Origin of the sequence: Saonia flava (assembly GCF_011927795.1) — a bacterium.
GTDB lineage: Bacteria > Bacteroidota > Bacteroidia > Flavobacteriales > Flavobacteriaceae > Saonia > Saonia flava.
Genome location: NZ_JAATJJ010000001.1, coordinates 2,358,460 through 2,416,130 on the forward strand (window position 1 = coordinate 2,358,460; position 57,671 = coordinate 2,416,130).

Below are 57,671 nucleotides of genomic sequence, written 5' to 3' on the forward strand. Positions count from 1 at the left end.
GAGATACTACTAGGGATATTTTATATGTAAATGGAAAATTGAATAAGGAAGAAGTCCACATTTTTGTAAATCATTGGCCTTCGAGAAGAGATGGTGAGATAGAAACTGGGTATAAAAGAGTACAAGCAGCAGAGACCCTATTGGAAAAAATGGCCATAATTGAAAAGACCCATGAAAATCCTAATTATATTGTTATGGGGGATTTTAATGATGGCCCCAATTCTGAAAGTATTAATACCTTACTAGAGGATGGCACTCTTTATAATCCTATGAAACAGCTTTTGTCCCCCGTTAGGGGAAGCGCAAATTATAAAAGGAAGTGGAGCCTTTTTGATCAAATTCTTTTTTCACACACTTTTTTTAATTATGAAAAAGAAACACACAGTTTTGCCCATGCCAATATTTTTGACGAGCATTTTTTAAAAGAGTGGAAAGGAAAATATAAAGGCAACCCATACCGAACCTATGTGGGAAGAAAATATGTAGGGGGCTATAGCGATCATTTTCCTGTATATATTCAACTGAAATTCAACGTTTAGAGGCTTATTTTCTTAAAAAGAATCAAGAAAGATTTTTCCTACACATCAAAAAATTGGCATTTCACAACAGAATGCTAAAATTTTCGCGCACTTCATCGAAAAAAGGTTGCCATTTAACGAAAGAAAAGAGTATTTCACCTATGTTTGTAGTCCAAATCCTACTTAGCCTACATCATGACCTACAAATCAAACCCGTACAACACTCTGCATATTTATATGCTCTTGTTGTTATTTACTTTCAATTTGGTATCTGTTTTTAGTCAGTCTGATATTCAAAAGGAAAATATAAGAGCTAAATATAATTCTTCTAAATTGTCAGTTTTCAACTCAGAATTAAAAAAAGATTACGACCAGTCAAGGGATAAAATGGTGAGATTGGCAAAGGCCAATGGTTGGACTATATCAGAGACTCTTTCAAACGGGAGCTTTGTTGAGCTGCAAGATGTAGGGGAAGATGGGGCTCCTTTATATTATACAACTTTGAATGACAATGTAAACCATACTTCCAGGGCAGATGCATTGCATAATGGCGGAGCATTAAAATTGGGACTTAATGGAGAAGGAATGCAAGTAGGCGTATGGGATGGAGGCACGGCATTAAAATCCCACCAAGAATTTGGCAATAGGGTATTGAGTGCAGATGGCAGTGAAAAGACAGATAAACATGCAACTATGGTTATGGGTACTTTGATAGCTTCCGGAATAAAAGAAAAGGCGAAGGGGATTATTTATAAGGCAACGGCTTTATCAAATGACTGGACAAAGGATAAAATTGAAGTTGCTGAAGCAGCGGCAAATGGATTGTTGTTGTCTAACCATTCTTATGGAATAAAAACAGACCGTGTGCCAGATTGGTATTTTGGTTCTTATATTAAAATATCACAGGATTGGGACAAAATTATGTATAATGCACCGTATTATTTAATGGTTACTGCTTCTGGTAACGCTCAACACTCTAGGGATAACGATACACCCATTTACGGAAAAAACACAGATGGCTTTGACCTTATTTTGGGGTTTTCTGCTTCAAAAAATGGTGTGACGGTAGCTGCTGCCGAATCTGATATTGATAGAAAGGGCAATATAGTTAATGCTACAGTTGCTGGTTATAGCAGTTTTGGACCTATGGATGATAGCCGAATTAAGCCAGATATTTCTGGTGCGGGCACTAATATATTTACAACATCTTCAACAGGAACAAAAAATTATGATGTGTCATCGGGAACATCTATGGCAACACCAGGAGTAACAGGCTCTATGCTTTTGTTGCAACAGTATTATGAAAGATTGAACAACACATATATGAAAGCAGCCACCCTAAAAGGATTGGTATTACACACTGCTGACGATGTGCAAAATCCAGGACCCGATTATAGGATGGGTTGGGGAGTAATTAATACAGTAGCTGCTGCAGATGCAATTACCAATGAAGAGTACAGCACAGTTATTTCAGAAGACGAATTGGAAAATGGAGAAATATATACTTTAACGGTTAACTCAAATGGAACAGATCCATTAATGGCTTCTATTTCTTGGACAGATCCTGCTACCGGATTTGTGAACAGGGGAACCTTGAACGATGTTACCGCAGCGTTGGTAAACGATTTGGATATTAGAATTGAAAAGGATGGGAAGACCTTTTTCCCATGGAAGTTAAGTGCCGCTAACGCAACAGCTGCTGCAACTAAAGGAGATAACAAAGTAGACCCTTTTGAAAAAATACAAATTGATAATGCTAAAGGAGAATATACTATTACAATAAGCCACAAGGGAAATTTGAGCACTAGCGTTCAAAACTTTTCTTTGATTGTAACTGGAGTTGAAGTTACCCAATGCAATGTTGATATGCCTTCGGAAACAAATTTGGGAGAAGCAGGTGATGAATCTGTAGTAATGGAGTGGAAAGAAGCTCCAGACACTCTTTTTGAGGCACAATTCAAGAATGAAAATTCTGATGACTGGACTACCGAATACACATACAACAATTTTATTGAGTTAAAGGAATTGACAATTGGTGAGACTTACGAATTTAGATTAAAAGCCATTTGTACAGAAAATATAGGATCAGATTACACCCCGAAACTTACCTTTGTTTTTGAAGCAGAGGGAACCGAACTGCAGGATGCATTGGATTACGAAACGTTGTCAACAGATTCACAAATGAGTATTTCTGTTTATCCAAATCCTGCAGTTGAAGAAATTAGTCTGGAGGGCAATATATCCAGTAATGCAGCTTACAGCATTGTCTCAACAACAGGGATTACTGTAAAGACAGGCAATGCTTCAGCTGCAAAAATTCATGTAAGCGATTTGTCGGAAGGACTTTATATTTTAAGTGTCCAAGATTTAAGAGGCGTTAAAAGCACAAAGTTTTATAAGAATTAAATTCTTACTATTTCATTGTCACTTAACAACTCCTCATTGCGTAACCGTAGAAAGACCTGAGCAGTGGTTATGACATCCAACTCGCAGTATTTAATGATGCGGTCCAAATCTCCATTGTTGTAGTATACATCACGAACCATACTGCCATCTATATCTTCTTTAGGAGAAGGAATGCCCAATACATTTGCCATTAATTTTAAGGAAGTATAGTGCTTATAATCTCCAAACTTCCATAATTCCATAGTATCCAAATGGGGAACTTCCCAAGGCTTTTTCCCAAAAAGGTCCAATTTATAGGGAAGATTAATACCATGGATAACCATCCTACGGGCTATATATGGAAAATCAAACTCCTTGCCATTGTGCGCACAAAGTAAATGGTTGGGCTTGCTAAAATGTGAATTCAATAAATTTTTAAACTCTTTAAGAAGTTTAGCTTCAGCACCATGAAAAGTGGTGACCCTAAAATTTCGTACATCTCCCTTACTTGTGAAATACCCAACGGAAATACAAATAATTTTTCCAAACTCTGCCCAGATACCAGCTCTTTCATAAAATTCTTCGGCTGTGAATTCGTCTTTTCTTTGGTACTGGGTTTTGTGTTCCCAAAGTTCTTGTTTTACATCATCCAACTGTTCAAAAGTTTCACTCTCTGGAACGGTTTCAATGTCAAGAAAAAGGATATGTTCTAAATTGAGTTTGTACAGCATATCAATAGTTAATGTGCTGTAATATAAGATTTAAATTAATTCGTTTAAAACAAGGATTGTTGTTTTGCAGGGCTTTCGTGCTCCAAAAGCCACTTTTTTCTGTGTAATCCACCTGCGTAACCAGTGAGTGAACCATCACTCCCAATCACCCTATGACATGGAACAACAATCCACAACGGATTTTTTCCATTGGCGGATGCAGCAGCCCTAATAGCTTTTACATCACCCAACCGTTTTGATAAATCTAGATAGGATATGGTTTTTCCATATGGAATTTGCTGCAGTTCTTTCCATACTTTTTTTTGGAAATCGGTTCCCTGGGGATTTAGGGTCAAGCTAAATTCACGTCTTTTTCCTTCAAAATATTCATGCAATTGATAAACGGCGTCCTCTAAAACTTCGGGGAATACACTATCAACCTCTTTTTCATTGTTTAGAACTATGATTGATGACAACCCATTTTCATCGCCTTCTAATTTGGCAACACCCAAAGGGGTATGTATGTGTGCGGTTTGCATTACTCAATTATTCCAGATCGTTTTGCTCTTGTCTCCCAATTTTTTCTGGCCAATTGTTGAAGATCTTCCACATGGTCACTTTCATCCATGATTTCGAGGCCCAATAAAGTCTCTATCAAGTCTTCCATGGTTACTAATCCACTTATGGAACCATATTCATCTACAACCAAGGCAATGTGCTCTCTTTTGGCTATAAAGGTTTCAAAGAGTTGTGGAATGGGAGTGCTTCTTTTGGTAATCAGAATATCCCGTCTTATTTCAGAAAGTGGGACATCTCCATTTTTATGGATAATCTCTTCGAGAATATTGTCTTTTAGGACAAAACCGGTGATATTATCCATTTTTTCTCCAAAAACAGGAATTCTAGAAAATCGCATTTTGGGATTTTCTTCAAAAAAGTCCTGTATGCTCCTGTTTTCGTTTGCTATTTTCATAACTGCCCTTGGAGTCATGATGTCTTTCACAAAAACCTCATCAAACCTGAGCAAGTTTTTGATGACTTTGGATTCCGATTCTTGAAAAACACCTTCTTCATGGGCAATATCTGCCATGGCGGTAAAATCTTCACGACTCAATACACTTCCATGATGCCCTTTGCCCCCTACCAATTTTGTAAAAAGCTGAAGTACCCATAGAAGTCCTGTCCATTTAAGGACCAATACCATTCCTTTTAAAGTTTTGGCTGTAAAATTGGCCAATTGTCGCCAATAGGTGGCCCCTATTGTTTTAGGGATTATTTCAGAAGCAATAAGAATCAAAATGGTCATAATGGTGGAAACAACACCTACCATAAGATCTTCTGTAAACTCAATTCCTAAGAAAGTTCTTGTTGTGGAGCCGTATAAATCTGTATATGCAACCTTTGCTTGGACCCCTACTAATATAGCGCCCACGGTATGAGCAATGGTATTTAGAGTAAGGATGGCAATTAAAGGTTTGTCCACATCTTTTTTTAATTCCTCCAGTGTTTCTGCATAGGCCTTTCTTTCTTTCTTTTTAAGATTTATATAAGTTGGGGTAACGCTTAACAAGACGGCTTCCAAGATCGAACATAGGAAAGAAAAAAAGATTGAAATGACAGCATAAAAGATGAGTAGGCCCATAGACAATAAAAAAATGAATTACGAAAGTACTAATTTAATAATATACTCAAGACCAAAAAGGTAATGCTCATTTAAAATAAATTAGAACAAAAAATGGCTTAGCTTATCCTTAAAATTAATTCATAAATTAATTTTAATTCCTGACTTTTCCTGTAAAGACACTGGGTTTATCAATACCAGAGGCAAAAGGATTTCCAGAAGATCGTCTAAAGGAAACCACTTGACCTATATGCCAAAGGGCATCAGCAATGGGACCATTTAATTGATTCCAGAACGGAAATTCTGATTGCCCATTATCATTTTTAAAAACAATTTTATAGCTCTCAAAGTCAGAAGAAGTACTTGTTCTTAGAATTTCTGCAGCTTCTTTTATTAATTCTAAAGTTTCCTTTCTTTTCCCTTGAAAATCTAGGCTAGGGTATTCCGTTCCGTTTATGTTTGGTCTTTGGTTTACAGAATTGTTTACTACGCGAACCAAGCCTAAAATATGGTCTATGGTTTGTTCAGTGGTTCTAGCCTCATCATTGGGTTTAAAACTTAAGTCTTCCGGTCTTAACCCATTTGTGGCCCAGTAAAATCGAAAACCTACTCCATCTAACATTCTAGCAGAAACTGTACCTGCTGTGTAGGTTTCTGAATAGCCATCAGGTATTTCTCGGTAAGGTAAATCCATATTCTCTGGAGTTTGGGAATAAGTTACTTGAATGAGGCTTAAAAGTGCAATTAGCAGTGTGATTTTTTTCATTTTATAAACTTATAATAATTGATTCAGCAAATAAATTTTGTTTTGTTCAAAAGTGCTCAAAGGTAATTCACTGGCTGCTTTATTTTAATTTTTTCAACATAAGGTCCCATCGTACCCAATAGATGTGGCAATCTTCTTCACTAGTGCCTTGCGTATAAAAAAGATATTTACCATCTGGTGAAACGTATTGACCAAAACGATGAGCTGGACCTTCGTTGATTATAGAACTAATGCTTTTAGAGGGTGTCCAGCTACCATCTGCTTTCCGGAAAGTAATGTGCAGTTTACTTTCGTATGTAGGGGTTTCTTCGGCACTAATAATCATGTAAGATTCATCGGGAGCTACATATAAATCCCCATCAAAACCTAGAGTGTTTATAGGTTTGCCTATGCTCTTGACTATAGTATCGGTTTTGTTCATAGAAAACGTACTAAAGTCATAACCACTATAATCACTTTTATCCAGACCAGAGCCAACATAATAGGTTCCACTTTGGGTTGGCATAAAATTGTATAAACCATAGCTTTTATTTAAATATTCATAGGGTTCGTTCCATTCTCCATTTTTCTTTTCGGATATCCAAACATTGCTGCCACTTGCTCCAAAATAGAGTCTATTGCCATCCATGGACAATGTTGGGTTTGATACATTTTCTGCAAATAGTTTTGGTTTACTCCAATTTGTACCATCAAAAGAAATAATATTTGTTCCTGAATTATTGGAATCAAACCAATGAGCTGCATAGGAATAATAAAATTCTTTTCCGCTCTCAGAAAAAGCGACCCGACCCAAAACAATACCAGAATCTACCAACATTCCTTTGGCAAATATTTCTGGTATTTCACTTGGGACTTTCTGACCTAAATAGGCCTTGGGAGATTCCCAAAAGGAATTTTGTTTGCTGTTTTTACATTGAAAAATCAGAAATAGACAGATAAATATAAATAGAGGATATTTTAAATTCATCATTTTTCATTTTTAAAAGTAATTCCATCCATTTTATCCAATCGGGCAATGAGCCCCCAGCCATAGAAATAATTGGCAAGACCAATCATTATTTCATTTTCTCCTTCCTTAAGAGGTAGTTTTATACTTGTGTTTATAATTGTACAGCGGCCCTTTGGTTCTTTTTGACTTGGAGTGCCAAAATAATTCTTGTCAACCAAAAGAATTGCTCCATTTATAAAAACCCAAACCTCGTCACTAAACCCTAAATTTAGAGTCCTTTCTTGGTCACTGGTTGATGTAATGGAGGTCCTTAACCATGCTAGTCTTCGTCCATCTTGTTCAGTATATAGCCCATATTCTCTGCTCAAATTAACAATGGCCCTGCTTTCTGCTTTAATGGGTTTCCAAATTGTGGTACTATCCGGCAAATTAGATGAGTTTATTTTGCCATACATACTAGGCAGTGGAAATTCTATGTCCTTCCCAAAAGGAAAATTAATGGGTTCGGTCACCTCCCAATTCCTTAGGTATCTAGTGTCATTGTGGGCCGAAATATACCCAGCCTCTGGACTCAGGTTTTCCGTGATATTGGGTTTTAGTTCAAGATTGGCATAAATAACATTTCCTGAGAGGGAAATGCCACCAGAATTTTGCCAACCTTCTAATTCCGGAACTATCAGGGCGGGTTTTTCCATGTCATTGACATAGGCTTTCATTTGCTTTCCATTAACGATAAGTTTAATATGGTTCCAACCTTCCTTATAAATAGTGGCACCAGCTTGGTATTCGTCTGATAAGTCCCAGATGCTCATCCCATCCATGATGGCTGCATATTGAAGAGTTGTTCTTATATACGGGGTAGTTTCCCCAAAAGAGCGGATGTAAAAGTTATCTCCGTTCTTTCTATCCTCGGACATCCTAAAATTAATCCCAGGGAAACCCTGTCCTATCAATTCCACATCAAACTCAATGGTCCCATTTGTGAAAATATGGTCCTTCAAAAAGATTTGATAATACTTGTTCGGTTTGTTTTTGGCCGCTAATACACCACGGTGCATTACGAATTCCACTGTTGTGCTATCATGTTCCCAATGTGTGGCATCCATAGGGATTTTTTGGGAAAATGATAACTGTGAAAAACAGATGAGTACAATAAAAATCCTCATGATCATTTAAGTTTTGTAATTTTTAGATTGGCAAAAAAAGCATCAGTTCCAGGACCCACCCAAAGAGCTAATTTGCCAGATTTTTCTTTGCCCAATAATGAATTTACAATCATAGTGGGTTGGGTGGCATTATGAACGTAGATTTCAGCCCTGTTTTCCTCGACTATGATTTTAACATGTGTCCATTCCTTGGGAACCATATCCACATAGGTTTCATAAACGCCAGGCGATTCTTCCCGCAGTTTGGACCATTCAAAATCTGGCGGTGCGATATACTGCACGGTATGGTTTCTTTGTAATTGATTATCCGAACGACCATTTAACGCCCTTAAATAAAAACAATCGTAGGAGGAATTGTCTTCACTAATTCTAAAGGCCAAGCCCAAAAACCCCCTCATTTGTGCAGGGGCATCAGCAGCCCTGCTTCCGGCCAAGTCAAATTCGATAACCCCAGTTGAAAATTCAATGTCATTGATGATAATTAATCCACTACCTTCTTCTGAACCTTTTTGCTTCCCATAAACAGCGGCGTTGCCTTTATAGATTCCAGTTTGGGTCTCAACATTTATAAAGGTTAGGCCTTTATAGTTCTCTTGGGTTGTAACTTGCAATTGGGCAATTCCAAAATTTGAAATTAGAAGCGTTAGAAAGATACTGTTGAGCAAAATAAGTTTTTTCATAATAGTTGCTTTTTTAATTGATGAAGAAGCAAGTTGCAAAAGCTTTTAGAATGGCAACATTCATTTTCCATTCATTTTAAAACTATTTTCTATTTTTATACAAGCATTTTAAAATGAGTACGATAAACCCACAAGACCAAGAGCTTTTAACACTGTTGAAAAAAAAGATTCAGCAGGTGTCCGGACTGCCGTCTCCGGACAACTGGTCTCAAAAGGATTTTGATTTTCTTGTATTTTTTATTGAAGAAAAATCAGGTATAAGAATTAGTCTTTCTACATTAAAAAGAATATGGAAAAACGAAAACAATAGATTGCCTCATATTTCTACATTAGATGCGCTTTCACAGGTGGCATTTCAAAAAAAGTGGCTTTCCTTAAAGTCCGATTCGGTTTTAAAACAAGAACCAATCAGTAGTAAAAAGGAAAAGAGTTCCAATAAAATCCTATGGAGCAGCTTCATTGTAATTGTAATGGGCCTATTGATTTTTTTTAGTTATGGTTATTTTAAAAACGAGTCTAAAAATAAAACTCTAGATATAGGCAATGTTCAGTTTTCTGCCCATACATCAGTTGATAACCGAGTGCCAAATTCTGTGGTTTTTGACTATGATGTTTCAGAAATAGAGGCAGAAAAATTTTATCTACAACAAAGTTGGGATGCAAGCCGTAGAGTTGAGATTTTAAAGGAGAACAAGCAACAAACGGATATATACTATTTACCAGGGTTATATTTTGCCAAGCTTATTGCAGACACAACAATTTTGGCCCAAATCCCAGTGCATATTAAAACAGATGATTGGCACCTTACATCCAATCGGGACAATACGGGAAAATTTTATGATAGGAAGCAATGGCTTACCAACGGGACTTTGGGTGTTTTGCGTAACGAAAAAACGTTGGAAGAATCCAACTTACTTTTCTATAATTCTAGGGACTTTAAAACTGATGGGGACAATTTCCAGTATACCAGTTCTTTTAAAATGGATTCCATTCCAACATATCAATGCCCTAAAATGTCCCTTATTTTGAAAGGGAACAATGATTATTTTATATTTCAAATATTAAAAAAAGGCTGTGAGAGTGACGCTTTTCTCAAGTTAAGTGAAAAACAGATTTCTGGTAAAACAAATGATTTAACCATGTTTGGAGCAGATGTGTATACTTGGCAAAACATCCATGTAAATGTTGAAAACAAAGTCTTAACATTAAGCTTAAATGGAAACAAAATTTACGAAAACGAGTATGGGAACCCCATAGGTTCATTAAAAGAAATTACCTATGTTTTTAGCGGATGGGGAGCAATAGACAATGTTGAATTGAAAGATACAAAGGGCATTATTACTTACGCAGACGATTTTGAGTAGAATCTGCTTGATAAAAAACTTGTTGTAAGGCACCACGAATGTTCAACTCATATAAATTTCTATTTTCCCTTGTGGGATATACCCTGTTGGAAAGAAAAATAAAAGTTAGTTTGTTTTCTGGGTCGGCCCAAACAAAGGTTCCTGTAAATCCAGAATGACCAAAACTTTTGGGGCTTACCTCTGGTGCTGGGTAGGCATCTTTAAGTGCTAAAGTATCGTTGCCAATCAAAGGTTTGTCAAAACCCAAACCCCTTCGGTTGTCATTTTCTGGGTATTGAATTTTGGCAAATTCCTTTACAGTTTCTTCTTTAAGATAACGTTTGCCATTCCACTCTCCATAGTTTTGATACATGAGCATCATCCTTGCCAAATCTTCGGCAGTACTAAAAAGACCCGCATTGCCGGATACCCCACCTAGAAGCGATGCATTTTCATCGTGTACCCATCCTTTTGTTAAAACCTTTCGGTATAAAGTATCAACTTCTGTGGGAACAATGGTATTTTTTAATTTTTTTTTGCTTGGATTAAAACCTAAAGTTGTTGCACCTAATTCATTGTAAAAATGAGTAGTTACATACTTTTCATATGTGTCTCCCGTTACTTGTTGGATAAGCTCAGGGAATATTAAAAAAGTGAGGCCAGAATACACATATTTCTTGTCATCTGATACTTTTGAACGCTTGGCCATGCGATAAATTTTCCTATTGAAATTGTTTTTTACATACCCATTTTCAAAAGCTTGGAGTTGAAAATTGGGAGAAGGTGTTGAGCGAATAAATCTCTTTTTGAGATTCCTGTTTCTCATCACTTTGCTTAAAAAAATAATGTATGGAACAAGGCCTGATTGATGTGCAAGGATTTCCCGGAGTGTAATATCTTTTTTGTCCTTTCTGTGTTTCCAGGACTTCCAGTATTTTGAAAATGGTTCATCTAGATCCAGTTTTCCTTCTTCATACAACTTCATTAAAGCGGGCAATGGCCCCATAATTTTGGTAACAGAAGCTAAATCATATATATCATCCAATTCTACTGGCTGAATGCTGTCATAGGTATGATAGCCATACCCTTTATGAAAAATGACTTTATTGTTTTTGGCCACTAAGAGTTGAGCGCCGGGGAAAGCATTGTTATGGATTCCCAGAGTCATAATGGAATCAATTTTATGATTTAGGCTTAAACTATCAATGCCTGCCTCATTAAGGGAAGAGTAACTAAGCTGAGCGCTTAAAGAACACATAAAAAACAGTTGAAATACTAGTAAGAAAGATAAGTTGGTTTGTAAATTTTTGTTCATAGTGAAAGTAAAAAATGTTTTTGGTGCTCTAATTATCATTTTCGGACTTAAAAGTTAGATCTAACCGCTGTATTTTAGGGTCTGCTTCTGGATTTAGAGTAAAAAACAAATTAATATTTCCATTTTCGGCATATAAGGTCACATCACCCCGAAGTTGGTTCCTTGGTCTAAGAGAACCTACAGAATCAATTTTACCTGACAGTTTTTTAATTTCGCTAATCTGTTTTCCACGAGCTTCCCATGAACGGTCCAAGATAAAATTATCTGCAAAAAGGTTTTTGTGCGTGTTGTAATCCCAATTATCAATTACGGACAAAAGCTGGTTTTTGCGCTTTTCTAGAATATGAGAAACACTTTTTTTGCGAGGGCTAAGCTCTAGGGTGCTAAAAAGTAATTGTTGTATATTGTTATAAGGAAGGGGACTGGTGTAGGTTAGGTTCCCAAAGGCCATAACACCAATGCCATATTCTGGATAAAAAGCATAACCGCTTGCAAACCCAGGTAAGGCTCCACCATGTGACACACGAATAACGCCATTACAATATTGGGTAATGCCCAAACCGTATCCATAACCCACGAGTGTTGGGCACAATTCATTATTCCAATCGGTATTTTTTGAGGCCAAACGTGGAAATTTGGGTGTGTGCATTTCCCTTAGGCTACTGCGGAGTATTGGGCCATTTTCTGGTTCACTACGTGCTGGCCATGCGGATAAATGAAAACTTACATATTTTGAAAAGTCTTTTATAGTGGTTATCATCCCACCCATGGAACCAAAAATACCGTCGTGAAGCAATGGCTCATCTATCCACTGGTTTTGGTCATAGGCGTAACCTTTTACCAAGATGTTTTCAGGAACTTCCTCAAATTCCCAATAAGTGTCCTTCATGCCCAAAGGCAATAAGATGTTTTGGGTAATATATTTCTGATATGTTATTCCTGTGACTTTATTGATTACCTGTCCCAGTAGGGCATAGCCTGTATTGCTATATTCGTATTCATAAGAGGGAACATTGGAAAAGGAAAATCCTTCAGAAAGTAGTTGCTCAAATTCTTCGTTTGAATCATCTAAATGACGATCTCCCCATGGATTGTCCTCGGGAAACCCTGCAGTCATGGTCAATAGGTTTTCAAGGTCAATTTCCATGGCGTCACTTGTAAGATAACCGAGGTTTGCCAATTTTGGGAAGTAGTTGGATAAGGGGTCATCTAAGTCCAGCAAACCTTCGTCCCTTAATTTTAAAATGGCCATGGCTGTAAAACTTTTAGTCATGCTGGCAATTCTAAAGCAGGAATTGGTTGTTGCCTTTTCTTCGGTTTCAAGGTTTATTTTCCCATAATTACCACTCAAAGTCATGGAATCATCCACAACAATTCCATAACTTATTCCTGGAATATTTCTTTTTTGAGCATACTCTTCAAAAAGAATATGTATTTCTTGTTTCGCCCCAAGTATTTTCTCCGTTCTATTATCATTGGTAAACGTGGGAGGTAAATAATCGGTTTGATAATTTTTTAATTTGGACTGAGTTTTGCCCTTTTGCTCTGTTTCTTGTTTACATGAAAAAAGGAATGCTATCAATGAAAAAAAAAGTAATAAATGCTTTGGGTTTTTCATAATAACTTTGGTTTATTGGTCTTAGTCGTAAAACTATAACAACTTCACCACATCTTTAGCAAAATAACTCGCAATAATATTGGCTCCAGCTCTTTTAAAGGCTATTAATTGTTCCATCATAACAGCATCGTGGTCCAGCCACCCTTTTTCTGCAGCAGCTTTTAGCATGGCATATTCCCCACTTACTTGATATACGGCAACGGGAACATCTACCTCATTCTTGATTTCCCTTAAAATATCCAAATAGGCAATGCCGGGTTTAACCATAACAATATCGGCACCTTCATCAATATCCATTTGGGTTTCTCTAATGGCCTCAAACCTGTTGGCAAAATCCATTTGATAGGTTTTCTTATCTTTTGGCACATTCTTTATATCCACGGGGGCAGAATCCAATGCGTCTCTAAAAGGGCCATAAAAGGAGCTGGCATATTTTGCACTATAGCTCATTATGCCCGTATTGATTAAGTTTTCATCATCCAAACCTTCTCTAATGGATAATATTCTACCATCCATCATGTCACTTGGAGCTACAAAATCTGCTCCAGCTTGGGCATGTGAAATACTCATTTCTGTAAGTACTTCAAGGGTTTCATCATTTAAAATTTGTCCATCTTGTACAATACCATCATGTCCATAAGAAGAGTAGGGGTCCATGGCAACATCGGTCATGACCAACATTTGCGGACACGCATTTTTTACTGTTTTTATGGCACGTTGCATTAAACCAAAAGGATTTAAGGCTTCTTTGCCATCATTGTCCTTTAGATTGTCCTGTACTTTTACAAAAAGCAACACGGCGCAAAGCCCCATGCCCCATAATTCTTTCACCTCTTTTTCTAGATTGTCCAGGCTTAATCTATAATAATTGGGCATGGAAGCTATTTCTTCTTTAACTCCTTTACCCTCAACTACAAAAAGGGGAGCCAAAAAATCATCTGGTGTAACAATGGTTTCACGCACCAATCTTCTAATGGATTCATTGGCACGCAGTCTTCTATTTCTTATTAATGGGTACATGATTGTTTTTATTGATGTTACACAAATCTATGGAATAATTAAATCCACTTCTTGGGTTTTGCCAGTGCTTTCAATGATTTTTCATAATTCCCTCTTCTCAACTTTTTCTTTACTCATTTTAACAATAGCTTTTAGGCGCTCTTTACGAAGTTCTTTTTCCTTTTTAATTTTGTTCTTTTTCCGGTTTAAAAGCTTGGTGTGTTTTGCCTTGTTCGCTGTGTTTTTTTCTTTCCCTTTTTTTGCCATTTCCTAGTTTTATACCCACACTTTAGGGCTCTTTAAAACTTCTAACAACCTTTCTTCCTCACTCCCATTTTCAGGATGATGGTCATACACCCATTGTACATGTGGCGGTAAGCTCATTAAAATGCTTTCTATACGGCCATTCGTCTTTAGACCAAATAAGGTTCCCTTGTCGTGCACCAGATTAAATTCCACATAACGACCTCGTCTAATTTCCTGCCAATCTCTGTGCGCTTTGCTAAAGGGCAAATTTTTTCTTTTTTCAACTATGGGGACATAAGCTTCTAAAAAGCTATTGCCAACTTCGGTAACAAAATTGTACCAATCTTCCATTTTCATGGTTTCAGAAGCTTTGCAATAATCAAAAAAGAGACCGCCTACTCCACGAGCTTCATTTCGGTGGGTATTCCAGAAATAATCATCACAGCGTTTTTTATAATTAAAATAAAAATCAGGATTATGTTGGTCACAGGCCCTTTTGCAAATAGTATGGAAATGTCTTGCGTCCTCATCAAACAAATAGTAGGGGGTAAGGTCCTGTCCGCCACCAAACCATTGGTCCACTATGTTTCCATCCACATCATACATTTCAAAATAGCGCCAATTGGCGTGCACTGTAGGTGCCATGGGGCTTTTAGGATGCAAAACCAAACTTAGTCCACAGGCGAAGAAATTAGCTTCTTTTACGCCAAAATGTTTTTGCATGGTTTCTGGGAGTTTACCATGAACCGCGGAAATGTTTACGCCCCCTTTTTCAAAAACGGCCCCGTTTTCTATTACTCGAGTTCTACCCCCACCACCTTCTGCTCGCTTCCAAGTATCTTCACGAAATGTGGCTTTACCATCAACCTTTTCCAATTTTAAAGTAATGGTGTCTTGCAAGTTTTGAATATAAGCGTAGAATTTGTCTTTCATTTTTTTAGTGATACTCTTTTACAGCATCTATAAAGGCCTTGGCATTTTCCAAAGGAATATTGGGCAGTATTCCATGTCCTAGATTAACAATGTACTTGTCCTTCCCAAATTCATTGATCATTTGGGTAACCATTTTTTTAATTTCCGAAGGGGGGGAAAATAGTCTGGCTGGATCAAAATTACCTTGTAGCGTAATATTTCCACCTGTTAGGTATCTAGCGTTTCTGGCAGAACATGTCCAGTCCACACCCAATGCAGAAGCCCCAGACTTGGACATCTCATTCAATGCAAACCAACATCCTTTTCCAAAAACAATTATCGGGGCTTCCTCTTTTAAGGCATCAATTATTTGTTGAATGTACTTCCAGGAAAACTCTTGATAATCAGTTGGCGAAAGCATGCCGCCCCAAGAATCGAACACCTGTACTGCATTAACACCTGCTTTTATCTTTGCCTTAAGATAGGCAATAGTGGTATCGGTAATTTTCTGCAACAGGGCATGGGCCACAAGGGGTTGGGTAAAACACAATTCCTTGGCCTTGTCAAACGATTTGCTTCCTTGTCCTTGAACGCAATAGCATAAAATGGTCCAAGGAGATCCTGCAAAACCAATTAAAGGAACCTCATTGTTCAATTTTTCTTTGGTCATTTTTATGGCATCCATGACATACCCTAGAGTTTCATGAACATCGGGCACAATAACATTATCCAAATCTTTTTGGGAACGAATGGGGTTGGGCAAATAAGGGCCAAAATCGGGTTTCATTTGAACTTCAATATTCATGGCCTGTGGAATCACCAGAATATCACTGAACAAAATAGCAGCGTCCATACCATATCTTTGGATGGGTTGTACCGTAATTTCCGATGCTAATTCTGGAGTCTGGCAACGGGTGAAGAAATCGTATTTCTTACGAATTTCCATGAATTCGGGCAAGTATCGCCCTGCTTGGCGCATCATCCAAACAGGTGGTCTGTTTACCGTTTCCCCTTTTAATGCTCTAAGAAATAAATCGTTTTTAATCATATTATTAAGTATAGTGTTCGTTTACCAACTCAATAACACTTTCCACGGTTGGTAGTTTTGCGACCCTAACATCTTTAAAATTTTGTTTTGCTTCGGTTGCAGTTGTTTCTCCGATGCAGAAGGCAATTTTGTCAGCTTTGTTTTTCAACAAAAAGCTCTGGACAGTTGATGGACTAAAGAACATAACTCCTTCAATATTCTCATTGATTTTCGTGGAAGATAGTTCCGTTTCATAGGCCACGATTTCTGTAAGGTTAATTTTGTTTTCAGAAAGGAGTGTTGGTAAGTCGTCCAAGCGGATATCGCTACAGAAAAATGTGGCTTCGGTGCCCTCTATATATTCCACAAGATATTCGGCCAGTTTTTTGGCATTCCTGGCAGTATGCTTTACTGGCCCAATTCTTTCTTCTATGAGGCGCTTTGTTCTTCTGCCAACGCAATAAATATTTTTAAACTGCAACTCATCAGGGGAAAAACTGGCCAGTAATGCCTCAACAGCATTTTTACTGGTGATAATCACATTTTCTATTTCCTGCTTTATGCGGTTTTTGGGAATTCTATTGAGTTTTATTTTTATGAAATCACTACTATCTGAAACTATTCCATTTTGGAACAAGTGTTTTTGTGTTTCTGTAAGAGTTTTGGTGGAATAAATATTGGTTTCCTGGCGCTCCAATTTTAAGTCGTCCATCAAACGATTTCCGCCCTTTTTCAAAACTTTTTCGGCACATTCTTCAGCCAAGGTAAGATAGTGTTCGGGTTTCTTAGAGCCGGACACTTCAATCTTTTTGGTTCCGTCCTTGCTCAGTAAGACTCCTTTAAAATGGATTTCTTCTTTTTTAATGTAGGCCAGGGCACCAATGGGAGCTGTACAACCCCCTTCCAATAAATTTAGGAATTTACGTTCTGTGGCAACACACATTTCGGTTTCCTCATGGTTCAGTTCTTTAAGTACTTCCCTTAGCTCTGTGTTTTCTTCCAAAGCAGTAATCATAACAGCACCTTGACCAGGAGCGGGAACCATCCAATTAAGGATGATGGCATCCTCGGGTTTTAAACCTATACGTTCTACACCAGCAGTCGCAAAAATTGCTCCGTTCCAATCATTATCATTCAATTTTTGAAGCCGGGTGTTAACATTTCCCCTAAGGTCTACAACGGTATGGGTTGGATACCTATTGAGCCATTGCGCCTTTCTTCGTAAACTACCTGTGGCAATGATTCCATTTTTTTGGGCCAAAAACTCTTCATTGTTTTTAAATACCAATAAATCACTGAATTTCCCACGTTTAAGAACAGCTGCTTGGACAATGCCTTTGGGCAGAATAGTGGGCACATCTTTTAGGGAATGTACTGCAATGTCAATCTCATTGTTCAACATGGCAATATCCAGAGTACGGGTGAAAATCCCTGTGATTCCCAATTCGTACAAAGGTTTGTTTAAAACCAAATCCCCAGTGGATTTCACAGGAACCAATTGGGTTTTATGACCTAGAAATTCTAACTGCTTTTGTACAGTTTTAGCCTGCCATAGTGCCAGTTCACTATCGCGAGTACCTATTCGGATGATTTTGCTCATTTGGAATCTACTTCTAGTTGAAAAACTTTTTGGATAAGTTCCAAACTATTGTCAGCATCTATGTCCGTTTCTTTTAAATGATTAGCGAACTGCTTGGTTATTTTTTGGATGATGCGGTCAGAAACAATATCTGCCTGTTTGGTATCAAAATCTGTTTGTTTTTTGGATTGAAAATCCAACTCTTCTGCCTTCATGGTATTCAGCTTGTTTTTAAGAGCTTTGATTACCGGAGCAAACTTTCTAGTTTCCAGCCATTTCATAAAATCTTCTTTTACCTCAAAGATGATTTCTTCGGCCTGTGGAATAAATTGTTTTCTTCGTTTCAAAGTTTCGTCTGTAATCCTTGATAAATGGTCCAGATGGACAAGGGTAACATTTTCTAGGGCCAAAACATCATTGGATACATTTTTTGGAATGGAAAGGTCCAAAATCAATAGTGGTTTTTTGGTATGTAGAATATCTTTAGATATTGTTGGCGATTGTGCGCCTGTGGCAACAATTAAAATATCGGAATTACGAATTTCAGTCTGTAAATCCCCATAGTTTTTGACAACCAGATTAAATTTTCCTGCAACTTTTTCCGCCTTATCCTTGGTTCTGTTTATTAGTGTAATGTGGGAATTCTTAGTGTGCTTTATTAAATTTTCACATGTATTTCTGCCAATTTTTCCTGTTCCAAAAAGCAAAATATTTTTTTCTGATACATCGGGAACATTGTTTAAAATATATTGAACAGAAGCAAAAGACACGGATGTTGTACCCGAAGATATCTCCGTTTCATTTTTAATGCGCTTACTGGCCTGTATAATGGAATTGCATAGACGCTCAATAAAATGGTTGGCCAGATTATGTTTTTTAGAGCGATTAAAACTTTGTTTTAATTGACTAATGATTTCAAAATCCCCTAAAATCTGACTATCTAATCCTGTGCCTACCTTAAACAAATGAGAAATAGCATCTTTGTTTTTGTATACATATGCCACTTCTTGGAACTCCTCTACTGTTCCCAAGGTGTTGTCGCATAAAAGTTTGATTAATTGAAAAGGGTGCATTGCAAAACCATGAAGTTCGGTGCGGTTACAAGTAGATGTTACTAAAAGCCCATCTATGCCCTGTAGCCTGGCTTGCACCAATATTTTATTTAAAGAAGCTGTGTCCAAACTAAATTTTCCACGGACTTCGGCATCAGCTTTTTTATAGCTCAGCCCAATAGTGTAGAAAGAACTGTGTTTGGAAATATGATAACTCTTCATTCAATTTTCAATCTCGCACAAAAATAAAGGTGTAATACACACAAAAGTAACGCTGTAGGAACAATAAATACCGTTCTAAGTTTTTTTGGCGTCATTTTGTGGACAATTCCTGTAAAACCCCTATTTTTGCTATACTTTTTAATCTAATTGAATTTACTATTTAGAACATTTCTAAATAAAATAATTAAATTGTTTCTGAAAAATGTTTGAGGAAAATACCGCTACAGGTTCATTTGAGGAAGTTTTGGTGGATGAGGGGTTTTATGTGCTTAAAATTCAAAATAATAGTTCTGAAATTCAGAAAGTAAGCAGGCCCATAGATAGTACTTTTATTCAATTTCATTTTTGTTTAAAGGGAAACGGAAAGTTCATTTTTAATGATGGGAGGTATGCATTGGATGTAACCGAAGAAAGCTCACTGCTATTGTACAACACCCAGTTGGATTTGCCAATGAACTTAGAATTAAATCCAAATTCATGGATGGTTTCTTTGGTGATGACTATTCGCAAGTTTCATTCCCTGTTCTCTGCTGATGTTGTTTACATTCCTTTTTTAAGTGCAGAAAACAAGGAAAAAAAATATTATTCCCAAGAGCCAATAACACCTGCCATTGCTGTTGTATTGAGCCAAATAATGAATTACAATTTACATCCTTCCATTAAAGCCTTGTACATAAAGGGAAAGATCTATGAACTTATTTCCATTTATTTTAACAAAGGGGAAGATGCAGATATTGAGCAATGCCCTTTTTTAGTGGATGAAGAAAATGTAAGGAGAATCCGAAATGCAAAGAACATTATGATTTCCCGGATGGCAGAACCACCAAGTTTGGCAGAGCTTTCAGAGGAAATAGGTTTAAGCCTTAAAAAGTTGAAAGAAGGTTTTAAGCAAATTTATGGGGAGACGGTATATGGCTTTTTATTTGACTACAAAATGGATTTTGCGCGCAAAATGTTGGAAACTGGTCAACATAATGTAAACGAGGTAGGCCTAAAAGTGGGCTATAGTACTTCTAGTCATTTTATAGCCGCTTTTAAGAAGAAATACGGTACAACGCCAAAAAAATATTTGATGTCTTTGGCATAATAACTATATGAAAGCCAACAATAATTAGCTTTAATTAATCTTTTTATCATTTTAAACCGTAAATATTTGGAACTGTACCAAAAATATATGCGATACCTAAGTTTTTTTTTAATTATATGCTCATTAATAATCTTCTTTGCCTGCAGTAAAGATTCTGATATTAATAAAAATGAGGAGGAATCGCCAGTTGATAATGAGGCTCCAAGTAAGCCATTAGGTGTTTCCCTATCTTCAGTAACAGCTAATACGGCGAGTATTTCTTGGGAGCAATCGTCGGATAATATTGGTGTAGAAGGATATAGTATATATAAAGAAGGTTTATTGGTTGAATCGGTAAATGAAACTTCATATACGGCCGTTGGTTTAAATCCTAATTCTATATATGTGTTTGCGATTACTGCTTTCGATGCTGCGGCAAATGAGTCAGAGAGTAGTGAGTCTTTGGAGGTCATTACTGAAGAGGAGTCGACAGCTGATTTAGTGGCCCCCAGTAAACCAGAGGGCCTGAAGGAGTCTAATTTGACCGGTACTTCCGTGGATATATCTTGGAATGCCTCTACCGATAATAGGGGAGTCGCAGGCTATAAAATCTTTCAAAACGGTACTTTAATTGGTGCAACTGATAAAATTGAATATTCAATTAATGGATTGACTCCAAATACATCCTACACATTTTCTGTGTTAGCCTACGACGAGGCTGGTAATGAGTCAGATTTAAGTGAGGAAGTAATTATAACCACCGAATCTGCACAAGGGAGCGTTAAAGTGCTGGTATTTACCAAAACGGACGGATATGACCACAATACAAGAAATGAAACTATAGAAATGGTTCAAGGGATAGCAACGAATTTGGGTTTTGAGGTTGTTGTGGACAATACTGGCAATGAATTTAATTCACTGTCAAATTTATCTCAATACAAAGTAATCTTTTTTTCGAATACATCTGGGAATACTTTAAATGATGGTCAAAGAGGAAATGTTGAAGCATATGCAAATCAAGGAGGTAATTTTATATCAAATCATGCGGCCAGTGATTCATATGGACATTCTACTGCAAATACAGTTTCTGGGAATGGAAAGGGTTTATGGGATTGGTATGCCGAGAATGTTACTGGGTGTAGTGTTAGGAATAACCCTAATCATACTAGTTCGGGTTTAGCTGCCACAGTTTCTGTTGAAAATCAAAATAATGAATTAACAGATGGAATTGGTTTTCCATGGAATGATAATGAAGAGTGGTATTATTGGGAAGGTGGTTACGTTAATCCCCTTTTTATTGAGTTGTTAAGGGTTTCCGACACAGGTTCAAACAGTTATGATGATACTAGGATGACGGCCCAATATTTAGAGAGGGCAGATGACGGCAAGAGTTTTTATACCAGTATGGGGCATTCAAAAGGCAAATATTCAGATGCGGAATTTGTTCAATTAATCACCAATGTATTTGTATGGATGTTGAACTAGTAATTATTTTGACTTTGGAAATGGCCTTGCCACTATAATGCCAATATTGTTTTTTATTTTTTTTAGATAATCTGCCAAGGGGAGTTGGGAAATTTCAACTTCCATGGAACCCGTGGATGCATGCAGCAAATGTATGCGGCCATCTGCTTGTTTAATGGCAATTCCCGTATGGGTAACATCCAATCCTTTTATGGAAGTGGCCAAAGCGATAATGTCCCCATCTTTAATTAAATGCTCATTGGCCTTAATCTGGTCTTGTGGTAGGTAACAGATACTTTTTTGATTGAGATTATTTTCTGTTTTTAAGATATTCGCGTAGTTTTCATCATCACTTAAAAAGGGATAAAGTTCCCTATGGGTCCCCATAAAATTAATCTCTTTTTTAAGCTCTAGTCCTCCTCCTAGTTCATTTGTAATATCTTTCACCAGCCCTTTAGAGTTATTGTTCTTAATCCAATAGGTAAAGTAATGTAAACGTGATGAATACCCTTTCATTTCTCCATTTTCATACCGAATGGTCTCTAGTAAGTCTATATAGTTGTTAAAATCCGTTTTTCCCTCTTTAAGAAGTAGACTAAAAGCCAAAACATTTTCTACAAAAGTGGTGCAATCCAATCCGTGTAAGTTTACAACCAAAGTTTCAGTTTCTCCTACCTCCAAAGTTTTGGCAACGTATGGCGTGCTTAAAAATGTTTTGCCAACGGCAACCATGGTTTTGCCAAAATCGTTCTCTAACAAGCCATCAATTTCAAGTGTTTTTTCCGCAAATATTTTTTTATCTTCCTGAGAACATGTAATCTGCTGGGCAATTGAGAGGTGACCAATTATCAATAATAAAATTATAAGTAGTTTGTTTTGCATTGGGTATTCTTAATTAAAATATAATTTCACTAATATAACGACAAAAGATTAGCGTTAAATTTCGAAAAACCATCAAATTTATTCTTCCGAAGAAGATGTGTCTTTCCGGTTTTCCATTTGAACTCTTGTCCTTACTATACTCTCTGGATAATTTTTTTGTAAAAAAAGAATTAATTTTTCCCGCACATACACTCGTAAATCCCATGCCGTAGAAGAATCTTTGGCACTCATTAATGCCCTTATTTCCACACTTTGTGGTTTGGAATCTGTTACCTGTAACACGTTGACCTCGCCATCCCAAAGATCGGTCCCTGTTAAGATTCGAGTTTGCTCTTCTCGCAGTTTGTCAAATGGAACGTTATAATCTGTATATAGAAATACGGTGCCTAGAATTTCTGATGAAGTTTTGGTCCAGTTTTGAAAGGGTGTTTCAATAAAATAAGTAGTCGGCACCACTAAACGTCTTTTATCCCAAATCTGAACAACTACATATGTCAAAGTAATATCCTCTATCCTTCCCCATTCCCCTTGTACAACTACAACATCATCAATTTTTATAGGTTGGGTGATGGCTATTTGGATGCCTGCCAAGATAGTGCCTATCATTTTCTGGGCAGAAAAACCAATTATTATGCCCGCCACTCCTGCCGAAGCAAAAACACTTATTCCTATTTCCCGTATACTTTCAAAACTCATTAGGGCCAAGCCAATGGCAAAAATAACCACCACAAAAATAATGATGCGCTCTAGAATGTTGAATTGTGTATAAACCTTCCTTGCTTTTAGATTGTCCTCTTGGTTAATATCATAGTTGTGAACGACTTGCTTCTTAACAACTTTTAATAGTTTAATAATCAACCATGTAACAGAAAATATTGTAAGTATGGTGCAGGTTTTTTTTATAGCAAAGCTGAATTCTGTTATACCCAATAATTGGTGAAGGGAAGTTAAACGGAGCAGAAAGGAAAGAAACAAAATAAAAATAGGCGAGCTTATTTTCTTAACGGTTTCTTTTGGTAAAAGATATTTTGGACTTTTGCCATATTTGTTCAAGAGGGTAATTAATATGATATAGGCTATTAAAAATACTAATAGGGCTCCTAAAACATAGACCAGGGATTGCGTTTCCGTATTCTTAAAAAGCTTTTCCATTGTTTACAATTAAGACCATAAGTTAGAAACAAAACTTTAAAAGCTAATGTTTGTTGGGGTTAAATATGTTTTAAATTGAGTTTATCTATGCCTTTATAATAAAACTTTTGAAAAGATAAAATCATAGTTGGCCCACATATACTATTTTTGCTCTGGATTAGAAAAATTGTAAAATGAAAGGAGTTTTATTGGTCAATTTGGGTTCTCCTGATAGCCCAACAGCTAAGGATGTAAAGCCATATTTGGATGAATTTTTAATGGATGAGCGCGTAATAGATGTTCCATTGTGGTTAAGAAATATAATTGTACGCGGGATTATTTTGAGAAACAGACCTAAAAAATCGGCCGAGGCCTATAAAAAAATATGGTGGGAAGAGGGTTCCCCTTTAGTTGTTATCTCTGAACGTTTTACTGAAAAGGTCCAGTCAAAAACAGATATTCCAATCGCTTTGGGAATGCGCTATGGTTCCATAACCATAAAAAATGCACTTCAGGAACTAAAGAATAAAGGGGTAGATGAGGTTTTGTTGGTGCCCTTATACCCACATTATGCCATGTCTTCCTTTGAAACTGTTGTGGTAAAGACTATGGAGGAAAAAGCAGCTTATTTTCCTGATATGAAAATAACCACCTTACCTGCATTTTATAAAAACCCGGACTATATAAAGATTCTTTCCGAGTCTATACAAAGGGAGTTAAAAGATTTTGAATATGACCATGTTCTGTTTTCTTATCACGGGATACCGGAAAGACACATTAAAAAGTCCGACCCAACAAAGTTTCACTGTAAAATAGATGGTTCTTGTTGTTCAACAAATTCGGTAGCTCATAATACTTGTTATAGGCACCAATGTTTTAAAATGACGGAATTGGTAAAAAAGGAGTTGGCATTGTCAGAGGATAAGGTAAGTCTTTCCTTCCAGTCGCGATTGCCCAATGACCCCTGGTTAAAACCATACACCGATTTTGAATTTGAGCGCTTTCCAAAGGAGGGCAAGAAAAAATTGGCCGTTATTACACCAGCTTTTGTTGCTGACTGTTTAGAAACTTTGGAGGAAATAGCCATGGAAGGCAAAAGCCAGTTCCAAGAGGCAGGGGGAAACGATTATAAACATATCCCTTGTTTAAACGATAGTGATGAGTGGGTAGGTCTAATGGCTAAATGGATAAAAGATTGGCAGGCAGATGAAACCCTTCCTGCGTAATGGCAAAAGTATCTTCAGAACAACTTGGATCAGAACCTATTGGTAGGTTGTTGGTGAAACAGGCCGTTCCTGCATCCATAGGAATTTTGGTAATGTCCCTCAATATTTTGATAGATTCTATTTTTGTGGGCAATTGGATAGGTTCCATAGCCATTGCTGCAATAAATGTTGTTCTACCTGTTTCTTTTTTTATTGGGGCCTTGGGAATGGCCATTGGCGTTGGTGGTTCAAGTATTATTTCTAGAGCCTTGGGCGACCACAACAAAGAGAAGGCCTTAAAAACTTTTGGTAACCAAATAACATTAACGCTTCTGGTTACCATCACCATGGTGGTATTTGGGTTAATGTTCATTGAAACTTTGATTCCTGCCTTTGGGGGAAAAGGAACAATTTATGACCCAGCCAAAACTTATTACACCATTGTACTGTATGGAGTTCCTTTTTTGGCACTTTGTATGATGGGCAATACGGTTGTTAGGGCAGAGGGGAAACCCAAATTTGCCATGATTGCCATGATCATACCTTCTGTAGGTAATTTATTGATGGATTATATTTTTATCTATGTGTTCGATTGGGGTATGGCAGGTGCTGCATGGGCTACAACTATAGGGTATTTTTTATGCTTTGCGTATATATTCTATTTTTTTCTATCATCGGATTCAGAAATGAAAATAGGATGGCACCATTTAAGACTAAATGGAATTCTGGTAAAAGAAATAGGGGCTTTGGGATTTGTGACTTTGGCAAGACAGGCCGTTGTAAGTATTACCTATTTGATCATGAACAATATTCTTTTCAACTTGGGAGGAGAACCCATGGTGGCGGTCTATGCAATAATTGGTCGCATGTTAATGTTTGCATTGTTCCCTGTTTTTGGGGTTACCCAAGGATTTTTGCCCATTGCAGGGTTTAATTATGGAGCAAAAAAATACCAAAGGGTACGAGAATCTATAAATACAGCAATAAAGTATGCTGCATTCATGGCAACCATGGTGTTTGTAGGACTTATGCTTTTTCCAGAGGCCATTACATCCTTATTTTTAAGTGATAGAATCAGTATGTCTACTCACGAATTGGAAACAAAGGCCTTTGTATTAAAGAATGCCCCTAATGCCATGCGCTGGGTTTTTGCAGCTACCCCTATAATTGCTCTACAGTTAATAGGGGCAGCATATTTTCAGGCAATAGGGAAGGCAATTCCAGCCTTGTTGTTAACCCTTAGTAGACAGGGGTTCTTTTTTATACCACTTGTTTTAATTTTGCCCAATTTTCTTGGCGAACTTGGAGTTTGGCTATCTTTCCCAATATCCGATTTGTTGGCCACATTGGTTACAGGGTATTTTTTAAGAAGGGAAGTAAATAGGGAGTTAAAAATAGAGCCTTCTATTTAGTGCCCGTTCCTCTGGAATTAAATGCATTTTCCTTACATTTATGGATAGCTAATTCCAACTAAGAAAATCATGAAATTATTTTACATTAAAACCAGTATGTTACTGGTACTTTCCCTATTCTTTGTTTCTACTATTTCGGCTCAAAAAAGAAAGAAAGCTGGTCAAGTTGAAGTGGCCTATCCCGAAACATTGTATTCCAGTTTGGAATACCGTTTAATTGGCCCTTTTAGGGGGGGTCGTTCTGCAGCGGTAACCGGTGTTCCAGGAGAACCCAACCTCTTTTATTTTGGAGCTACAGGCGGTGGTGTTTGGAAAACAACTGATGGTGGTCGTACTTGGGGCAATATTTCTGATGGTTTTTTTGGAGGAAGTATTGGTGCTGTAGAAGTGGCTAAAAGCGACCCTAATGTTATTTATGTTGGCGGTGGAGAAAAAACTTTGCGAGGCAACGTATCTTCCGGTTATGGCATATGGAAAACAGTGGATGCTGGCAAGACTTGGAAAAAAGCAGGATTGGCTAGCAGCAGACATATCCCAAGACTAAAGGTACACCCTTCCAATCCGGACATTGTATATGCCGCTGTACTAGGTAACATATACAAACCAACCCAAGAAAGGGGCATATACAAAAGCATTGATGGTGGTGAGACATGGAGAAAAACCTTGTTTGTTAATGCACAAGCAGGAGCGGTGGATCTAACTTTGGATCCCACCAATCCAAGAATTTTGTATGCGTCTACATGGAGGGCACAGCGCACTCCCTATAGCTTAAGTAGTGGTGGTGATGGCTCCGCTCTTTGGAAAAGTACGGATAGTGGAGAAACGTGGACAGAAATTTCCCAAAATGAAGGTTTTCCCAAAGATACTTTGGGCATTATTGGGGTAACGGTTTCCCCAAAAAATTCTGAACGTGTTTGGGCAATAGTGGAAAACAAGGAAAAAGGTGGTTTGTACCGTAGCGATGACGGGGGTAAAAAATGGATACAGGTAAACAGTGAGCGCAAATTACGCCAACGTGCCTGGTATTACACCAGATTATATGCGGATACAGAAGATGAGGATGTAGTTTATGTGTTGAATGTACGATATCATAAATCTACAGATGGCGGTAAGACCTTCAATACCTTTAATGCACCACATGGGGACCATCATGATTTATGGATAGCCCCGGAGAATTCCAAAAGAATGATTATTGGTGATGATGGGGGTGCTCAAATTACCTATGATGGAGGAGAAACATGGAGCACCTATTACAACCAGCCCACATCACAGTTTTATAGGGTAACTACAGATAATTCGTTTCCATATCGTATTTATGTGGCACAGCAGGATAATTCTACTCTTAGGATAAAACATAGAAGTGATGGGTTTAGCATCAGTGATGATGATTGGGAGGAAACTGCCGGAGGGGAATCAGCATGGATTGCTGTGGACCCAACCAATGACGATATTGTATATGGTGGTAGTTATGATGGTTTTTTAACCCGTGTAAATCATAAAACAGGGACCGTTCGCGGTATCAATGTGTGGCCGGACAACCCAATGGGTGCAGGGGCCGAAGCTATGAAGTATCGTTTTCAATGGAATTTTCCCATTATTTTCAGTAAGCATGATCCCAAGAAACTTTATACTTTTTCCAACCATGTCCATGTGACCGAAAATGAAGGACAAAGTTGGAAATTATTGAGTGGTGACCTTACAAGGAACGACCCAACCAAATTGGTTTCCAGTGGTGGGCCAATTACCCAGGACAATACCAGTGTAGAATATTATTGCACCATTTTTACAGCTAATGAAAGTCCATTAAAAGAAGGGTTACTTTGGGTCGGGAGTGATGACGGCTTAATTCATGTATCTAAAGATGGAGGTTCAACTTGGGAGAATGTTACGCCGGCAAATATGCCAGAATGGAACATGATCAACAGTATTGAGCCATCAGCTTTTGATGAGGGAACATGTTATGTAGCGGCAACCAGATATAAACTTGGGGATTTTCAGCCCTATTTGTACAAGACCACTGATTATGGTAAAACATGGGTTAAAATAACGAACGGTATAAATAATGAGCATTTTACACGTGTTGTTCGCGAAGACCCTAAAAAAAAGGGGTTGCTATATGCAGGCACGGAGACAGGAATGTATATTTCATTTGATGATGGCAAAAATTGGAATCCTTTTCAATTGAACTTACCTATTGTTCCTATTACTGACTTAACGATAAAGGACAACAATTTAATTGTGGCCACCCAGGGAAGAAGCCTATGGATTATAGATGACTTAACCGTTATGCATCAATTGGATGCAAATAAGAAATCAGCGGCATCCATTCTTTATAAACCCAAAGATACTTATAGAACCAGTGGGGGTGCAAGAACGACCCCATCTAAAACTGAAGGGCAAAACCATCCCAATGGTGTGGTCACCCATTTTTACGTTAAGGATTTTGATAAAAAGGATAGTATTAGCCTAACCTATTCAACTTTGCAAGGAGATACCTTAGCGACCTACAGTACTTTTGAAAAAGAGAAAGACAAAAAGCTAGAGGTCAAAAAGGGGGGCAACACCTTTGTTTGGAATACTAGAGGGAAATCTGCGGAACGTTTAAAGGGAATGATTTTATGGTGGGCAAATCTTAATGGCCCTAAAGCTGTACCGGGAGATTATAAGGTCAGTTTGGATGTAAATGGCACCAGCATGTCAGAAACCTTTACAATTCTCCCTGATCCACGTGCAGAGGCGTCAGTGGCTGATATGCAAAATCAACATGATTTTATAAGTAGTGTAAACAAAACTGTGGATAAGGCACATCAATCCATTAAAAAGATACGAAAAATCAATGCGCAATTAGATGCTTTTAGCAAACAGTACAAGGATAATGAAGAGACCAAGGACTTGGTAGAAAAGGCCAAGAAAATGAAAAAAGGATTCGAGGAGGTTGAAAAAGCACTATATCAGACCAAAAACCGAAGCAATCAAGACCCATTGAACTTCCCGATAAAGTTGACCAATAAATTAGGACACTTAAATAGTTTGGTCGGGATTGGTGATTTTCCACCTACCGAACAAGATGTTGCGGTAAAGAACGAGCTTACAGAGAAAATCAATGTTCAGTTAAAGGCCTTTGATGAATTGGTAGATAAGGAAATCAAAGAATTTAATGAAGGATTCAATACCCTTAAATTAGATTATTTATTTTTGGAGGAATAGATAATATGACAGAATATTATAATTACATAAAAGCCCTGCACCTAATTTTTGTGATCACATGGTTTGCAGGGCTTTTTTATGTTCCGCGATTGTTTATTTATCATATAGAAGCCTCCAACAAACCTTCCCCAGAAAAAGAGATACTAACCAAGCAGTTAAAATTAATGACCAAGAGGTTGTGGTATATCATTACCTGGCCATCCGCTGTTTTGGCAACCTTGTTTGCTGTTTGGCTATTGTTTTTGATGCCATCTTGGCTACAACAATCTTGGATGCACATAAAACTTGTTTTTGTGGTTTTGCTGATCTTGTACCACTTAAAGAACCATCAAATAGTTGAGCAACTGCAAAGGGATGAGGTAAAATATACCTCTCGGTTTATGAGAATATGGAATGAAATTGCAACATTGGTTCTTTTCGCCATTGTATTTCTAGTGATATTGAAAAGCGCCTTCAATTGGATGTTTGGAGTAGTCGGAATCCTAGTTTTGGGGATATTGCTAATGCTTGGAATTAAGCTATATAAAAATATCCGGAACAGAAACCCCAATGGATAAACTTTGTGGTTTGGGGTTTGATTGCCAAAACTTATGATAAGCCATTATGGCTCGATAATTGTTATCTTTAACATTAAATTGTAAGCCCTTGTTAAAGAAACTGTCGCTTAGGTCCCGCATTTTTATTTCCATGATAGTATTGGTGCTCGTTGCTTCCATACTTATTGCTGGAATGACAGTTTATCAATATCGGGAGCAATCCAGGGACTACCACAGGGAAAAATTGGAACGAAAGGAAGAGCAGATAAGACAGAGCATAAATTATACGCTGCAAAAAACTTCATATCCCGTTACCACGGATTATTTGGGATATATTTTTAAAAACGAAATTTACGAGATTGCGGATGTACAGAACCTTAATTTTAACATCTACGATATGGAAGGGCAGCTTATTAAAAGCTCTCGGCCCAAATTTGTTAATGACTCCGTTTCTACCTGCTTGGATGTTGAGATTTTAAACAAATTAGAGGCTACAATTGACAAGCGTTATGTAGAGGAGAACATTGCGGCAGGGGATAAGTATCAAGCATCATATACCTATATTCTAGACCAAAAATTCAAACCGATTGGTATATTGGATATTCCTTATTTTGAGGATAACTCCTTTAATGACAAGGAACTTAAGGAGTTTCTTTTTCGTTTGGGGGGGGTGTATCTTATTATGTTGTTTGCCGCTATTGCCATGGCCTATTTAATATCCAAGTATATTACCCGTTCCCTTGAAACTGTTTCGGATAAATTAACCCAAACGGATTTGACAAAGAGGAATGAAAAAATCTATGTCCAAAACCCAAGTGAGGAGGTTGGTAAGTTAATAGACTCGTACAATGCCATGATAGATGAGCTGGAACAGAGTGCCGCCAAACTGGCCAGAAGCGAAAGGGAACAGGCATGGCGCGAGATGGCAAAGCAAGTGGCACACGAAATTAAGAACCCATTGACGCCCATGCGATTGAGCGTGCAAAGTTTTGAGCGTAAGTTCGACCCCAAGGACCCAGATATTGATACCAAGGTTGCGGAATATTCCAAAACACTCATTCAGCAAATAGATACCATGAGCAGTATTGCCTCGGCCTTTTCCAATTTTGCCGAAATGCCCGCCCAGCAAAATGAAACCTTGAACGTGGTTAAGATTGTAAAACTGGCATTGGATATTTTTAATGAGGATTATATTCATTTCATTTCAGAGGAGGAAGAAATTATAGCCAAGCTGGATAGGACCCAATTGATCCGCGTGGTGACCAATTTGGTTAAAAATGCAATACAGGCGGTACCAGAAGTGGAGTCACCCAGAATATTGGTTTCTGTAACATCAGAAAACAACTTTGTAAAAATTTCTGTGGCCGATAATGGAGTGGGCATATCCGAAGACGTAGAAGACAAAATTTTTGAACCTAAATTTACCACAAAGTCCAGCGGTATGGGGCTGGGTCTGGGAATGGTTAAAAATATAGTAGAAACCTATAAAGGAGATATCAAGTTTACATCACACTATGGAAAAGGCACTGTTTTTACAGTAAGGTTTCCTAAAGAACAGACAAAAGAATCATGAAATACCAAAACTTACTTGTAGCACTGGAGGACAATTTGGCAATCGTAACCATTAATCGTCCCAATAAACTAAATGCACTTAACAAACAGACTATAGAAGAACTTCACAGCGCCTTCAAAACCTTGGACAAGGATAAGGGGGTAAAGGTCATTATTCTTACCGGAAGCGGTGAAAAGGCCTTTGTTGCGGGGGCGGATATTGCAGAATTTTCCAATTTTTCGGTAAAAAAAGGAACAAAATTGGCCGCTAAAGGGCAGGAACTGTTGTTCAATTTTGTGGAAAACCTGTCCACTCCTGTCATTGCTGCGGTAAATGGGTATGCTTTGGGCGGAGGTCTAGAGTTGGCCATGGCATGTCATTTTAGGATAGCCAGCCACAATGCCAAAATGGGGCTTCCAGAGGTTTCCTTGGGGGTAATTCCCGGGTATGGTGGTACACAAAGGTTACCTCAATTAGTGGGAAAAGGAAGGGCCATGGAACTTATTATGACAGCGGGGATGATAGACTCAGAAAAAGCCCATGAATTTGGATTGGTGAACCATGTTGTTGCATTGGAAGAACTAATGCAAAATTGTAAGAAGATTGCAAACAGAATATCGAATAATTCAACTGTTGCCATAAATTATGCAATAAAAGCGGTAAATGCTGGTTTTAACAATGATGTTAATGGATATAATGCCGAAATAGAAGCTTTTGGCACCTGTTTTGGAACGGCCGATTTTAAAGAAGGCACATCTGCCTTTTTAGAGAAAAGAAAGGCGGATTTTCCGGGAAAATAGGATAACCAAATAAAACCAATGAAACTAATGAAGAATAGGATTTTTGTTCTACTGATTTTTTTTGTAGGTATGTTGGGTTCTGCCCAAAAAATGCCGGTTACATATAATTTTGGCGAAAAATTTAGTGATCGCTATAAATACTCCAATTTACTCTCCATAGCAGAAGATGGCAAAGGAGGTTCCATTTTAGTTCGCCAGTATTATACTGGGATGATCATTAAACCAAAAGGGTTTCTTATTGAGCATTACAATGAGAATTTGGAGCTTGTATCAGAATATAATTATAAATATAGGACAGATGGTTTTGTGGATGCCTACGTTAAAAACGGGCAACTGTATATGCTGTTCTTGGAATATAACATTGGGACTTTGTCCTATGAATATCTAGTGCACCGTAGTCCAATCTTTGAGTACAATTTTACAGTGGAAACCATTCTTACCATTGCTTCGGATGAAGTATTGAACCCGTTGGACAAAAATTATTATAACAGGGATTTCTCCAAGGGTTTTACTACAACGGCCTTGTTCAATAAGGACAAATCTGCCTTTGTGATCAGTACACATTTTAAAAAGAGAAAAGTTAATCAGCACCATATTTATTTGTTCAATTCCAGTGCCAAGAAGGTTTTTGAGCACGATTTTTCTGCTGAGGTAGAAGAAAAGAACTATGCTTTTGAAAATATTGCCATTAGCAAGGATTTGTCCAGAGCCTATATTGTTGGAAAAGCCTATTTTAAAAAGAAGCGTTTTACCGCTCTAGAAAGAAAATTTCAATATGAACTCATACAGGTTTCTGCATATGGTGCCAAAACACAGATTTTTGATGAACCAGGAAAATTCTCTGAAGCTTTGGTCCCGGTTTTGACCAATGACAGATTAATGTGTGTTGGGTTTTATGCCGATCGCAAGGACAATAGATATAATGGGCTGTCCTATTTTAATATTGACCCTATAAACTTGTCCATTAAAACAAAAAAGTATAGCCCTTTTTCACAGCAATTTATGGATGATAAGTTTGGACGAGAAGAAGAAAGGGAAATCTCTAATCTAGTTTTTAAGAATGTAAATGTTACTTCCAAAAATGAAATCCTCTTTAATGCCGAAGAGTATTTTGTGACCAGCAGTATGCAAAGAAGCCCAACAGGTACCCGACTAAAAGTGGAAAGATACCACCACAATGATATGGTGGGCGCCAAATTGAATGCCAATGGCGATGTGGAGTGGATAAGGAACATCAACAAATCTGAAGTTACCCAAAACGATGGTGCCTATGCGTCTTATAGTTCCTATGCTTTTGGTGGAGACACGTACTTCTTTATTAGTACGGCATCAGAGAATCCGCAATTGGTGAATAATGAACGACTTATTTTTAGGCAGGGACTTAGCAGAAACCGTAATGTGTTCTTGATCCGATTGGATGCCAATGGCAGAATGGATTATGAAAAAATTATTGATGATAAGGAAGCCAGACTTCCATTAATGGTTTCTAAAGCCTTAATGTGCCAAAACAAGAACGATATTTTGTTCTATGCCAAAAGAGGAACCAAAAAGCAGTTGGTAAAAGTTGCTTTTTAGGTTTAAAATGTATTGTTCCAATATGGATATGAAGTCATTTCGTTTGTAGGGAGAAATCTCATTTTTGCATTTTGTGATTTCTCGTCGCTCGCTCTGTCGAAATGACTGTTGATTCTAGTGTTTGGCTCTTAGGCCTTTTATGTCATTCCGAACGAAGCATGAGGAGGAATCTCAGATTTTTTGTTTTATGGATTTCTCGTCGCTCGTCGCTCGTCGCTCACTCTGTCGAAATGACTGTTGATTTTAGTGTTTGGCTCTTAGGCCCTTTATGTCATTCAGAACGAAGTATGAGGAGGAATCTCAATTTTTTTGTTTTATGGATTTCTCGTCGCTCGTCGCTCGCTCTGTCGAAATGACGGTAGTTGACAGGAATTGCTATTAAAAGTCAATAGTCATTTCGACTGAAGGAGAAATCTCATTTCTGGATTTCTCATAGCTCGTTTCTAGGTCTATCTAAATGACCTTAGAACAATCTATGTTAAAGTTCCAAAATAAAAAACTATATATGGAAAAATTCCATAAATTTGGACTAAATCCATTTAATTGAACCCTAAAGACTACATAAAAGGGCGTGGCGCCCAGGAAAACACGCATAATAAATTTCTAAAACACATTTACGAAACTCGGGACGATTTTCTTGAGTTCTGCAGGATTGAAGGTGAGGAGGCCGACAACAATAAGACACAGTACATTCCTATTTTTCCCAAAACCATTGTAAATAAGGTTACTAGTCCAGATATTGGTATTATGCATTCCATGAACCCGTACCAAGGCTGTGAGCATGGTTGTATTTATTGTTATGCACGTAATACCCATGAGTATTGGGGGTATAGTGCCGGACTGGATTTTGAACGGCAAATTTTAATCAAAAAAGATGCTCCCAAACTTTTGGAAGCAAAGCTAAAAAGCAAAAGATGGGAAGCACAGACCATTGTCCTGTCTGGTAATACGGACTGTTATCAACCGGCAGAGCAAAAATTTAAGATAACCCGAGCTTGTTTAGAAGTGTTCCTTAAATATAGACATCCTGTGGGCATCATTACTAAAAATGCTTTAATTCTTAGGGATTTGGACATTTTAAAGGAATTAACGGCCCACCAATTGATTGGGGTAAATGTATCTGTGACTTCCTTATCGGAAAATACCAGACGTATTTTGGAACCCCGTACCACGACCATTAAAAAGCGGTTGGAAACCATTAGAGTTTTATCGGAGAACAACATTCCCGTAAATGCCATGTTGGCCCCCATTATTCCCGGAATAAACAGTCATGAGATTATGAATTTGGCAAAAGCCGTATCAGAGAACGGGGCTTTGTCCTTTGGTTTTACGGTGGTAAGGTTAAATGGTGCCATTGGGCATATTTTTACAGACTGGATCAAGAAAACATTGCCGGACAGGGCAGATAAGGTGTTGCACCAGATACAAGAGTGCCACGGAGGTAATGTAAACGATAGTAGGTTTGGAATAAGAACACGGGGAGAGGGTAAAATAGCCCAACAAATGCATGATTTGGTGGACTTGGCAAGGAGAACCTATTTTAAGGACAAGGTCTTTCCAAAATTAAACAAGGAACTGCACCAGGAATATAAAGATGGACAAATGCGCTTGTTTTAATTAAAAAGAGCATAAAAAGAAGGGAGTCTAATGCTCAACTAGGATTAGAAAACAAGTCCTAATTTGTCCAGCACCAATGATTTGGGACACCCCACTTATTATTTCTTGGTAGGTTTATTTCAGCAATCATCTCATTTAAAATTCTACCAATGAAAAAGCTGGATTTAAAAGACAAGACAGTATGGATAACTGGAGCCTCATCGGGCATAGGGGAATCACTGGCAATCCAACTAAACCAAATGGGAGCAAAGGTCATTGCTTCAGCAAGAAGAACTGAAAAATTAAGCGAGTTAAAAAAGCAGAGCCCTAATCCTCATGATTTGTTGACACTCCCAATGGACATCACTAACCCTAATTCAATAGAAAAAGCGGTTGCCCAGACGAAGCAATTGGATCGACTGGATTTAGTAATCCATAATTCTGGAATTTCACAGAAAGGATTGGTCATTGAAAACGAAATGGAAGTTGATAGAAAAATTATGGAAACAAATTATTTTGGGACCGTAGCTTTGACCAAATCAATAATGCCAATTTTTTTGGAACAAGGCTATGGTTGGTTTGGTGTAGTTTCCAGCTTCGCTGGCGTAATGGGAATCCCCGGGAGGTCAGCTTATTCAGCATCAAAACATGCCCTGCACGGTTTTTTTAATTCATTAAGGGCAGAAAATATGGATTGTGAACTAAACATTAGTTTTATCCTTCCCGGTTTTATCAATACAGAAATTACGGCCAAGGGTCTATGTGGGGACGGAAAACCTTATGGAAAGGTAGAGACCTCACATCAATTGGGAATATCTGCAAGTGAATGTGCAGATGGCATCATCAAAGGATTAATGAAGAAAAACAAGCGGATCGTTGTCGGTAAAAAGTTTGAATTATTGATGCTAACGATCAATAGGATTTCTCCAGAATGGGGTCACTACATTATAAAAAACCACCCCATGCGAAGAATGCGAAATGTTAAATCTAAAATTAATCGCACTCTTTATTTCAAGAAAAATTCAGTTGTAAAACAGTAGTTGCCAAACCAAAGTTAAACAAGGATTTGCACCAAGAACATAAGAATGGGCAAATGCGTTTGTTTTAGGAGTATTGAATAAAAGCTTGTTTAATCTATATTATTCGTTTGCAGGTAATTACATGGGGTTATTGAACAATAAAATTAGGAATTAGGTCTTTTTTAGTGCAATTTTATATAAAATAGGGATAAACGTACCATGGTACATTTATCCAATTGTTACCCAAAATATGAGAAAAATTCATCTCACTATACTTATTCTAATAATTTGTAACATCTCCTTTGGACAAATAAAACAGATAATTGTTGATGCCGATACCAAAGAGAAAATTCCTTTTGTAAATATTTGGGTTGAAAATTATGATGTAGGAACAATCTCAAATGAAGATGGACAATTCGTTCTACCTAAAATGGATGGGACCAAAATTATAGTTTTCTCAGCTACTGGTTACACTACTAAAAAAATGGTGTATGGTTTAATAAAAAATTTGATAGAATTAACACCTCAAATAATTGAATTGAATGAAGTTGTAGTGAGTAACTCTAAAAAGCGCAATAAAAAAAGATAATTGACAAATTACAAAAGCGGAAAATTCGACATTATTTACCTGGTTTTGGTAAACCCTGGATTTTTGCAAAATTTTTTGACTTTAAAGAAGAATATGAAGAAACACCTTTTTTAAAAGAAATAAGTATCGCAACTGAAACTACTCTCAAAGAATCTAGGTTTATGATTCGTCTATTTAAAACAAACAAAGAGGGAGAACCTGAAGAATATTTATATGATAAAAATATTATTATAACAGCCGACAAAGGGAAAAAAATAGTAGATGTGAATCTTTCACATTTAAATTTAACAATACCAAAAAATGGATTCTTTGTAGCCGTGGAATGGTTACTTACTAAGACGAATGCAGATACTTTTGATTCCTTCCAACCCAACATAGGTTTTACACATGAAGAATCCAATGCAAACAGCTGGTTCTATAGATTTGGAGTATGGAAAAAGGTAAAATCATACAACGGAGAGGTTTATTCAACGAATACATATAAACAATTGGCAGTCGAATTGAAAATAACAAATTAAAATACTTTGGGTAACAAAACCTATAAACAATACGGGTTTCGGGCTTAAACGCCAAGGTCTGCGTATATTTATAATGTCGCGAAATCTTTGGGATTTCACTTTGACACAAAAAAAGAAAAAACAAAACCAAAAGATTTCGCTATGTGCGTGGCGGAAAGCAAACGCCAGTTTGCTCCCGTACTGTTCATAGCTAAACCGTTGTAAGCAATTTAAAAAAATGCCATTTATTCCTTTCAGATAGTGAAATTTTAAAATGAATAGAAATATTATAAGACAAGTTGCAGATATACAATCCCAAGCAGAACGATTGATATCTCAAAATGCTGAAGAAACCGACATAGAATTATTCTCTCAATACAACAGGGAATTAAAATCTTTTCTAATGTCTAATATTAAAGATGAATTTGTTTTAAACTATATAAAAGAGATTCCTGATTTAAACATGCTGGAATTAGAAAATGAAAGTGGTTTTTTAGAAAATGTACTTGGTATTTTAAGCAAAGGTTATTCTAGTGATAGAATGAAAAACGATAGAGCATTGGATTTAATTCGAGACATAAAAAACAAGTATGCATCGGCAGAATTTATGATTAAAAACTATTTTAACGAATAAAAACTGCTTAAAACAATACCTAAACGTAATACGGAATTTAGGACTAAAACGAAAGGTTTGTATATTTATAAAGTCGCTAAATCTTATGGATTTTGCTCTGGAAAGAAGTAAAAAGCTTCCTTATCTGCCTTAACTCTAAAAGCCCTAGGCAACCCTTTTAAACATTAGGACGTCTTTATAAGTAATGGGCAAATATGCCATATTATAAAACGTAACTAATAACCAATATTTAGTCTCCTATGAAAAACCACCTATTTCTATTACTTCTTCTACTAATAGTTAGTTGTAAAAAAGAGCAAGACAAAGCACAACCAAAGCCTATTGAAAATATAAACAGTAAAGAAGTACTGCTAATTGGAACTTTTCATTACAATAATCCTGGTGCCGATGTGGCTAAAACCAAATCCTTTGACATACTTAACGAAAAATCCCAAAAGGAACTACAGCAAATATCCTCTAGGATTAAAAAATATAATCCGACCAAAATATTCGTAGAATGGCCTTATAATGAGCAAAAGGAATTGGATTCATTGTATCAACTATATCTTAAAGACTTATATTTTAAAAATGATAGCCTTTCGGACTTTTATCTTAAGAACGAAATATTTCAGCTGGCCTTTAGAGTGGCAAAAGAAAATAATCTAGAAACGGTATATGGCGTTGATTATAATGAGACAATATTTCCCTATGGTGATGTTATGGGTGAAATAGAAGATAATAAGCAATTGCAACTCAAAGAAGAAATAGAAAATGCTATTTCCAAGTTTACTGTTGACTTTGACGACAAAATAGATTCTGACGCATCCCTAAAAGAACTTACATACTTTGTAAACAGTAAGAATATGAGAGATATCTCCAATGACCTTCATAACAATCTTATTCCATTGGCCGGTTCCATGGACGATTTCAAAGGTGTATTTTTAACATCTGAATGGTACAAAAGAAATTTGTACATGTGGTCTTTTGTTCAAAAGCAAACTAAAGATACAGATGAAAGAATAATGGTATTGGTCGGTTCTAGTCATGCCGCAATTATAGAATTGTTTATTAAGGAGAATATAAATTGGAGAATAAAGGAGCTAAAAGAGATTATGACAGAAAATTAAAAACAGTCCACAACAACCATGTACACCTATGCCAAAATAATGCGATTACCAATATTGATAGGCTTTGTTCTCTTAACTAACATATCCAAGGGGCAAACTTCGTTAAAGGAAATGGATTTGAACTTCGGAAATTATGAGGTAGGGTTTAAGCACTATACCATTTCTGATAGCACTAGAACTTATAGTAGAATTTATGATTATAATAATCAAAAAATTCCAAGGCCCATTCCTGTAAGTGTTTGGTATCCTTCACGCCAAAACACTAGTGGCAAGAAACGGTTAAAGGTTTTGGATTATTTGGAAGTCCTAAAAGAAGAAGAGGAATGGGAACATCTTCCAAATGAACAAATACTAAATTGGTTTTACTATTACAATACCCCAGAAAATATAGACCATACAAAAGAGATGGCCAAGGCATACTTTAAATTGGAATTTGCCAAGGATAAATTTCCAGTAATTGTCTATTCACCAAGTTATCAAGCTTCTTCAATAGAAAATTTTTCACTTTGCGAATATTTGGCCAGTCATGGATATATTGTGATATCCAGCCCAAGTCGAGGGACTGATACTCGTTGGTTTGGCAGAAATAACGCAAAGGAAATGGAAACTCAGGCCAGAGATGTGGAATTTTTAATAAAAGAGGTTATGAAATTTCCAAATGCCAACCCTGAAAAAATAGCAACTTTGGGTTTTAGCTTTGGAGGTTTGGCCAGCATTATTGCGCAAGTACGAAATGATAATATTAAAGCCGTGGTCAGCCTTGATGGTACAGAAAGGTATCAGTATAAATTAATAAAAAAATCACCGTTTTTTGACATTAAAAAAATAGATGTTCCATACCTGCATATGGCACAGAAAGAAATACCCGAAGAAGTTCTAAGAGAGGACAATATTGATCCTGAACTCAATTCAGAATTCCAATTGTACGATAGTATTACAAATAGTAACGCCTATAAATTAAAGTTTCACAATCTAACTCATTCCTATTTTAGTACGCTAGGTGTTCTTTTCCAACAAAGGGATACAAGGCAGGATAAAAAGGATTCTGAAATTATGGAATCTTATAAATGGGTTTCAGTGTATACTTTGAACTTTCTAAATAATTATTTAAAAACACATGCAAATGCACATGGATTTATTGAAAACAATCCTTTGGATAATGGGATAGGGGAAGGTCTTTTGTCCAAACAGGCCAAAAAAGCAAAGATTCCTGAATTCACTTTTCAAGATTTTAATGAATTGGCCTCTTACCAGGATTATAATAATCTTTATGAACTGTATATTTCGACCAAAGCAAAGCACCCTTCGCTAGAACTTCCTGAGGGCAATCTTAATAGAGTTGGCCTGCAACTCGTTTTTAACCCTAGTACTTCGAAACAAGGAATATATGTTTTTATGTTGGCAACAAAGCTATATCCAAATTCTGCCAACCTTTATGATAGTTTGGCGGAGGCATATTTATTTATTGGCAATAAGGAAAAGGCCATGGAAAATTTTGAGAAATCGTTAGAACTTAATGCTCAGAACCAAACTGCGATTGACAGATTAAAACAGCTTCGGGATTAAAAACCACTATAAATAATGTTTATAAAACATAGCTAATTGGATGGCGAGGCCAATAAAAAATATTGGGTAGTTTACTATAATTCTTTGTGTAGCATTTCCTAAAGAGAAATCCTTAACTTTAAACAATGGCCATCATAAAGGGACCGTTGGCAAAAAGTCTAACCATTAAACTAACCCATATATGAGGTATTTTGTTAATGCAAGCTCATCTTCAAAAAACAATGCTTCCATAGCTATTAAACATACTGAAATTGTTTTTGGAACCACTCCAGAATCACAAGACACTTTGGCAAACCCAGCCGAGTTATTTTTAGGGTCTTTTGCGGCCTGTATTCTTAAAAATGTTGAACGATTTTCCACTTTAATGAAGTTTGAATATTCAAATGCTGAAATAAGGGTCAGCGCAACCCGGCTTGAGAAACCTCCAAGGATGGATGGGATAAAGTATGAATTAATTGTTTATAGTACGGACAATAATTTAAATATGGAGTTACTTAAAAAGAACATCGAAAATTTTGGAACCATATTTAATACAGTTAAGTCCAGTTGTACTATTACAGGAGCAGTAAAAAAGTTGACTGTTTAACAAAGGCATGGAAAAAAGAGCAACAACAGATCTAAGAATTGTTATGGCGAATTTCCTAAAAGGAAATTCTTATTTTAGAAGTAATTAAATTTAGGAGTGATTATCCTTGGGGATGATTCCATAACAAAATCAGATAAATACTATGAAAACAATGACCTGTAAACAATTAGGTGGAGCTTGCGATTTGGAATTTCACGCCAATACCTTTGAAGAAATTGCAGAAATAAGCAAAAAACATGGAAAGGAAATGTTCCAAAAAAAGGACGAAGCACACCTTAAGGCAATGGCCAAGATGCAGGAATTAATGAAATCTCCAGAAGGCATGCAAGAGTGGTTCAACACTAAGAGAAAAGAATTTGATGCCCTTGCCGAAATCTAATAATGGGCGCTAAAACTGAACAAAACCATTCATATTAGGTACAAACAAGAGCAGATAGAATTTTTATACCGGGATATATTATCTTGTAACCACAAAAATTTAAAATCTGAAAATGAAGGGTTTAACAAAGCGCTCTATTCTATTTATATCATTACTTGCACTGGTTTTTTCTTGTAAGGAGGCGGTTGTTGGGTCAAAGGATACAACGCCAACTGATCCACTTATGGGTTCATGGGAAATGTCATCTATACATTGGATATCCAAAGATACCACCTACACCATAGAAAGTGCACAACCTGGTATTTTTATGATTGATGAAAATAGATATTCCATTATGTGGACACCCATAGAAGGACCAAGAACTCCTTTTAAAGTGCTATCCAATCCAACGGATGATGAAATTAAAGCAGGTTTTAGGTCGGTTGTTTTTAATGCAGGGAGCTACATAATGACAGATTCTACATTGACCACAACTGCAAAAATTGCGAAAGTTCCTGGTTTTGAAGAAGGGCTACAATTTTACACCTATAAAATTCAAAAGAACGCTTTGGAATTGACCATGATCGACGAAACCTATCCAGATGGCACCAAACCGGAATGGTCTGGAACTTGGAAAACAAAATTTGAATTTGAAAAAGTGAATTGATAAAAAAAGCCCCTCTAAAATATAGAGGGGCTTTTATGTTTTACTTTACTTCCCAACCTTTACGATAGTCTCTTTTTACCCATTCGTTGGCTTTTTCATAATTGGTTACCCGCATATTATCACCATCCCACAAGAGTTTTCGTCTTCCAGGATAATCAAACGGATCCCAATCGCCCAATTTCTTGCCTTCTTTTAAGGTCTTGTATTGGTATGCCTTAATGGCGAGGTTGCCCATAAGAACAGCTTCGGTCAATGGACCGGCTTTTGCAAAATCTGATGAGGTTGTACCTCCATTTAAACAGGCATCTACCCAATTTTGCTGATGTCCCCCAACAGCACCTTCAATACGTGTCAAGGTTGGTGCAGGAGGATTAAAGAGACTCATTTGTGCAGAAGGCAATAACCTGGCATTTTGGGAATAGGTATCGGTTACCATAATTCCTTTTGTACCATAAAAAATAGTACCCCCACCAGAATCACCAATGGTTTCCCCATCTTTTAAATCGTCTGGCAAATCGGGCTTAATACCTCCATCGCTCCAACTAAAATCTATGGTGCCATGAATATCATGGTCAAACTTTAATCTTACTACGGAAGAAGCGGGACAAGAAGCACTATAATCTGCCTCTACAAAATCACCCACCCAATTGGTGGTGCAACTGGCTTCGGCCTCGGTAGGATATCCCAAATCCAAGACACTAAAAGGGGTTTCCATAATATGGCAACCCATATCCCCTAGGGCTCCAGTTCCAAAATCCCACCATCCACGCCATTTAAAGGGCAGATAAGCTGAGTTGTAATCCCGCATTGCAGCAGGACCCAACCATAAATCCCAATCCAATTCTTTTGGAATTCTATGTTTTTCAGTCGGGACCGGCACTCCTTGTGGCCAAACTGGACGGTTGGTCCAACAATCTATTTTTTTTACTTTTCCAATAACACCGGTATCTATCCATTCCTTTGCCTGTCTACTGCCATCACTGGAAGCTCCTTGATTTCCCATTTGGGTCACCACACCATGCTCTTTCGCAGCTTGGGTCATTAAACGGGCTTCATAAATATTATGTGTCAATGGTTTTTCTACATAAGCATGCTTCTTTTCTCTAATAAAGGGTAATGAAATGGTCGCATGGGTATGGTCTGGAGTGGCCACCATAATGGCATCCATATCCTTTAGATGCTTTTTATAGACTTGTCTAAAATCTTTGTAGCGTTTTACATCCGGAAAATTTTGATAAGTCTCCTTGGCTCTATTGTCATCTACATCACAAAAGGAAACAAATTTAACTTTGCCGGTTCTTTGCAGGTCATTAATAACACTGGCACCACGACCACCAACACCAAAAGCACTTACATATAAAGTGTCACTAGGGGGAACATGGTTTTTTCCCATAACATAACTGGGAACAATTGAAAAAGCGGCAGATGATGCCGCTACATTTTTGATAAACTTTCTTCTTTGCATTTTTGGGTGGTTTATTTTTAAGTTGCTTGAAGATACAAAAAAAGTAAAATTATATTGTGAAAGCGTTCTGTTATTTAAACTATAACGTTATAGAAAAGTACTTAGGAATTTCCATTCCATTCTTTGTAGAATTGCTCTAAATAATCTAACATAAATTGATGTCGCTCTTCTGCCAATTTTTTCCCCGTTTGGGTATTCATTTTATTTTTTAAGAGCAGTAGTTTCTCATAAAAATGATTAATGGTGGGGGCGTTGGATTTTTTATATTCTTCTTTGCTCATACTTAGGTTGGGAGCAATTTCCGGGTCATACATAACCCTGTTTTTGAATCCCCCATAATTAAACGTTCTGGCAATGCCAATGGCACCTATGGCATCCAATCGGTCTGCGTCCTGCACAACTTCTAATTCTTTGGAGCTGAACTTCTCTCCATCTGACAGACTATTCTTAAAGGATATATGGTTGATTATATTCACCACATGCTGGACAACTTTTGCATCCACTTGGATAGTGGAAAGAAATTCTTCCGCCAATTTGGGTCCAACTGTTTCGTCCCCATCATGAAATTTGGCATCGGCAATATCGTGCAATAAAGCTCCTAGGGCAACCACTAAGGAATTTACTTTTTCAGATTGAGCAATTCTTTGGGCATTTAAAAACACACGGTGTGTGTGGAACCAATCATGACCACCTTCTGCTCCTTTCAAGGTTTCCTTAACAAAGGCCATGGTCTGTTCAATATTATTTTTATCTGTCATTTAAAAGAAGTTATTCCTGAGACCACCTTTTTTTCCACTATGGTTATCAATTCATCCAAATTGCCCTTAATTTCTATTGGCTCATGAACATCGTGGGTAATATGTGAGCCAAGACCCATGGGGAATTTGCCATAGCGCAACATTTTCCATGAATTGTTTATGCTTATAGGAACCACCAAGGCCGAGGGGGAATTTTTCATAAGAACTTTAAGACCCGTGGGCTGGAATTTTTTGGGATGTCCTGTTCTGCTCCTAGTGCCCTCAGGGAAAATAACGGCACTCCAATTATTTTTTTCAATGTTTTTGCCTAGTTTGGAAATTTCAGACAAGGCCTGTTTTCCATCTTTTCTATCTATTAAGGCTGCACCACCATGTCTTAAATTATAGGATACGCTTGGTATGCCCTTTCCTAGTTCTTTTTTGCTTACAAATTTTGGATGATGTTTCCGCATGTGCCATATAATAGGGGAAATATCGTACATGCTCTGGTGATTGGTGACGAAAATTAAAGGCTTGTTTTTCGGAATTTCGAAGGGAATATTAAAAGAATATCGGGTTCCCAAAATATTGGTACACCTCATAAGGGACAAATTTAAATAGGCCACACTTTTGGCATGCGCACTATAACCAAAAACGTTTAGGCAAACCCATTGTATGGGATGGAAAACAACTAGAGTTAATCCAAAAAAAAGAAAGAAAATTATGGATACTGGATAAGAGATCAGTTTGGTCATATCACAAAATTAAAAAAACCCCTGAATGATATTCAGAGGTTCACAAGAATTTTTCTTTGATAAATTTTAATTATCGTACACGGCAACGCATTTTCCATTCTCACAAGTTGTTCCCGTAGGAGCTACAACCAGGGCACAGTCTGAAACAATGTCCCACTTTGTGTTAAATTCCTTCTCTTTTTGGTTATATGCTGCAACCATGGCTTCTAAATTGTCTGTGTCTATAGATGTTGAATAGACCAAATAAGATTTGGGCCCTCCACAGGCTTTTGCCCCTAAGGCTATAAACTTACAAGTAAAACCATCAGCACACACAGATTGGCCGGCAGTGGCATTAACCAGGTCCAATGACGCTTGTAGGGCAAGCACATCATCTTCAAAATCATTTTCTAAGGCTGGGTCATCTCCAAGACATCCTGTTAGGATGAGCATTGGAAGCAAGCCCAATACTAAAATCAATTTTTTCATTTTATAACTATTTTGTTTTCTAAAAGATGTTTAAAACAAAAAAAAGTTGCGTAGCTCTTTTTAGACCTCCACAACTTTTTGGTTCTTTTTTAAGAAGAGAAACTCTTAACAGAATTCGTTATAGGCTTCTGTTAAGTTCTCAGCAATAATTTCTGCTGGCCTTCCTTCAATATGGTGGCGCTCTATCATATGTACTAATTCACCATCCTTAAACAAGGCCATACTTGGCGAAGAGGGAGGAAAAGGGATCATAGCATTTCTAGCAGCATCAACAGCTTCAAAATCTACTCCGGCAAATACAGTTACTATATGGTCTGGCTTCTTATTGTTCATAAGGCTCATTTTTGCCGCTGGCCTAGCATTTGCTGCGGCACAACCACAAACAGAATTTACAACTACTAAAGTTGTACCAGATTGTGCCAAAGCATTTTTAACGGCTTCGGATGTATGTAATTCTTCAAACCCGGCCATTGCCAAGTCATCTCTCATAGGTTTAACTAATTCTGCGGGATACATATTTGTCTATTTTTAATTCGTAATAGGATACAAAGGTAACTAATTTGTCGCATTTTTAGGGAGTACCTTAACTTTTCCATAGAACGACTTTTAGCCAGTAAAATTATATCTTTGGAAAAATTCAAAATTATTATGTTTAAATGGTTTGGCGCTATTTTAGGGTACTATATTTTTCGTTATCCAGGAGCCATTTTAGGTTTTTTTATTGGAAGTGCCATAGATAGTTTTAGCGCAAAAGGAGAGGGCAGTATTGGAAGAGGAGCAGGCACTGTTTTTAGGGATATGCGCAGGCAGCAAGTATCCCCAGCAGATTTTGAGTTGAACCTTCTTTCCCTATGCTCTATAGTTATAAAGGCAGATGGGCAAGTTAGCCAACGGGAGTTGGACTATGTAAGACAGTACTTTGTAAGCACTTATGGCAAGGAAAAGGCCAATGCCATTTTTAGGACTTTTAACGAGGTCATTAAAAAAAGGGAAATTTCTGCCCAGAAGGTCTGTGCCTATATGACCCAACGTACACGCTATGAAGTTCGGTTACAATTGCTCCATTTTTTGTTTGGAATTGCACAGGCAGATGGTAATGTTAGTACTCCTGAAATTAATAAAATAAGAGAAATGGCAGGTTACCTTAGGGTTAATCTTAGTGATTTCGAAAGTATCATGGCCATGTTCATCAAATCGGCCGATAATGCGTATAAAATTTTGGAGATAGGTAAAAATGCTTCAGATGAGGAAGTGAAGAAAGCCTACAGGACCATGGCCAAAAAGTACCACCCAGACAAGGTAATTACAGAAAATGAGGCCATTAAAAAAGGTGCAGAGGAAAAATTTAAACAGGTTCAAAAGGCCTATGAAGAAATTCAGAAAGAGCGAGGGATTAGTTAGAAACCTCCGATTAATCTAATCATAAATAAAAGAAAATGCAGGAATTTTGGTTTTATATAGAACTGGGTTTGAGTCATGTATTGGATTTTGGAGCATATGACCATATCTTGTTCCTATCCGCATTGGCAATCCCTTTTACGTTTAAAAGCTGGAAAAAAGTATTGATTTTGGCTACCATTTTTACTATTGCCCATTGTATTTCTTTGGCGTTGTCCGTGTATGAAGTGGTGGTAATGGATGCTACCTGGATAGAATTCTTAATTCCGTTGACCATTTTATTGACAGCGTTGTTCAATATTTTGGATTCTAAGAAGAACATTGGTCACAAAAGTTTGTTGCTGCCGTCACTGGCAACGGCATTTTTTGGACTGATCCATGGGTTTGGATTCTCAAACTATTTTAAAATGCTAATGGCGGGAGAAGATGAAAAAACGGGCCCGTTATTGGGATTTGCACTAGGGATAGAACTTTCCCAAGTAACAATTATTCTATGCATATTGTTATTGGCCTATATTGTACAAAACCTTTTTAAGGTAAAGCAATCCCTATTTGTTTTAATATGCTCGGCATTAATTATTTTAATAACCATACCTATGCTCATCAATACATTTCCTATATAGGTTTTCACTAAATATTAACCTTTTGCATAGTTGTCAACATTGGGTAAAGGCCTATATTAGTTGATGAAAGAGAAAAAAAATAGAAAGGATGGCAATTATATAAGCTGTCCGCAGATTGAATGAATAAAAACAAACAAGAAAAATACGATAAAGCATATTTACGAATGGCCGAAGAATGGGGCAAATTGTCCTATTGTAGGCGTAAGCAAGTTGGAGCTATCATTGTAAAGGATAGAATGATTATATCTGATGGCTATAACGGTACCCCAACAGGATTTGAAAATTTTTGTGAAGATGAAGAAGGGTACACCAAATGGTATGTATTGCACGCAGAGGCCAATGCCATATCAAAAGTGGCATCCTCCACACAATCTTGTGAAGGTTCTACGTTATATATAACATTGTCCCCTTGTCGGGAATGTAGCAAGTTGATACATCAATCAGGAATTAAAAGGGTAGTCTATAAAAAGGCTTACAAAGATGATTCGGGATTAATTTTTTTGGAAAAGGCGGGTGTGGACCTGACACATTTACCCAATATTGAGAATATTTCTTAACAACCTATAAAATGAACAAAAAATATAACTACTTATGGCCTGCAATCATTGGCACAGCTGTGGCCATTGGTATTTTTATAGGCGGAAAGCTTCATTTTAATGATTCACCAGAGAAACTATTTACCACAAACTCAAAAAAGGACAAGCTAAACAGGCTTATTGATTATATAGATTTTGAGTATGTGGATGAAATAGATACAGACAGTATTGTAGATGTTACGGTCAACAACATTTTAAACAAATTAGACCCCCATTCTGTCTATATACCAAAACGGGAGATGAAAGAGGTTTCGGAGAACATGAAGGGCGATTTTGTTGGGATTGGGGTAAATTTCTACATGTATAAGGACACTATATCGGTTATTAGAACCGTTGAAAATGGTCCAAGCTCCCGGAAAGGCATAAAAGCAGGTGACCGTATTTTGGTTGCGGACACAGATACTTTATATGGTAGGAAATTACCCAATGATACCATTGTAAATAGATTAAAAGGAAAAGAAGGAACCAAAGTAAAACTTAAAGTATATCGAAAGAGCGAGGATAGATTTTTCACCGTGGATATTAAAAGAGGAGTGGTTCCCATTAGAAGTGTGGAAGCCTATTATATGATGACCCAAGACATGGGTTATATAAAAGTAAATAGATTTGCGGAGTCCACTTTTTCAGAATTTAAAAATGCATTAACAGAACTAAGAAAGCAAGGGGCAAAAAAGCTGACCTTGGATTTAAGGGACAATCCAGGAGGATATCTGGGGATTGCCGAAAAAATGGCAGATGAATTTCTAGAGGATGGTAAATTGATTCTATTCACTAAAAATAAAAAGGGAAAGATAGACAAAGCCTTTGCCACAGATAAGGGGAGTTTTGAGGATAAACCTGTTTATGTGCTGATAAATGAGCGTTCCGCCTCTGCAAGTGAAATTATTGCAGGAGCCTTACAGGACAATGATATAGGAACCATTGTGGGGAGAAGGTCGTTCGGAAAGGGATTGGTGCAAAGAGAAATGGAATTGGGCGATGGGTCGGCAGTTAGATTAACAGTTTCCAGGTATTATACCCCAACAGGTCGTTCCATACAAAAAACCTATAGTAATGGGAATAAGGACTACTACCAAACATTTACAGATCGCTACCATACCGGGGAGTTGGTTTCTGTGGATAGTATAAAGGTGGCAGATTCATTAAAATTTACAACCCCAAAGGGCAAAGTGGTCTATGGCGGTGGAGGTATAATTCCAGATGCATTTGTTCCAATTGGCAACAATGAGGAAGAAACAGTGAAGACCTTGGAAAGTATAGGATTTATATCGTATTATGTTTTTGAACATTTGGACAAGAACAGACTACAGTATAAAGATTATACCCAATCAGAATTTGTAGATAATTTTAGAGTTGACGACATATTGTTTGAAGATTTCATCAATTATTGTGAGCGATCACCAGAGGTGAGAAGGCTACAATTAAAATATTATGATTTAGAGGATAAAATAAAATTATATTTAAAGGCATCCTTGGCGGAACAGTTGTTTTCTAAAAATAGTTATGCCAAAATAAAAGGAGAAGGGGATGATATGCTTAATAGAGTACTGGAGTTGGATGCCCCAACATTATACCAAAAAGAGGCAGACTCAATTGAGGCCATCAATTAATCTTCATCCAATTTTTTCTCTATCTTTTTAGATGTAATATAGATGAGAAGTAGGACAATGGCACAAAGGCAAGCAACAATTCCTATCAATGCAATTAGACTATCACCCAACAAAGGGTTTTCAAAATCTATCAAAGTGGCATTATAGGCAATCAAAGCAACCGCTAAAATCATTAATATTATGGTAAGTGTTCTACTCATTGCTATTATTTTTAAAAAAGTTGATTGATGTTTGCCGCAAATAATTTCACTGAAATGGCCAATAAAATTACCCCAAATACTTTTCTGATTATATTCAGCCCATTTTTACCCAAAACGTGCTCTATTTTTTTTGAAGATTTTAAGACCAGATAAACAAAAATAATATTTACTAAAATGGCAACAATAATATTTTCCACATAATATTCGGCCCGTAAGGAAAGTAAAGAGGTCATGGTTCCCGCTCCAGCTATTAAGGGAAAGGCAATTGGGACAACAGAAGCACTTTCAGGCTCATCATCTTTATATAGGGTAATGCCCAAGATCATTTCTATGGCCAAAAAGAAAATAACTAGGGCTCCGGCCACGGCAAAGGAGTTTACATCAATCCCGATTAACTGCAGAATTTCTTCCCCCACAAATAGAAAAGCTATCATTATGCCACCAGCTACCAAAGTGGCCTTTCCAGACTGGATATGACCTACTTTATTACGTAGGCCTATGATAATTGGAATACTTCCCAAAATATCAATTACAGCAAAAAGAATCATACTTGCTGTGATAATTTCCTTAAAGTTGAAGTTCATTTTGAACCGAATTTAGATTTCGTGCAAATTTACGTTTTATAGAAAGCTTTTGGATCTTTTGAAGAAAAATAAAAGAGATTGTTGATGTTGTAAAAAGGTATCTTTGCCAATATAAACGCAAGATATGTTTCAGTTAGGAAAGACCATTGTATCCGAGGAAATAATAGAAAATGAATTTGTATGCAATCTAAGTGCATGTAAAGGAGCGTGTTGTATTGATGGCAATGCTGGTGCCCCTGTCGAGGATTCTGAAACTGAGATTTTAGTTGATATCTATAAAGACGTTAAGCCATTTTTAAGGCCAGAAGGTATTGCTGCCATAGAAGAGCAGGGCGCATTTGTAAAAGGTGATGATGGAGAGTGGGAAACCCCTTTAGTAAACGAAAGCGAATGTGCCTATGTTGTCTTTTCTGAGAATGGTATTACCAAATGTGGTATAGAAGAGGCCTATAACCAAGGGGCCATTTCATGGAAAAAACCAGTTTCTTGTCACTTATATCCTATACGGGTAAGGGAGTATACAGAGCTTACCGCCGTAAATTACCATAAATGGGAAATTTGTGATGACGCCTGTAGTTTGGGAAAAGAATTGCAAGTGCCAATTTACAAGTTTGTTAAAGAAGCATTGATAAGAAAATTTGGGGAAAAGTGGTATGCGGAGTTGGAAGAGGTCGCAAAAGAACATACTAAACCGTAGGAATATATAGGATTACCGTTGTTCCCGCAGGTTGGTTTTCATCATCATACAAGTCTACCATTTCTACTTCAAAAGAATTTTGATAATCTTTTGAGAAATTAGCCAGACGCTCTTTGGTTATATCTATTCCAACGGATTTTCTTTTTAGAACTTTACCTTCCTTTATTTTTTGGGCCATTTCTCTTCCTACTCCATTATCACTGACACTTATTTTGGTGAACCATTGATTTTCCTTACTTATATGAAGCTCTATTTTCTTTTCCCCTTCTTTTGAAGACAAACCGTGCCAAATGGCATTTTCCAAAAATGGCTGTAAGATAAGCGAGGGAATTTTTATGTTGTGAGTATCTATTGCATCATCAATGCTTATTTTAAAATCAATTTCATTGGAAAAACGAATATTCTCAATATTCATATAAAGTTCAACCGTTTCCAATTCATCGGCCAATGATATTTCTTTCATGGATGAAGCCTCCAAAATTTTCCTTACCAATTTGGAAAATTTGTTTAGATAGTGAACGGCATTCTTTTTTTCGTTGTTAATTATATAAAGTTTAATGGAGTTAAGAGAATTAAATAAAAAATGCGGGTTCATTTGGCTGCGAAGCATGCTTTGCTCCAAGGTCAAGACTTTTTTCTCATTGTTTAATTGGTATTGTCTATATAAAATATAAAGTATACCTGCTAATAGAGCCAAGGCTAGTCCGCTTACCAAAAGTGTAGTGTTATTTTTTCTTAACTTAAGTTGTATTAGTTCATTTTCTTTTGCCAATGCCTCCATTTGGTTTTTTGTTTTCTCAGCCTCATAGCGCATAATGATATCATTGACATATCTGATATTAAGATTGTTGGAAATTTTCTTTTCTAGTCCCTTTGCTTCCTTATAATAAGCAATGGCGGTTTCAAAGTCACCTTTTTTCTCGGAGAGTTCGGATAGAAATTTAACCGCTTCAGCCTCGGCATCTGCCAGATTGTATTTTTGAGCTATTTCCAACCCCTTTCTAAGGTTATTTTCAGCTTCAGAGTACTTCTTTGTATGGATATAGGTCCACCCTAAATTAATTAGTATTTCTGAAATAATGGTTTTGTCACCCAACCGTTCGGCCAATGGGAGTATGGTTTCTAGAAGAGATAGGGCTTGCTCAGGTTTATCTTGATGAACATAGACATGTGCAATACTATATTGACATATAATCCTTCCCTTTTCCGATTTGATTTGATTGTTGTATTTAAGGGAAATATTAAAGTTTTCCAGGGCCTCTGTCAACTTATCCTGGGCTTCATAGCACTCTCCAATATTGTGGTAGTTTATGGCCATTCCCAAAACATTACCTAGTTTCTTTTCGTAAATCAACGATTCGGAAAACTTGGCTATGGCCAAATCATACTGTTCCATTCTTTTGTAAATATTCCCTATTCCATTTAAGGATACATTAATGCTTCTTAATATCTCTGTTGAAGGATTTTCTATTGTTTCGGCAAGAGAAAGAGCTTCTTGGGCAAAATCTAGTGCGGATTTTATAGAATCTGTTCTGCGATATACTACGCTTAGCATGTTTAGACTAAATATTCTGAATTCAATATTGTCAGCTTCTACGGCCACTTTTAGAGCCTCATTATGAAGTTTTATGGCATTTCCAAACTGGGAAATATCCCTATATTTTCTTCCAAGTTGGTTCAAGGCATAGGATTGGCCAACTAAGAATCCTTGTTTTGCCGCTTTATTGGCAAAATAACGCATATAGACAGTATCAGTCCTTTTTGGTTTTAAATAGGCGTCCAGCTCATTATAAGTTATAGGCTTGGCCTTTATAAGACTATCTGTAGTTTTAATAAATGAACTTGATACAGTTTGTGCAAAACTTTGAATGCACCACAATGAGAGAAAAAATAAAATAAAAATGCTTCTCAGAGACGCATCCGTAACCAATTTTTTTTTGGGAATTAAATTAAGGGGAATGATTACTGGCATATATTATAGCAAATCTAGAAAATCAGATTTTTTTTGTCTAGAAACAGGTATTTTATGGTTGGATTGTAATATAACATATCCATCCGTTTTAAGAAATTCTTTTATTTTGTTAAGGTTGATTATGTAGGAGTTGTGAATTCGAAAAAAGGAATCACTGGGCAGCAATTCGTTCACCTCTTTTAATTTTTTGGTAAGTACTATTTTTTGACCATCGGACAAGTATATTGTGCTGTAATTCCCATCAGATTCAGCATAAAGAATTTCATCACTTTCTAGGAATAACAATTTACCATCGGTATTAATGGTTACTTTCTTTTTTAGAGAATTGGAATTAAAATTCAAGAGAATACTTTCTAATTTTTCGGCAGTAAAGTTTTTGGAATTGAATTTTTTAATTTTAACAATGGTATCCTTGAGGTCGTCTGTGTCTATGGGTTTTAAAAGATAATCTATTGCCTCATTTTTTAATGCTTTTATGGCATATTGGTTATAAGCCGTGGTTATGACTACGGGAAATTCTTTGTTGGTAAGCTTTTGGATAAATTGAAAGCCATCCATAACGGGCATTTCTATATCTAGAAATAGACAGTCAGGTGTGTGTTTTCCCAAATAAGCCAAGGCTTCATGGGCATCCGTAAAGGAAGCCACCACTTTAATCTCATCACTAAAGTTGGTCAACTCCCACGAAAGGCTTTGTATTGCCTTTTCTTCATCATCTACCAGTACTGCTTCTAACATAGATTATGGAATGTAATCAAAAATAGCTTTATTGTATATCAATTGCTCAAAAAGATGTGCGAATGGGGATATTTTAAGTATTAATGGGGTTAATATAATTAAAATCAGCATATGGGCACTATTTAAATGTAGGAGTATTACCACAAAAACATGTAATCCTAATTTGTTGATAATCAGCACATAACATACAGGTTGTTGTGTTGGTAAATTGAAGATGCCATTCATACAAAATTTACTGCCATTTATACATAATGTTAATTTTTAGGAAAATCTGCCCTATATCTTTATTCCATAGTTTAATGCAGAAATGTTCAACTATATTAAATAATTGATTCAAATGAGAAAATGTGTATTAATGTTTGCGGCTTTTTTAATTGTTTTGATTATTGCCGTGGCAACAAATGGAAAAAGCAACAATAGTTTGGATAGTGATGTTGCCATGGAGAACACAGAGACAAATATGATACTGGACAAAAAATAGTTTTGTACAAGTATTAAGTGAGAGAACAATGAAAAAAATTAACGCCACCAAATTATGTTTAACCTAGTAAATAGAATAATAAGGACCAGTCTTTGGCTTTTGGCCCTTGTGCTCTTTACTTCTGGGAAGTCCACAGGTGTATTGCCAGGAGCAAAATTAGAAATTGGAAATTATGTCATAAATGCTTCTGGAGACCTGCAAAAAGAGTTTCAGGGAGAAATTGAATTTGAAGAAGTAATAATAAAATCTATAAAAGGGGTTGAGTACAGTACATTGAGATTAAACTTAAAAAATAGATTAAATGGACAAGTGCATTCTATGCAATTTTTAATTTCTAAAGAAAGAAAAAATAAAAACAACATAAGAGAGGGTGTATATAGAGTAGGGAATCATATAGAAGGTTTCATTAATTGTTTTGATGGTGTTTTTGGATTTGCAAACATTAAGAGTTTTGGAGAATTACCATTTTTTGCAAATTCTGGAAAAATAAGGATAGAACATGTAGGTCAGGACGTTTTAAAAGGCTCAATTGCGGTAACAATGAAAAACACCAACAATAATGAAATAAATATTCAAGGAAGTTTTTCCGCAAATAAAAAGAAATAAAAAAAGAAATATCAAGCAGAAATTACGGTTCACATAAAAGTACTTTAATAAAGTGCTTTTTCAATGTTACTGCAATTAATTTGAAGAGTCAAGTCCACGAGCTGGATTTGTTAAATTGCACGGTTTTAGGTTTCGGGGGAACTACCTAAATCAGCTAAATCAATTTAAGGGCAAATGTAATGTTGGGTGGACCGTAAAGTTTGATAACCGATTGCTTCTTGAAGGAAATGATAAACCAAAAAGTATAATGTTTTTATACTTTTTGGTTTATTTTTTTTAATATATATTCAATGTGATTTTTTTGTAAAAATCTAATTTTTAAAAAGGTCAACAAACATCACTTGCCAGCCTAGATTTCAACAACAGGTGTTAAAAACTTTGTAATTGAAATAATAAAAGGGGCTTCATAAATCAATTCCATTTTCTAATCTTTGTTAGTCCCAAGAGCAAGGTATTTTCTATCTTCTCCAACAACACTTTAAAATCAATAAAATGTCAGACGCTATAGAGCCTATTTTGCAGGAAAACAAGAATAGATTTGTAATATTTCCAATTCAACACCACGATCTTTGGGAATGGTACAAAAAACAAGAAGCTTGTATTTGGACTGCTGAAGAAATAGACCTTCACCAAGACTTAACAGATTGGAATGATAAGTTAAGTGATGATGAGCGTTATTTCATTAAACATATTTTGGCCTTTTTTGCTGCTTCTGATGGTATTGTCAATGAAAATTTGGCAGAAAATTTTGTGAATGAGGTTCAATACTCCGAGGCAAAATTCTTTTATGGTTTTCAGATTATGATGGAGAACATTCATTCTGAAACCTATTCCTTGTTGATAGATACTTATGTAAAAGATGAAGGTGAAAAAGACAAGCTTTTTAAGGCTATAGAAAATTTCCCTGCAATTAAGTTGAAGGCAGATTGGGCATTAAAATGGATTGACTCCCCAAGTTTTGCAGAGAGATTGATTGCTTTTGCTGCGGTAGAGGGTATTTTCTTTTCTGGGGCGTTCTGTTCTATATTTTGGATGAAAAAAAGAGGATTGTTGCCCGGACTTACTTTTTCCAATGAATTAATTTCTAGAGATGAGGGAATGCATTGTGATTTTGCCGTGCATTTGCATAATCACCACTTGGTGAACAAGGTTCCTAAAGAACGTATTACAGAAATTATTGTAGATGCCTTAAACATAGAAAGAGAATTCATAACAGAATCCCTTCCTATTAGTCTTATAGGTATGAATGCTAAATTAATGACCCAATATCTGGAGTTTGTTACGGATAGGCTTTTGGTGGAGCTTGAGTGCGAAAAGGTCTATAACTCCTCTAATCCTTTTGATTTTATGGATATGATTTCCCTACAAGGAAAAACAAATTTCTTTGAGAAAAGAGTATCAGAGTATCAGAAGGCAGGAGTGTTGAACAAAGACAAAGATGAGGATTCCCAGAAAATTAGTTTTGATGCTGATTTTTAGAGAATAAGGAATAACTGGCCCTTCCCAAGCATTATTGGGAGTCTTAAGGTATTTTACATTTAATCTTAGATTTCACGACAAGATTAGATTCACTAACTAACAAATTATAAAACAATTGTAGCTGCATGTATGTATTAAAAAGAGATGGAAGAAAAGAGCCAATGATGTTCGACAAGATCACGGCCAGGGTAAGAAAATTATGTTATGGATTAAATAACTTGGTTGATCCAGTTAAAATATCAATGCGGGTCATAGAGGGCTTGTATGATGGGGTAACTACTTCTGAGCTGGATAATTTGGCGGCAGAAATAGCGGCAACCATGACTACCACGCATCCAGATTACGCAAAACTTGCTGCCCGTATCTCTGTTTCTAACTTGCATAAGAATACAAAAAAGTCCTTCTCGGAAACAATGAAGGATCTTTATGAATATGTAAATCCAAGAACTGGTAAGAAGGCACCTTTGTTGTCAGATGAGGTCTTTAAGGTGATTTCTGAAAATTCGGAAACACTGGATTCCACAATTATTTATAACCGAGATTTTGGCTACGATTATTTTGGTTTTAAAACTTTGGAACGTTCCTATCTCTTAAAGTTAAACGGTAAAATTGCCGAGCGTCCACAGCACATGTTAATGAGGGTTTCTATAGGAATCCATTTAAATGATTTGGAGGCAGCAATTGAGACATATGAGCTTATGTCCAA

At 36.8% G+C, this 57,671-nt stretch carries 57 protein-coding genes (2 of these 57 only partly in view); 31 read left to right on the plus strand and 26 right to left on the minus strand.

Going from position 1 to position 57,671, the window contains the following annotated elements:
• Positions 1 to 539, plus strand: partial view of an endonuclease/exonuclease/phosphatase family protein gene (locus GGR42_RS10285; protein ID WP_167963543.1) — the 3' portion only. It extends 436 nt beyond the left edge of the window; the window shows 539 of its 975 coding nt (coding positions 437-975); its start codon lies off the left edge, out of view; the stop codon is at positions 537 to 539.
• A gap of 174 nt (positions 540 to 713) precedes the next feature.
• Positions 714 to 2,924: a S8 family serine peptidase gene (locus GGR42_RS10290; protein WP_167963545.1), complete on the plus strand. Its 2,211-nt coding sequence runs from the start codon at positions 714 to 716 to the stop codon at positions 2,922 to 2,924.
• On the opposite strand, the gene GGR42_RS10295 is transcribed toward GGR42_RS10290, so the two are convergent.
• From GGR42_RS10295 to GGR42_RS10325, 7 genes are all read right to left on the minus strand, one after another.
• Positions 2,921 to 3,634 carry a 3'-5' exonuclease gene (locus tag GGR42_RS10295; RefSeq protein ID WP_167963547.1) on the minus strand — a complete coding sequence of 238 codons (714 nt, stop codon included), beginning with the start codon at positions 3,632 to 3,634 and terminating at the stop codon, positions 2,921 to 2,923. The genes GGR42_RS10290 and GGR42_RS10295 overlap by 4 nt on opposite strands.
• Before the next feature lie 44 nt (positions 3,635 to 3,678).
• Complete coding sequence (locus GGR42_RS10300; protein ID WP_167963549.1) at positions 3,679 to 4,152, minus strand: methylated-DNA--[protein]-cysteine S-methyltransferase; 474 nt, start codon at positions 4,150 to 4,152, stop codon at positions 3,679 to 3,681.
• Complete coding sequence (locus tag GGR42_RS10305) at positions 4,152 to 5,255, minus strand: CNNM domain-containing protein (protein ID WP_167963551.1); 1,104 nt, start codon at positions 5,253 to 5,255, stop codon at positions 4,152 to 4,154. The genes GGR42_RS10300 and GGR42_RS10305 overlap by 1 nt, the downstream gene beginning before the upstream one ends.
• A 133-nt stretch (positions 5,256 to 5,388) precedes the next feature.
• Positions 5,389 to 6,000 (minus strand): hypothetical protein, encoded by a 612-nt coding sequence (locus GGR42_RS10310; protein WP_167963553.1) that lies wholly within the window; start codon positions 5,998 to 6,000, stop codon positions 5,389 to 5,391.
• A 79-nt stretch (positions 6,001 to 6,079) separates the two neighbouring features.
• Positions 6,080 to 6,970, minus strand: a complete 891-nt coding sequence (locus GGR42_RS10315; RefSeq protein ID WP_167963555.1) for a hypothetical protein — start codon at positions 6,968 to 6,970, stop codon at positions 6,080 to 6,082.
• Entirely contained in the window at positions 6,967 to 8,115 is a 1,149-nt protein-coding gene (locus GGR42_RS10320) for a family 16 glycoside hydrolase (RefSeq protein ID WP_209023954.1), read from the minus strand. Before GGR42_RS10320 ends, GGR42_RS10315 begins: the two co-directional genes overlap by 4 nt.
• Before the next feature lie 2 nt (positions 8,116 to 8,117).
• Entirely contained in the window at positions 8,118 to 8,795 is a 678-nt protein-coding gene (locus GGR42_RS10325) for a hypothetical protein (protein ID WP_167963559.1), read from the minus strand.
• A 113-nt stretch (positions 8,796 to 8,908) separates the two neighbouring features.
• Between GGR42_RS10325 and GGR42_RS10330 the strand changes: the two genes are divergently transcribed.
• Positions 8,909 to 10,159 (plus strand): hypothetical protein, encoded by a 1,251-nt coding sequence (locus tag GGR42_RS10330; RefSeq protein WP_167963561.1) that lies wholly within the window; start codon positions 8,909 to 8,911, stop codon positions 10,157 to 10,159.
• On the opposite strand, the gene GGR42_RS10335 is transcribed toward GGR42_RS10330, so the two are convergent.
• The 8 genes from GGR42_RS10335 to hemA form a co-directional block, all read right to left on the minus strand.
• Positions 10,134 to 11,396, minus strand: a complete 1,263-nt coding sequence (locus tag GGR42_RS10335) for a serine hydrolase domain-containing protein (protein WP_245201429.1) — start codon at positions 11,394 to 11,396, stop codon at positions 10,134 to 10,136. The two genes, GGR42_RS10330 and GGR42_RS10335, sit on opposite strands and share 26 nt — an antisense overlap.
• Before the next feature lie 85 nt (positions 11,397 to 11,481).
• Positions 11,482 to 13,071, minus strand: coding sequence for a serine hydrolase domain-containing protein (locus tag GGR42_RS10340; protein WP_167963565.1), 1,590 nt, complete (start codon positions 13,069 to 13,071; stop codon positions 11,482 to 11,484).
• A gap of 33 nt (positions 13,072 to 13,104) precedes the next feature.
• Entirely contained in the window at positions 13,105 to 14,091 is a 987-nt protein-coding gene (gene hemB, locus GGR42_RS10345; RefSeq protein WP_167963567.1) for a porphobilinogen synthase, read from the minus strand.
• A gap of 81 nt (positions 14,092 to 14,172) precedes the next feature.
• A complete protein-coding gene (locus tag GGR42_RS10350; RefSeq protein WP_167963569.1) occupies positions 14,173 to 14,337 on the minus strand; it encodes a hypothetical protein in 165 nt (54 codons plus the stop codon).
• A gap of 9 nt (positions 14,338 to 14,346) precedes the next feature.
• Positions 14,347 to 15,249, minus strand: a complete 903-nt coding sequence (hemF, locus tag GGR42_RS10355; protein ID WP_167963571.1) for an oxygen-dependent coproporphyrinogen oxidase — start codon at positions 15,247 to 15,249, stop codon at positions 14,347 to 14,349.
• Positions 15,250 to 15,253: 4 nt separating this feature from the next.
• A complete protein-coding gene (hemE, locus tag GGR42_RS10360) occupies positions 15,254 to 16,276 on the minus strand; it encodes a uroporphyrinogen decarboxylase (RefSeq protein WP_167963573.1) in 1,023 nt (340 codons plus the stop codon).
• A 4-nt stretch (positions 16,277 to 16,280) separates the two neighbouring features.
• Complete coding sequence (gene hemC, locus GGR42_RS10365; protein ID WP_167963575.1) at positions 16,281 to 17,855, minus strand: hydroxymethylbilane synthase; 1,575 nt, start codon at positions 17,853 to 17,855, stop codon at positions 16,281 to 16,283.
• Positions 17,852 to 19,108: a glutamyl-tRNA reductase gene (gene hemA, locus GGR42_RS10370; protein ID WP_167963577.1), complete on the minus strand. Its 1,257-nt coding sequence runs from the start codon at positions 19,106 to 19,108 to the stop codon at positions 17,852 to 17,854. Before hemA ends, hemC begins: the two co-directional genes overlap by 4 nt.
• 202 nt (positions 19,109 to 19,310) lie before the next feature.
• Between hemA and GGR42_RS10375 the strand changes: the two genes are divergently transcribed.
• Both GGR42_RS10375 and GGR42_RS10380 read left to right on the plus strand, forming a co-directional pair.
• Positions 19,311 to 20,195 carry an AraC family transcriptional regulator gene (locus GGR42_RS10375; protein WP_167963579.1) on the plus strand — a complete coding sequence of 295 codons (885 nt, stop codon included), beginning with the start codon at positions 19,311 to 19,313 and terminating at the stop codon, positions 20,193 to 20,195.
• A gap of 66 nt (positions 20,196 to 20,261) precedes the next feature.
• On the plus strand, positions 20,262 to 21,659 hold the full coding sequence (locus GGR42_RS10380) for a ThuA domain-containing protein (RefSeq protein WP_209023956.1): 1,398 nt from the start codon (positions 20,262 to 20,264) through the stop codon (positions 21,657 to 21,659).
• Positions 21,660 to 21,662: 3 nt separating this feature from the next.
• Here the strand turns inward: GGR42_RS10380 and GGR42_RS10385 are convergent, their stop codons facing one another.
• A complete protein-coding gene (locus GGR42_RS10385; protein ID WP_167963583.1) occupies positions 21,663 to 22,520 on the minus strand; it encodes an N-acetylmuramoyl-L-alanine amidase-like domain-containing protein in 858 nt (285 codons plus the stop codon).
• Positions 22,521 to 22,598: 78 nt separating this feature from the next.
• Positions 22,599 to 23,672, minus strand: a complete 1,074-nt coding sequence (locus GGR42_RS10390) for a mechanosensitive ion channel family protein (RefSeq protein ID WP_167963585.1) — start codon at positions 23,670 to 23,672, stop codon at positions 22,599 to 22,601.
• 173 nt (positions 23,673 to 23,845) lie between these two features.
• Here GGR42_RS10390 and hemH point away from each other — a divergent pair, with 173 nt between their 5' ends.
• From hemH to GGR42_RS10475, 17 genes are all read left to right on the plus strand, one after another.
• The gene (gene hemH, locus GGR42_RS10395) at positions 23,846 to 24,877 is read left to right on the plus strand and encodes a ferrochelatase (RefSeq protein ID WP_167963587.1); all 1,032 of its coding nucleotides are present in this window, start codon (positions 23,846 to 23,848) and stop codon (positions 24,875 to 24,877) included.
• Positions 24,877 to 26,268, plus strand: a complete 1,392-nt coding sequence (locus tag GGR42_RS10400) for an MATE family efflux transporter (RefSeq protein ID WP_167963589.1) — start codon at positions 24,877 to 24,879, stop codon at positions 26,266 to 26,268. The genes hemH and GGR42_RS10400 overlap by 1 nt, the downstream gene beginning before the upstream one ends.
• Positions 26,269 to 26,337: 69 nt before the next feature.
• Positions 26,338 to 29,475, plus strand: coding sequence for a WD40/YVTN/BNR-like repeat-containing protein (locus tag GGR42_RS10405; RefSeq protein WP_167963591.1), 3,138 nt, complete (start codon positions 26,338 to 26,340; stop codon positions 29,473 to 29,475).
• A 5-nt stretch (positions 29,476 to 29,480) separates the two neighbouring features.
• On the plus strand, positions 29,481 to 30,032 hold the full coding sequence (locus GGR42_RS10410; RefSeq protein WP_167963593.1) for a CopD family protein: 552 nt from the start codon (positions 29,481 to 29,483) through the stop codon (positions 30,030 to 30,032).
• Between the two features lie 130 nt (positions 30,033 to 30,162).
• Positions 30,163 to 31,584, plus strand: coding sequence for a sensor histidine kinase (locus GGR42_RS10415; RefSeq protein WP_167964469.1), 1,422 nt, complete (start codon positions 30,163 to 30,165; stop codon positions 31,582 to 31,584).
• On the plus strand, positions 31,581 to 32,363 hold the full coding sequence (locus GGR42_RS10420) for an enoyl-CoA hydratase/isomerase family protein (RefSeq protein ID WP_167963595.1): 783 nt from the start codon (positions 31,581 to 31,583) through the stop codon (positions 32,361 to 32,363). Before GGR42_RS10415 ends, GGR42_RS10420 begins: the two co-directional genes overlap by 4 nt.
• 27 nt (positions 32,364 to 32,390) lie before the next feature.
• Entirely contained in the window at positions 32,391 to 33,938 is a 1,548-nt protein-coding gene (locus tag GGR42_RS10425; RefSeq protein ID WP_167963597.1) for a hypothetical protein, read from the plus strand.
• A gap of 543 nt (positions 33,939 to 34,481) precedes the next feature.
• Positions 34,482 to 35,555: a PA0069 family radical SAM protein gene (locus GGR42_RS10430; RefSeq protein ID WP_167963599.1), complete on the plus strand. Its 1,074-nt coding sequence runs from the start codon at positions 34,482 to 34,484 to the stop codon at positions 35,553 to 35,555.
• A 149-nt stretch (positions 35,556 to 35,704) separates the two neighbouring features.
• Entirely contained in the window at positions 35,705 to 36,574 is an 870-nt protein-coding gene (locus tag GGR42_RS10435; RefSeq protein ID WP_167963601.1) for an SDR family NAD(P)-dependent oxidoreductase, read from the plus strand.
• A 229-nt stretch (positions 36,575 to 36,803) separates the two neighbouring features.
• A complete protein-coding gene (locus GGR42_RS10440; RefSeq protein ID WP_167963603.1) occupies positions 36,804 to 37,142 on the plus strand; it encodes a carboxypeptidase-like regulatory domain-containing protein in 339 nt (112 codons plus the stop codon).
• 161 nt (positions 37,143 to 37,303) lie between these two features.
• Positions 37,304 to 37,660, plus strand: a complete 357-nt coding sequence (locus GGR42_RS10445) for a hypothetical protein (protein WP_167963605.1) — start codon at positions 37,304 to 37,306, stop codon at positions 37,658 to 37,660.
• A 253-nt stretch (positions 37,661 to 37,913) separates the two neighbouring features.
• The gene (locus tag GGR42_RS10450; protein WP_167963607.1) at positions 37,914 to 38,273 is read left to right on the plus strand and encodes a hypothetical protein; all 360 of its coding nucleotides are present in this window, start codon (positions 37,914 to 37,916) and stop codon (positions 38,271 to 38,273) included.
• Between the two features lie 239 nt (positions 38,274 to 38,512).
• Positions 38,513 to 39,379 carry a DUF5694 domain-containing protein gene (locus tag GGR42_RS10455; RefSeq protein WP_167963609.1) on the plus strand — a complete coding sequence of 289 codons (867 nt, stop codon included), beginning with the start codon at positions 38,513 to 38,515 and terminating at the stop codon, positions 39,377 to 39,379.
• A 111-nt stretch (positions 39,380 to 39,490) separates the two neighbouring features.
• Positions 39,491 to 40,945: a dienelactone hydrolase family protein gene (locus GGR42_RS10460; protein ID WP_245201430.1), complete on the plus strand. Its 1,455-nt coding sequence runs from the start codon at positions 39,491 to 39,493 to the stop codon at positions 40,943 to 40,945.
• 181 nt (positions 40,946 to 41,126) lie between these two features.
• Positions 41,127 to 41,531, plus strand: a complete 405-nt coding sequence (locus GGR42_RS10465; RefSeq protein ID WP_167963613.1) for an OsmC family protein — start codon at positions 41,127 to 41,129, stop codon at positions 41,529 to 41,531.
• A gap of 142 nt (positions 41,532 to 41,673) precedes the next feature.
• Positions 41,674 to 41,910, plus strand: a complete 237-nt coding sequence (locus GGR42_RS10470) for a DUF1059 domain-containing protein (RefSeq protein ID WP_167963615.1) — start codon at positions 41,674 to 41,676, stop codon at positions 41,908 to 41,910.
• A gap of 112 nt (positions 41,911 to 42,022) precedes the next feature.
• Positions 42,023 to 42,556 (plus strand): lipocalin-like domain-containing protein, encoded by a 534-nt coding sequence (locus GGR42_RS10475; RefSeq protein WP_167963616.1) that lies wholly within the window; start codon positions 42,023 to 42,025, stop codon positions 42,554 to 42,556.
• A 40-nt stretch (positions 42,557 to 42,596) separates the two neighbouring features.
• On the opposite strand, the gene GGR42_RS10480 is transcribed toward GGR42_RS10475, so the two are convergent.
• The 5 genes from GGR42_RS10480 to GGR42_RS10500 form a co-directional block, all read right to left on the minus strand.
• Positions 42,597 to 44,021, minus strand: a complete 1,425-nt coding sequence (locus GGR42_RS10480; protein ID WP_167963618.1) for a Gfo/Idh/MocA family protein — start codon at positions 44,019 to 44,021, stop codon at positions 42,597 to 42,599.
• Positions 44,022 to 44,122: 101 nt separating this feature from the next.
• Positions 44,123 to 44,779 (minus strand): HD domain-containing protein, encoded by a 657-nt coding sequence (locus GGR42_RS10485; protein ID WP_167963620.1) that lies wholly within the window; start codon positions 44,777 to 44,779, stop codon positions 44,123 to 44,125.
• The gene (locus GGR42_RS10490; protein ID WP_167963622.1) at positions 44,776 to 45,513 is read right to left on the minus strand and encodes a lysophospholipid acyltransferase family protein; all 738 of its coding nucleotides are present in this window, start codon (positions 45,511 to 45,513) and stop codon (positions 44,776 to 44,778) included. Before GGR42_RS10490 ends, GGR42_RS10485 begins: the two co-directional genes overlap by 4 nt.
• 66 nt (positions 45,514 to 45,579) lie before the next feature.
• A complete protein-coding gene (locus GGR42_RS10495) occupies positions 45,580 to 45,981 on the minus strand; it encodes a hypothetical protein (protein ID WP_167963624.1) in 402 nt (133 codons plus the stop codon).
• Between the two features lie 105 nt (positions 45,982 to 46,086).
• Positions 46,087 to 46,497 (minus strand): BrxA/BrxB family bacilliredoxin, encoded by a 411-nt coding sequence (locus tag GGR42_RS10500; protein WP_167963626.1) that lies wholly within the window; start codon positions 46,495 to 46,497, stop codon positions 46,087 to 46,089.
• Positions 46,498 to 46,629: 132 nt separating this feature from the next.
• On the opposite strand from GGR42_RS10500, the gene GGR42_RS10505 reads away from it, so the two are divergent.
• From GGR42_RS10505 to GGR42_RS10520, 4 genes are all read left to right on the plus strand, one after another.
• Positions 46,630 to 47,382, plus strand: a complete 753-nt coding sequence (locus GGR42_RS10505) for a TerB family tellurite resistance protein (RefSeq protein WP_167964471.1) — start codon at positions 46,630 to 46,632, stop codon at positions 47,380 to 47,382.
• Between the two features lie 35 nt (positions 47,383 to 47,417).
• Positions 47,418 to 48,002 carry a HupE/UreJ family protein gene (locus GGR42_RS10510; protein WP_167963628.1) on the plus strand — a complete coding sequence of 195 codons (585 nt, stop codon included), beginning with the start codon at positions 47,418 to 47,420 and terminating at the stop codon, positions 48,000 to 48,002.
• A gap of 119 nt (positions 48,003 to 48,121) precedes the next feature.
• Positions 48,122 to 48,559 carry a deoxycytidylate deaminase gene (locus GGR42_RS10515; RefSeq protein WP_167963630.1) on the plus strand — a complete coding sequence of 146 codons (438 nt, stop codon included), beginning with the start codon at positions 48,122 to 48,124 and terminating at the stop codon, positions 48,557 to 48,559.
• Between the two features lie 11 nt (positions 48,560 to 48,570).
• Positions 48,571 to 50,208, plus strand: coding sequence for a S41 family peptidase (locus GGR42_RS10520; protein ID WP_167963632.1), 1,638 nt, complete (start codon positions 48,571 to 48,573; stop codon positions 50,206 to 50,208).
• Here GGR42_RS10520 and GGR42_RS10525 read toward each other — a convergent pair.
• Both GGR42_RS10525 and GGR42_RS10530 read right to left on the minus strand, forming a co-directional pair.
• A complete protein-coding gene (locus GGR42_RS10525; RefSeq protein WP_167963634.1) occupies positions 50,205 to 50,408 on the minus strand; it encodes a hypothetical protein in 204 nt (67 codons plus the stop codon). The genes GGR42_RS10520 and GGR42_RS10525 overlap by 4 nt on opposite strands.
• 11 nt (positions 50,409 to 50,419) lie before the next feature.
• Positions 50,420 to 50,992 (minus strand): MarC family protein, encoded by a 573-nt coding sequence (locus tag GGR42_RS10530; RefSeq protein WP_167963636.1) that lies wholly within the window; start codon positions 50,990 to 50,992, stop codon positions 50,420 to 50,422.
• Between the two features lie 124 nt (positions 50,993 to 51,116).
• Here GGR42_RS10530 and GGR42_RS10535 point away from each other — a divergent pair, with 124 nt between their 5' ends.
• Positions 51,117 to 51,689, plus strand: coding sequence for a DUF3109 family protein (locus tag GGR42_RS10535; protein ID WP_167963638.1), 573 nt, complete (start codon positions 51,117 to 51,119; stop codon positions 51,687 to 51,689).
• Here GGR42_RS10535 and GGR42_RS10540 read toward each other — a convergent pair.
• Together GGR42_RS10540 and GGR42_RS10545 are read right to left on the minus strand one after the other, a co-directional pair.
• Entirely contained in the window at positions 51,679 to 53,661 is a 1,983-nt protein-coding gene (locus tag GGR42_RS10540; RefSeq protein ID WP_167963640.1) for a tetratricopeptide repeat protein, read from the minus strand. The genes GGR42_RS10535 and GGR42_RS10540 overlap by 11 nt on opposite strands.
• A 3-nt stretch (positions 53,662 to 53,664) precedes the next feature.
• On the minus strand, positions 53,665 to 54,399 hold the full coding sequence (locus GGR42_RS10545; protein WP_167963642.1) for a LytR/AlgR family response regulator transcription factor: 735 nt from the start codon (positions 54,397 to 54,399) through the stop codon (positions 53,665 to 53,667).
• A gap of 337 nt (positions 54,400 to 54,736) precedes the next feature.
• Between GGR42_RS10545 and GGR42_RS10550 the strand changes: the two genes are divergently transcribed.
• The 4 genes from GGR42_RS10550 to GGR42_RS10565 form a co-directional block, all read left to right on the plus strand.
• Positions 54,737 to 54,880 (plus strand): hypothetical protein, encoded by a 144-nt coding sequence (locus GGR42_RS10550; protein ID WP_167963644.1) that lies wholly within the window; start codon positions 54,737 to 54,739, stop codon positions 54,878 to 54,880.
• 54 nt (positions 54,881 to 54,934) lie between these two features.
• On the plus strand, positions 54,935 to 55,486 hold the full coding sequence (locus tag GGR42_RS10555) for a hypothetical protein (protein ID WP_167963646.1): 552 nt from the start codon (positions 54,935 to 54,937) through the stop codon (positions 55,484 to 55,486).
• A 492-nt stretch (positions 55,487 to 55,978) separates the two neighbouring features.
• Complete coding sequence (locus GGR42_RS10560; protein WP_167963648.1) at positions 55,979 to 56,965, plus strand: ribonucleotide-diphosphate reductase subunit beta; 987 nt, start codon at positions 55,979 to 55,981, stop codon at positions 56,963 to 56,965.
• 125 nt (positions 56,966 to 57,090) lie between these two features.
• Positions 57,091 to 57,671 carry the 5' portion of a ribonucleoside-diphosphate reductase subunit alpha gene (locus GGR42_RS10565; RefSeq protein ID WP_167963650.1) on the plus strand. It continues 1,897 nt past the right edge of the window, so only the first 581 of its 2,478 coding nucleotides appear in the window; the start codon lies at positions 57,091 to 57,093; its stop codon lies off the right edge, out of view.

What these genes read in the sequence shown, in the direction of transcription:
- GGR42_RS10290 (WP_167963545.1), top strand. Translation starts at nt 714, where the DNA reads ATGACCTACAAATCAAACCCGTACAACACTCTGCATATTTATATGCTC.
- GGR42_RS10295 (WP_167963547.1), bottom strand. Translation starts at nt 3,634, where the DNA reads ATGCTGTACAAACTCAATTTAGAACATATCCTTTTTCTTGACATTGAA.
- GGR42_RS10300 (WP_167963549.1), bottom strand. Translation starts at nt 4,152, where the DNA reads ATGCAAACCGCACACATACATACCCCTTTGGGTGTTGCCAAATTAGAA.
- GGR42_RS10305 (WP_167963551.1), bottom strand. Translation starts at nt 5,255, where the DNA reads ATGGGCCTACTCATCTTTTATGCTGTCATTTCAATCTTTTTTTCTTTC.
- GGR42_RS10310 (WP_167963553.1), bottom strand. Translation starts at nt 6,000, where the DNA reads ATGAAAAAAATCACACTGCTAATTGCACTTTTAAGCCTCATTCAAGTA.
- GGR42_RS10315 (WP_167963555.1), bottom strand. Translation starts at nt 6,970, where the DNA reads ATGATGAATTTAAAATATCCTCTATTTATATTTATCTGTCTATTTCTG.
- GGR42_RS10320 (WP_209023954.1), bottom strand. Translation starts at nt 8,115, where the DNA reads ATGAGGATTTTTATTGTACTCATCTGTTTTTCACAGTTATCATTTTCC.
- GGR42_RS10325 (WP_167963559.1), bottom strand. Translation starts at nt 8,795, where the DNA reads ATGAAAAAACTTATTTTGCTCAACAGTATCTTTCTAACGCTTCTAATT.
- GGR42_RS10330 (WP_167963561.1), top strand. Translation starts at nt 8,909, where the DNA reads ATGAGTACGATAAACCCACAAGACCAAGAGCTTTTAACACTGTTGAAA.
- GGR42_RS10335 (WP_245201429.1), bottom strand. Translation starts at nt 11,396, where the DNA reads ATGTGTTCTTTAAGCGCTCAGCTTAGTTACTCTTCCCTTAATGAGGCA.
- GGR42_RS10340 (WP_167963565.1), bottom strand. Translation starts at nt 13,071, where the DNA reads ATGAAAAACCCAAAGCATTTATTACTTTTTTTTTCATTGATAGCATTC.
- hemB (WP_167963567.1), bottom strand. Translation starts at nt 14,091, where the DNA reads ATGTACCCATTAATAAGAAATAGAAGACTGCGTGCCAATGAATCCATT.
- GGR42_RS10350 (WP_167963569.1), bottom strand. Translation starts at nt 14,337, where the DNA reads ATGGCAAAAAAAGGGAAAGAAAAAAACACAGCGAACAAGGCAAAACAC.
- hemF (WP_167963571.1), bottom strand. Translation starts at nt 15,249, where the DNA reads ATGAAAGACAAATTCTACGCTTATATTCAAAACTTGCAAGACACCATT.
- hemE (WP_167963573.1), bottom strand. Translation starts at nt 16,276, where the DNA reads ATGATTAAAAACGATTTATTTCTTAGAGCATTAAAAGGGGAAACGGTA.
- hemC (WP_167963575.1), bottom strand. Translation starts at nt 17,855, where the DNA reads ATGAGCAAAATCATCCGAATAGGTACTCGCGATAGTGAACTGGCACTA.
- hemA (WP_167963577.1), bottom strand. Translation starts at nt 19,108, where the DNA reads ATGAAGAGTTATCATATTTCCAAACACAGTTCTTTCTACACTATTGGG.
- GGR42_RS10375 (WP_167963579.1), top strand. Translation starts at nt 19,311, where the DNA reads ATGTTTGAGGAAAATACCGCTACAGGTTCATTTGAGGAAGTTTTGGTG.
- GGR42_RS10385 (WP_167963583.1), bottom strand. Translation starts at nt 22,520, where the DNA reads ATGCAAAACAAACTACTTATAATTTTATTATTGATAATTGGTCACCTC.
- GGR42_RS10390 (WP_167963585.1), bottom strand. Translation starts at nt 23,672, where the DNA reads ATGGAAAAGCTTTTTAAGAATACGGAAACGCAATCCCTGGTCTATGTT.
- hemH (WP_167963587.1), top strand. Translation starts at nt 23,846, where the DNA reads ATGAAAGGAGTTTTATTGGTCAATTTGGGTTCTCCTGATAGCCCAACA.
- GGR42_RS10400 (WP_167963589.1), top strand. Translation starts at nt 24,877, where the DNA reads ATGGCAAAAGTATCTTCAGAACAACTTGGATCAGAACCTATTGGTAGG.
- GGR42_RS10405 (WP_167963591.1), top strand. Translation starts at nt 26,338, where the DNA reads ATGAAATTATTTTACATTAAAACCAGTATGTTACTGGTACTTTCCCTA.
- GGR42_RS10410 (WP_167963593.1), top strand. Translation starts at nt 29,481, where the DNA reads ATGACAGAATATTATAATTACATAAAAGCCCTGCACCTAATTTTTGTG.
- GGR42_RS10415 (WP_167964469.1), top strand. Translation starts at nt 30,163, where the DNA reads ATGATAGTATTGGTGCTCGTTGCTTCCATACTTATTGCTGGAATGACA.
- GGR42_RS10420 (WP_167963595.1), top strand. Translation starts at nt 31,581, where the DNA reads ATGAAATACCAAAACTTACTTGTAGCACTGGAGGACAATTTGGCAATC.
- GGR42_RS10425 (WP_167963597.1), top strand. Translation starts at nt 32,391, where the DNA reads ATGAAGAATAGGATTTTTGTTCTACTGATTTTTTTTGTAGGTATGTTG.
- GGR42_RS10435 (WP_167963601.1), top strand. Translation starts at nt 35,705, where the DNA reads ATGAAAAAGCTGGATTTAAAAGACAAGACAGTATGGATAACTGGAGCC.
- GGR42_RS10440 (WP_167963603.1), top strand. Translation starts at nt 36,804, where the DNA reads ATGAGAAAAATTCATCTCACTATACTTATTCTAATAATTTGTAACATC.
- GGR42_RS10445 (WP_167963605.1), top strand. Translation starts at nt 37,304, where the DNA reads ATGATTCGTCTATTTAAAACAAACAAAGAGGGAGAACCTGAAGAATAT.
- GGR42_RS10450 (WP_167963607.1), top strand. Translation starts at nt 37,914, where the DNA reads ATGAATAGAAATATTATAAGACAAGTTGCAGATATACAATCCCAAGCA.
- GGR42_RS10455 (WP_167963609.1), top strand. Translation starts at nt 38,513, where the DNA reads ATGAAAAACCACCTATTTCTATTACTTCTTCTACTAATAGTTAGTTGT.
- GGR42_RS10460 (WP_245201430.1), top strand. Translation starts at nt 39,491, where the DNA reads ATGGATTTGAACTTCGGAAATTATGAGGTAGGGTTTAAGCACTATACC.
- GGR42_RS10465 (WP_167963613.1), top strand. Translation starts at nt 41,127, where the DNA reads ATGAGGTATTTTGTTAATGCAAGCTCATCTTCAAAAAACAATGCTTCC.
- GGR42_RS10470 (WP_167963615.1), top strand. Translation starts at nt 41,674, where the DNA reads ATGAAAACAATGACCTGTAAACAATTAGGTGGAGCTTGCGATTTGGAA.
- GGR42_RS10475 (WP_167963616.1), top strand. Translation starts at nt 42,023, where the DNA reads ATGAAGGGTTTAACAAAGCGCTCTATTCTATTTATATCATTACTTGCA.
- GGR42_RS10480 (WP_167963618.1), bottom strand. Translation starts at nt 44,021, where the DNA reads ATGCAAAGAAGAAAGTTTATCAAAAATGTAGCGGCATCATCTGCCGCT.
- GGR42_RS10485 (WP_167963620.1), bottom strand. Translation starts at nt 44,779, where the DNA reads ATGACAGATAAAAATAATATTGAACAGACCATGGCCTTTGTTAAGGAA.
- GGR42_RS10490 (WP_167963622.1), bottom strand. Translation starts at nt 45,513, where the DNA reads ATGACCAAACTGATCTCTTATCCAGTATCCATAATTTTCTTTCTTTTT.
- GGR42_RS10495 (WP_167963624.1), bottom strand. Translation starts at nt 45,981, where the DNA reads ATGAAAAAATTGATTTTAGTATTGGGCTTGCTTCCAATGCTCATCCTA.
- GGR42_RS10500 (WP_167963626.1), bottom strand. Translation starts at nt 46,497, where the DNA reads ATGTATCCCGCAGAATTAGTTAAACCTATGAGAGATGACTTGGCAATG.
- GGR42_RS10505 (WP_167964471.1), top strand. Translation starts at nt 46,630, where the DNA reads ATGTTTAAATGGTTTGGCGCTATTTTAGGGTACTATATTTTTCGTTAT.
- GGR42_RS10510 (WP_167963628.1), top strand. Translation starts at nt 47,418, where the DNA reads ATGCAGGAATTTTGGTTTTATATAGAACTGGGTTTGAGTCATGTATTG.
- GGR42_RS10515 (WP_167963630.1), top strand. Translation starts at nt 48,122, where the DNA reads ATGAATAAAAACAAACAAGAAAAATACGATAAAGCATATTTACGAATG.
- GGR42_RS10520 (WP_167963632.1), top strand. Translation starts at nt 48,571, where the DNA reads ATGAACAAAAAATATAACTACTTATGGCCTGCAATCATTGGCACAGCT.
- GGR42_RS10525 (WP_167963634.1), bottom strand. Translation starts at nt 50,408, where the DNA reads ATGAGTAGAACACTTACCATAATATTAATGATTTTAGCGGTTGCTTTG.
- GGR42_RS10530 (WP_167963636.1), bottom strand. Translation starts at nt 50,992, where the DNA reads ATGAACTTCAACTTTAAGGAAATTATCACAGCAAGTATGATTCTTTTT.
- GGR42_RS10535 (WP_167963638.1), top strand. Translation starts at nt 51,117, where the DNA reads ATGTTTCAGTTAGGAAAGACCATTGTATCCGAGGAAATAATAGAAAAT.
- GGR42_RS10540 (WP_167963640.1), bottom strand. Translation starts at nt 53,661, where the DNA reads ATGCCAGTAATCATTCCCCTTAATTTAATTCCCAAAAAAAAATTGGTT.
- GGR42_RS10545 (WP_167963642.1), bottom strand. Translation starts at nt 54,399, where the DNA reads ATGTTAGAAGCAGTACTGGTAGATGATGAAGAAAAGGCAATACAAAGC.
- GGR42_RS10550 (WP_167963644.1), top strand. Translation starts at nt 54,737, where the DNA reads ATGAGAAAATGTGTATTAATGTTTGCGGCTTTTTTAATTGTTTTGATT.
- GGR42_RS10555 (WP_167963646.1), top strand. Translation starts at nt 54,935, where the DNA reads ATGTTTAACCTAGTAAATAGAATAATAAGGACCAGTCTTTGGCTTTTG.
- GGR42_RS10560 (WP_167963648.1), top strand. Translation starts at nt 55,979, where the DNA reads ATGTCAGACGCTATAGAGCCTATTTTGCAGGAAAACAAGAATAGATTT.